74 protein-coding genes and 2 pseudogenes (1 of these 76 running past the window's edge) are annotated in these 51,440 nt (G+C 70.9%); 61 read left to right on the plus strand and 15 right to left on the minus strand.

All coding sequences use genetic code 11. The annotated features are described in order from the left end of the window. The first annotated feature begins 229 nt into the window (after positions 1-229). The gene (locus tag BMW99_RS32655) at positions 230-1,189 is read left to right on the plus strand and encodes a tyrosine-type recombinase/integrase (RefSeq protein WP_069464241.1); all 960 of its coding nucleotides are present in this window, start codon (positions 230-232) and stop codon (positions 1,187-1,189) included. Here the strand turns inward: BMW99_RS32655 and BMW99_RS40930 are convergent. Next, the gene (locus BMW99_RS40930) at positions 1,182-1,385 is read right to left on the minus strand and encodes a hypothetical protein (protein WP_141726191.1); all 204 of its coding nucleotides are present in this window, start codon (positions 1,383-1,385) and stop codon (positions 1,182-1,184) included. The two genes, BMW99_RS32655 and BMW99_RS40930, sit on opposite strands and share 8 nt — an antisense overlap. 180 nt (positions 1,386-1,565) lie before the next feature. Then, positions 1,566-1,988, minus strand: a complete 423-nt coding sequence (locus BMW99_RS32660) for a hypothetical protein (RefSeq protein ID WP_069464240.1) — start codon at positions 1,986-1,988, stop codon at positions 1,566-1,568. 525 nt (positions 1,989-2,513) lie between these two features. On the opposite strand from BMW99_RS32660, the gene BMW99_RS32665 reads away from it, so the two are divergent. From BMW99_RS32665 to BMW99_RS32950, 58 genes and pseudogenes are all read left to right on the plus strand, one after another. Then, positions 2,514-2,780: a hypothetical protein gene (locus tag BMW99_RS32665; protein ID WP_069464239.1), complete on the plus strand. Its 267-nt coding sequence runs from the start codon at positions 2,514-2,516 to the stop codon at positions 2,778-2,780. Between the two features lie 95 nt (positions 2,781-2,875). After that, entirely contained in the window at positions 2,876-3,232 is a 357-nt protein-coding gene (locus tag BMW99_RS32670) for a hypothetical protein (protein WP_069464238.1), read from the plus strand. Further along, positions 3,229-3,684: a hypothetical protein gene (locus tag BMW99_RS32675; protein ID WP_141726190.1), complete on the plus strand. Its 456-nt coding sequence runs from the start codon at positions 3,229-3,231 to the stop codon at positions 3,682-3,684. Before BMW99_RS32670 ends, BMW99_RS32675 begins: the two co-directional genes overlap by 4 nt. Positions 3,685-3,757: 73 nt before the next feature. Then, on the plus strand, positions 3,758-3,994 hold the full coding sequence (locus BMW99_RS32680; protein WP_069464236.1) for a hypothetical protein: 237 nt from the start codon (positions 3,758-3,760) through the stop codon (positions 3,992-3,994). After that, entirely contained in the window at positions 3,994-4,404 is a 411-nt protein-coding gene (locus tag BMW99_RS32685; RefSeq protein ID WP_075018089.1) for a hypothetical protein, read from the plus strand. The genes BMW99_RS32680 and BMW99_RS32685 overlap by 1 nt, the downstream gene beginning before the upstream one ends. Further along, the gene (locus tag BMW99_RS41550; RefSeq protein WP_176735524.1) at positions 4,404-4,550 is read left to right on the plus strand and encodes a hypothetical protein; all 147 of its coding nucleotides are present in this window, start codon (positions 4,404-4,406) and stop codon (positions 4,548-4,550) included. Before BMW99_RS32685 ends, BMW99_RS41550 begins: the two co-directional genes overlap by 1 nt. Beyond that, complete coding sequence (locus BMW99_RS32690) at positions 4,547-4,939, plus strand: hypothetical protein (RefSeq protein ID WP_069464234.1); 393 nt, start codon at positions 4,547-4,549, stop codon at positions 4,937-4,939. The genes BMW99_RS41550 and BMW99_RS32690 overlap by 4 nt, the downstream gene beginning before the upstream one ends. Continuing rightward, entirely contained in the window at positions 4,936-5,283 is a 348-nt protein-coding gene (locus tag BMW99_RS32695) for a hypothetical protein (RefSeq protein ID WP_069464233.1), read from the plus strand. The genes BMW99_RS32690 and BMW99_RS32695 overlap by 4 nt, the downstream gene beginning before the upstream one ends. Further along, positions 5,280-6,362 (plus strand): hypothetical protein, encoded by a 1,083-nt coding sequence (locus tag BMW99_RS32700; protein ID WP_069464232.1) that lies wholly within the window; start codon positions 5,280-5,282, stop codon positions 6,360-6,362. Before BMW99_RS32695 ends, BMW99_RS32700 begins: the two co-directional genes overlap by 4 nt. Next, positions 6,359-7,252, plus strand: a complete 894-nt coding sequence (locus BMW99_RS32705) for a hypothetical protein (protein WP_069464231.1) — start codon at positions 6,359-6,361, stop codon at positions 7,250-7,252. Before BMW99_RS32700 ends, BMW99_RS32705 begins: the two co-directional genes overlap by 4 nt. Continuing rightward, on the plus strand, positions 7,252-8,388 hold the full coding sequence (locus tag BMW99_RS32710; protein WP_069464230.1) for a recombination directionality factor: 1,137 nt from the start codon (positions 7,252-7,254) through the stop codon (positions 8,386-8,388). The genes BMW99_RS32705 and BMW99_RS32710 overlap by 1 nt, the downstream gene beginning before the upstream one ends. Further along, positions 8,385-9,185, plus strand: coding sequence for an exonuclease domain-containing protein (locus BMW99_RS32715; RefSeq protein WP_245791723.1), 801 nt, complete (start codon positions 8,385-8,387; stop codon positions 9,183-9,185). Before BMW99_RS32710 ends, BMW99_RS32715 begins: the two co-directional genes overlap by 4 nt. After that, positions 9,182-9,481 (plus strand): hypothetical protein, encoded by a 300-nt coding sequence (locus BMW99_RS32720; protein ID WP_069464229.1) that lies wholly within the window; start codon positions 9,182-9,184, stop codon positions 9,479-9,481. The genes BMW99_RS32715 and BMW99_RS32720 overlap by 4 nt, the downstream gene beginning before the upstream one ends. Further along, positions 9,478-9,750, plus strand: a complete 273-nt coding sequence (locus BMW99_RS32725) for a hypothetical protein (RefSeq protein ID WP_069464228.1) — start codon at positions 9,478-9,480, stop codon at positions 9,748-9,750. Before BMW99_RS32720 ends, BMW99_RS32725 begins: the two co-directional genes overlap by 4 nt. Next, positions 9,750-11,570, plus strand: coding sequence for a DNA cytosine methyltransferase (locus BMW99_RS32730; RefSeq protein ID WP_069464227.1), 1,821 nt, complete (start codon positions 9,750-9,752; stop codon positions 11,568-11,570). The genes BMW99_RS32725 and BMW99_RS32730 overlap by 1 nt, the downstream gene beginning before the upstream one ends. Beyond that, complete coding sequence (locus BMW99_RS32735; RefSeq protein ID WP_069464226.1) at positions 11,567-12,187, plus strand: hypothetical protein; 621 nt, start codon at positions 11,567-11,569, stop codon at positions 12,185-12,187. Before BMW99_RS32730 ends, BMW99_RS32735 begins: the two co-directional genes overlap by 4 nt. An 8-nt stretch (positions 12,188-12,195) precedes the next feature. Beyond that, positions 12,196-12,393 (plus strand): annotated as a pseudogene (locus tag BMW99_RS43220) (WhiB family transcriptional regulator); the annotation flags it as partial. A gap of 179 nt (positions 12,394-12,572) precedes the next feature. Further along, a complete protein-coding gene (locus BMW99_RS32745) occupies positions 12,573-12,788 on the plus strand; it encodes a hypothetical protein (protein WP_141726189.1) in 216 nt (71 codons plus the stop codon). Next, positions 12,785-13,153: a hypothetical protein gene (locus BMW99_RS32750; RefSeq protein WP_069464223.1), complete on the plus strand. Its 369-nt coding sequence runs from the start codon at positions 12,785-12,787 to the stop codon at positions 13,151-13,153. Before BMW99_RS32745 ends, BMW99_RS32750 begins: the two co-directional genes overlap by 4 nt. Next, positions 13,153-14,004, plus strand: a complete 852-nt coding sequence (locus BMW99_RS32755) for a DUF2303 family protein (protein WP_075018090.1) — start codon at positions 13,153-13,155, stop codon at positions 14,002-14,004. Before BMW99_RS32750 ends, BMW99_RS32755 begins: the two co-directional genes overlap by 1 nt. Next, positions 14,004-14,318 carry a hypothetical protein gene (locus BMW99_RS41555; RefSeq protein WP_075018091.1) on the plus strand — a complete coding sequence of 105 codons (315 nt, stop codon included), beginning with the start codon at positions 14,004-14,006 and terminating at the stop codon, positions 14,316-14,318. The genes BMW99_RS32755 and BMW99_RS41555 overlap by 1 nt, the downstream gene beginning before the upstream one ends. Positions 14,319-14,332: 14 nt before the next feature. Further along, entirely contained in the window at positions 14,333-15,919 is a 1,587-nt protein-coding gene (locus tag BMW99_RS39525) for a DnaB-like helicase N-terminal domain-containing protein (RefSeq protein ID WP_176735523.1), read from the plus strand. Between the two features lie 344 nt (positions 15,920-16,263). Then, a complete protein-coding gene (locus BMW99_RS32775) occupies positions 16,264-16,623 on the plus strand; it encodes a hypothetical protein (protein WP_069464221.1) in 360 nt (119 codons plus the stop codon). Between the two features lie 61 nt (positions 16,624-16,684). Continuing rightward, complete coding sequence (locus BMW99_RS32780) at positions 16,685-17,143, plus strand: hypothetical protein (RefSeq protein ID WP_069464220.1); 459 nt, start codon at positions 16,685-16,687, stop codon at positions 17,141-17,143. Next, positions 17,140-17,613, plus strand: a complete 474-nt coding sequence (locus BMW99_RS32785; protein ID WP_069464219.1) for a hypothetical protein — start codon at positions 17,140-17,142, stop codon at positions 17,611-17,613. The genes BMW99_RS32780 and BMW99_RS32785 overlap by 4 nt, the downstream gene beginning before the upstream one ends. Next, positions 17,613-17,813 (plus strand): hypothetical protein, encoded by a 201-nt coding sequence (locus tag BMW99_RS41560; protein WP_075018092.1) that lies wholly within the window; start codon positions 17,613-17,615, stop codon positions 17,811-17,813. The genes BMW99_RS32785 and BMW99_RS41560 overlap by 1 nt, the downstream gene beginning before the upstream one ends. Positions 17,814-17,869: 56 nt before the next feature. After that, positions 17,870-18,148, plus strand: a complete 279-nt coding sequence (locus tag BMW99_RS41565) for a hypothetical protein (RefSeq protein WP_069462390.1) — start codon at positions 17,870-17,872, stop codon at positions 18,146-18,148. Beyond that, positions 18,145-18,393 carry a LuxR C-terminal-related transcriptional regulator gene (locus BMW99_RS41570; RefSeq protein ID WP_069462391.1) on the plus strand — a complete coding sequence of 83 codons (249 nt, stop codon included), beginning with the start codon at positions 18,145-18,147 and terminating at the stop codon, positions 18,391-18,393. The genes BMW99_RS41565 and BMW99_RS41570 overlap by 4 nt, the downstream gene beginning before the upstream one ends. Continuing rightward, positions 18,390-19,046, plus strand: coding sequence for a hypothetical protein (locus BMW99_RS41575; protein WP_069462392.1), 657 nt, complete (start codon positions 18,390-18,392; stop codon positions 19,044-19,046). The genes BMW99_RS41570 and BMW99_RS41575 overlap by 4 nt, the downstream gene beginning before the upstream one ends. Continuing rightward, a complete protein-coding gene (locus BMW99_RS41580) occupies positions 19,043-19,456 on the plus strand; it encodes a response regulator transcription factor (RefSeq protein ID WP_069462393.1) in 414 nt (137 codons plus the stop codon). Before BMW99_RS41575 ends, BMW99_RS41580 begins: the two co-directional genes overlap by 4 nt. Next, positions 19,453-20,289 carry a hypothetical protein gene (locus BMW99_RS40935; protein WP_069462394.1) on the plus strand — a complete coding sequence of 279 codons (837 nt, stop codon included), beginning with the start codon at positions 19,453-19,455 and terminating at the stop codon, positions 20,287-20,289. Before BMW99_RS41580 ends, BMW99_RS40935 begins: the two co-directional genes overlap by 4 nt. Then, positions 20,286-20,828, plus strand: a complete 543-nt coding sequence (locus BMW99_RS32820) for a hypothetical protein (RefSeq protein WP_069462395.1) — start codon at positions 20,286-20,288, stop codon at positions 20,826-20,828. The genes BMW99_RS40935 and BMW99_RS32820 overlap by 4 nt, the downstream gene beginning before the upstream one ends. Positions 20,829-20,831: 3 nt before the next feature. Further along, positions 20,832-21,296, plus strand: coding sequence for a hypothetical protein (locus tag BMW99_RS32825; RefSeq protein ID WP_069462396.1), 465 nt, complete (start codon positions 20,832-20,834; stop codon positions 21,294-21,296). A gap of 3 nt (positions 21,297-21,299) precedes the next feature. After that, a complete protein-coding gene (locus BMW99_RS32830) occupies positions 21,300-21,665 on the plus strand; it encodes a hypothetical protein (protein WP_069462397.1) in 366 nt (121 codons plus the stop codon). Positions 21,666-21,719: 54 nt separating this feature from the next. Continuing rightward, positions 21,720-22,280, plus strand: coding sequence for a hypothetical protein (locus BMW99_RS32835; RefSeq protein ID WP_069462398.1), 561 nt, complete (start codon positions 21,720-21,722; stop codon positions 22,278-22,280). After that, complete coding sequence (locus BMW99_RS32840) at positions 22,277-23,620, plus strand: phage terminase large subunit (RefSeq protein ID WP_069462399.1); 1,344 nt, start codon at positions 22,277-22,279, stop codon at positions 23,618-23,620. Before BMW99_RS32835 ends, BMW99_RS32840 begins: the two co-directional genes overlap by 4 nt. Positions 23,621-23,851: 231 nt before the next feature. Beyond that, entirely contained in the window at positions 23,852-25,150 is a 1,299-nt protein-coding gene (locus BMW99_RS32845) for a phage portal protein (RefSeq protein WP_069462400.1), read from the plus strand. Then, complete coding sequence (locus BMW99_RS32850; protein ID WP_069462401.1) at positions 25,150-26,268, plus strand: head maturation protease, ClpP-related; 1,119 nt, start codon at positions 25,150-25,152, stop codon at positions 26,266-26,268. Before BMW99_RS32845 ends, BMW99_RS32850 begins: the two co-directional genes overlap by 1 nt. Positions 26,269-26,278: 10 nt before the next feature. Then, positions 26,279-27,634 (plus strand): phage major capsid protein, encoded by a 1,356-nt coding sequence (locus BMW99_RS32855; protein ID WP_069462402.1) that lies wholly within the window; start codon positions 26,279-26,281, stop codon positions 27,632-27,634. Positions 27,635-27,737: 103 nt separating this feature from the next. Beyond that, positions 27,738-28,175, plus strand: coding sequence for a hypothetical protein (locus BMW99_RS32860; protein WP_069462403.1), 438 nt, complete (start codon positions 27,738-27,740; stop codon positions 28,173-28,175). Then, on the plus strand, positions 28,175-28,567 hold the full coding sequence (locus BMW99_RS32865) for a hypothetical protein (RefSeq protein WP_069462404.1): 393 nt from the start codon (positions 28,175-28,177) through the stop codon (positions 28,565-28,567). Before BMW99_RS32860 ends, BMW99_RS32865 begins: the two co-directional genes overlap by 1 nt. 8 nt (positions 28,568-28,575) lie before the next feature. Continuing rightward, entirely contained in the window at positions 28,576-29,640 is a 1,065-nt protein-coding gene (locus BMW99_RS32870; RefSeq protein ID WP_069462405.1) for a hypothetical protein, read from the plus strand. Position 29,641: 1 nt separating this feature from the next. Then, the gene (locus BMW99_RS32875) at positions 29,642-30,034 is read left to right on the plus strand and encodes a hypothetical protein (protein ID WP_069462406.1); all 393 of its coding nucleotides are present in this window, start codon (positions 29,642-29,644) and stop codon (positions 30,032-30,034) included. After that, the gene (locus tag BMW99_RS32880; RefSeq protein WP_069462407.1) at positions 30,031-30,492 is read left to right on the plus strand and encodes a hypothetical protein; all 462 of its coding nucleotides are present in this window, start codon (positions 30,031-30,033) and stop codon (positions 30,490-30,492) included. The genes BMW99_RS32875 and BMW99_RS32880 overlap by 4 nt, the downstream gene beginning before the upstream one ends. 3 nt (positions 30,493-30,495) lie before the next feature. Beyond that, complete coding sequence (locus tag BMW99_RS32885) at positions 30,496-31,248, plus strand: hypothetical protein (RefSeq protein WP_069462408.1); 753 nt, start codon at positions 30,496-30,498, stop codon at positions 31,246-31,248. Continuing rightward, entirely contained in the window at positions 31,248-31,682 is a 435-nt protein-coding gene (locus BMW99_RS32890; protein WP_069462409.1) for a hypothetical protein, read from the plus strand. Before BMW99_RS32885 ends, BMW99_RS32890 begins: the two co-directional genes overlap by 1 nt. 18 nt (positions 31,683-31,700) lie before the next feature. Continuing rightward, complete coding sequence (locus BMW99_RS32895; protein WP_245791724.1) at positions 31,701-32,102, plus strand: hypothetical protein; 402 nt, start codon at positions 31,701-31,703, stop codon at positions 32,100-32,102. Between the two features lie 37 nt (positions 32,103-32,139). After that, complete coding sequence (locus BMW99_RS32900; protein WP_069462410.1) at positions 32,140-32,538, plus strand: hypothetical protein; 399 nt, start codon at positions 32,140-32,142, stop codon at positions 32,536-32,538. Between the two features lie 174 nt (positions 32,539-32,712). Continuing rightward, a complete protein-coding gene (locus tag BMW99_RS32905; RefSeq protein WP_177226126.1) occupies positions 32,713-36,393 on the plus strand; it encodes a phage tail tape measure protein in 3,681 nt (1,226 codons plus the stop codon). Positions 36,394-36,396: 3 nt separating this feature from the next. After that, complete coding sequence (locus tag BMW99_RS32910) at positions 36,397-36,912, plus strand: hypothetical protein (protein ID WP_069462412.1); 516 nt, start codon at positions 36,397-36,399, stop codon at positions 36,910-36,912. 3 nt (positions 36,913-36,915) lie between these two features. Continuing rightward, positions 36,916-39,129, plus strand: coding sequence for a hypothetical protein (locus tag BMW99_RS32915; RefSeq protein WP_069462413.1), 2,214 nt, complete (start codon positions 36,916-36,918; stop codon positions 39,127-39,129). Positions 39,130-39,141: 12 nt separating this feature from the next. After that, a complete protein-coding gene (locus BMW99_RS32920; RefSeq protein WP_069462414.1) occupies positions 39,142-39,576 on the plus strand; it encodes a hypothetical protein in 435 nt (144 codons plus the stop codon). A gap of 12 nt (positions 39,577-39,588) precedes the next feature. After that, positions 39,589-40,440, plus strand: coding sequence for a C1 family peptidase (locus BMW99_RS32925; RefSeq protein WP_075018093.1), 852 nt, complete (start codon positions 39,589-39,591; stop codon positions 40,438-40,440). Further along, a complete protein-coding gene (locus tag BMW99_RS32930; RefSeq protein ID WP_075018094.1) occupies positions 40,437-41,261 on the plus strand; it encodes a GH25 family lysozyme in 825 nt (274 codons plus the stop codon). Before BMW99_RS32925 ends, BMW99_RS32930 begins: the two co-directional genes overlap by 4 nt. A gap of 25 nt (positions 41,262-41,286) precedes the next feature. Continuing rightward, complete coding sequence (locus tag BMW99_RS32935; protein WP_069466115.1) at positions 41,287-41,658, plus strand: hypothetical protein; 372 nt, start codon at positions 41,287-41,289, stop codon at positions 41,656-41,658. A gap of 6 nt (positions 41,659-41,664) precedes the next feature. Further along, a complete protein-coding gene (locus BMW99_RS32940; protein ID WP_069466114.1) occupies positions 41,665-41,931 on the plus strand; it encodes a hypothetical protein in 267 nt (88 codons plus the stop codon). Next, complete coding sequence (locus tag BMW99_RS32945; RefSeq protein ID WP_069466113.1) at positions 41,928-42,599, plus strand: hypothetical protein; 672 nt, start codon at positions 41,928-41,930, stop codon at positions 42,597-42,599. The genes BMW99_RS32940 and BMW99_RS32945 overlap by 4 nt, the downstream gene beginning before the upstream one ends. Before the next feature lie 8 nt (positions 42,600-42,607). Continuing rightward, entirely contained in the window at positions 42,608-44,689 is a 2,082-nt protein-coding gene (locus BMW99_RS32950) for a hypothetical protein (RefSeq protein ID WP_069466112.1), read from the plus strand. 49 nt (positions 44,690-44,738) lie between these two features. Here BMW99_RS32950 and BMW99_RS42775 read toward each other — a convergent pair whose 3' ends face one another. The 11 genes and pseudogenes from BMW99_RS42775 to BMW99_RS41585 all read right to left on the minus strand — a co-directional run bounded on the left by BMW99_RS42775 (position 44,739) and on the right by BMW99_RS41585 (position 49,753). Beyond that, a complete protein-coding gene (locus tag BMW99_RS42775) occupies positions 44,739-44,861 on the minus strand; it encodes a hypothetical protein (RefSeq protein ID WP_256090458.1) in 123 nt (40 codons plus the stop codon). A 372-nt stretch (positions 44,862-45,233) separates the two neighbouring features. Next, positions 45,234-45,485, minus strand: a complete 252-nt coding sequence (locus BMW99_RS32960; protein WP_069466110.1) for a hypothetical protein — start codon at positions 45,483-45,485, stop codon at positions 45,234-45,236. After that, the gene (locus tag BMW99_RS32965; protein ID WP_069466109.1) at positions 45,482-46,102 is read right to left on the minus strand and encodes a restriction endonuclease; all 621 of its coding nucleotides are present in this window, start codon (positions 46,100-46,102) and stop codon (positions 45,482-45,484) included. The genes BMW99_RS32960 and BMW99_RS32965 overlap by 4 nt, the downstream gene beginning before the upstream one ends. Before the next feature lie 2 nt (positions 46,103-46,104). After that, entirely contained in the window at positions 46,105-46,233 is a 129-nt protein-coding gene (locus BMW99_RS42780) for a hypothetical protein (RefSeq protein ID WP_256090457.1), read from the minus strand. 79 nt (positions 46,234-46,312) lie between these two features. Next, complete coding sequence (locus tag BMW99_RS32970) at positions 46,313-46,495, minus strand: hypothetical protein (RefSeq protein ID WP_069466108.1); 183 nt, start codon at positions 46,493-46,495, stop codon at positions 46,313-46,315. Between the two features lies 1 nt (position 46,496). Continuing rightward, on the minus strand, positions 46,497-46,685 hold the full coding sequence (locus BMW99_RS32975; RefSeq protein ID WP_069466107.1) for a hypothetical protein: 189 nt from the start codon (positions 46,683-46,685) through the stop codon (positions 46,497-46,499). Beyond that, positions 46,682-47,425, minus strand: a complete 744-nt coding sequence (locus tag BMW99_RS32980; protein WP_069466106.1) for a hypothetical protein — start codon at positions 47,423-47,425, stop codon at positions 46,682-46,684. Before BMW99_RS32980 ends, BMW99_RS32975 begins: the two co-directional genes overlap by 4 nt. Then, positions 47,422-47,928 (minus strand): hypothetical protein, encoded by a 507-nt coding sequence (locus BMW99_RS32985; RefSeq protein WP_069466105.1) that lies wholly within the window; start codon positions 47,926-47,928, stop codon positions 47,422-47,424. The genes BMW99_RS32980 and BMW99_RS32985 overlap by 4 nt, the downstream gene beginning before the upstream one ends. Further along, positions 47,925-48,431, minus strand: a complete 507-nt coding sequence (locus BMW99_RS32990; RefSeq protein ID WP_069466104.1) for a hypothetical protein — start codon at positions 48,429-48,431, stop codon at positions 47,925-47,927. Before BMW99_RS32990 ends, BMW99_RS32985 begins: the two co-directional genes overlap by 4 nt. 405 nt (positions 48,432-48,836) lie before the next feature. Then, positions 48,837-49,476, minus strand: a pseudogene (locus BMW99_RS39540) (DUF2637 domain-containing protein); the annotation flags it as partial. A 100-nt stretch (positions 49,477-49,576) separates the two neighbouring features. Further along, positions 49,577-49,753, minus strand: coding sequence for a hypothetical protein (locus tag BMW99_RS41585; RefSeq protein WP_177226127.1), 177 nt, complete (start codon positions 49,751-49,753; stop codon positions 49,577-49,579). 438 nt (positions 49,754-50,191) lie between these two features. On the opposite strand from BMW99_RS41585, the gene BMW99_RS40410 reads away from it, so the two are divergent. Both BMW99_RS40410 and BMW99_RS33005 read left to right on the plus strand, forming a co-directional pair. Further along, on the plus strand, positions 50,192-50,587 hold the full coding sequence (locus tag BMW99_RS40410) for a helix-turn-helix domain-containing protein (protein ID WP_245791725.1): 396 nt from the start codon (positions 50,192-50,194) through the stop codon (positions 50,585-50,587). Beyond that, positions 50,580-50,999, plus strand: a complete 420-nt coding sequence (locus BMW99_RS33005; RefSeq protein ID WP_069463645.1) for a DUF6221 family protein — start codon at positions 50,580-50,582, stop codon at positions 50,997-50,999. Before BMW99_RS40410 ends, BMW99_RS33005 begins: the two co-directional genes overlap by 8 nt. A 59-nt stretch (positions 51,000-51,058) precedes the next feature. Here BMW99_RS33005 and BMW99_RS33010 read toward each other — a convergent pair whose 3' ends face one another. Then, positions 51,059-51,247, minus strand: a complete 189-nt coding sequence (locus tag BMW99_RS33010; RefSeq protein ID WP_069463646.1) for a hypothetical protein — start codon at positions 51,245-51,247, stop codon at positions 51,059-51,061. 12 nt (positions 51,248-51,259) lie between these two features. Beyond that, positions 51,260-51,440, minus strand: partial view of a hypothetical protein gene (locus tag BMW99_RS33015; protein WP_069463647.1) — the 3' portion only. 161 nt of this gene lie beyond the right edge of the window; 181 of the gene's 342 nt are visible here — the last part of the coding sequence; its start codon lies beyond the right edge, outside the window; its stop codon occupies positions 51,260-51,262.

Raw genomic sequence — 51,440 nt, forward strand, 5'->3', positions numbered from 1 at the left:
CCTTCTAAGCGCTTGGCCGCAGGTTCGAGTCCTGCCGGGGGCACAACCACGTCCCTACCTGGGCAGCATCCCCCCCGCCCCGTCGGGTCCACGTAAGCGCAACGCTTACCGGCCAAGCGCTCCCCCTCCCTCACGTTTCGGCGTACGGTCGTTCTCAGACCCCAACCACCTGCCCGACCTACCGGCAGGGGATCTACATCCCCATCCCGGTATGGGAACGGAGAGCTGCATGGCCGGATACGACCTCGCACCACTCGCCGCGTCATGGATGCGGAGCCTCAAGGCCCGGAAGCTGTCAGCCAACACCCAGCGGATCTACGGCCGCGCCATCACCGACTTCGGGAAGTACCTCGAGACCTACGAGCCCACTCCCACCGAGGACGATCCGGACCCGAGGCCGGCTCCGACCGAGCTGGAGGGCGACCAGGGCATCCACCGCGAGCACATCGAGCGCTACATCATCGGCCTGATCGAGCGGACCAGCGCGGGCAACGCCCACCAGCACTTCCGGAGCCTGCGGACCTTCTTCAACTGGCTCGTGGACGAGGAGGAGATGAACCGCTCCCCCATGCGGAAGATGAAGCCGCCGGAGCCCGGAGAGGTCGAGGTGCCCGTCATCCCCGACGACGCCCTGAAGAAGCTCCTGGCGACCTGCAAGAGCACCAGCTTCATCGACCGACGGGACCGCGCCATCCTCCTGATGTTCCTGGACACCGGCGGCCGGCTGAGCGAGATCACCGACCGGACCCAGGAGAAGCTGGACCTGGACATCAACGTCCTGCACGTCCTCGGCAAGGGGAACAGAGAGAGGCCGCTGCCGTTCGGCCGTGCGACCGCCCAGGCGATGGACCGCTACCTGCGGGCCGCGGCGAAGTATCTGGGGCGCCCGCTGGCGCCGTCCGATCCGCTGTGGGTCTCGTACAAGCGGCGGGACGCGCTGACGATCTGGGGCGTCGGCGAGATGATCGAGAAGCGCTGCAAGGCGGCCGGTATCCCGCACATCCACCCGCACCAGTTTCGCCACACGTTCGCGCACCAGTGGAAGCTGAACGAGGGCAACGAGGATGCGCTGATGCGGATCATGGGCTGGAAGTCGCGGGAGATGCTGTCCCGGTACGGCGCGAGCGCCGGTGAGGAGCGCGCTCGTCGCCAGCACCAGGACTTGTCTCCAGGAGACCGGCTCAAGTAGCCGCGGTGGGCCCGGCGGGCGGCTCCCGCCGGGCCCATCGCTTGCTGTCGATGGCTTCCTGGAAGAGCGCCGTGAGAGCGGCCGTGATCTCGCCCGGCGGGTGTGAGAAGTCGATCGCCAGGTCGACGAGACGGGTGGTGTCCCGCACGGCCGCGGGGGTTTCGTCGTCCAGGCGTATCGCGCGTACTCGTACCACTGGTTGCGTTCTGTGTGCCTCGGTCACCCAGCCCCCATTTCCCGGGTGTGCGCACGTCACAGCGTTCGCACATCCGTTCGATCGCGCGAGGTTCGCTCACTCTACGCGCGGAGGTGCAATCGTGTCGTCACCCGATCGGGTGCACTTCAAACGTGATCGGCTTGGCGCGGATTTGTTCGATTAGCGCTGGTCAGGCGCATCTTCGTCGCGCGAACGCCGCACGAATTCCCCAACTCCCCCATCAGCAGCAGGCGTTACGCCATGCCTCGTCGCCGCTCGGATCACCTCGTCATCTTCACCGCCACCACCGAGCCCGGGGTCCACCGCCACGTACGGGCCGATGTACTGCCGGTGGGCGGCTGCTTCGACACGGGAGGCCGGCAGGCCGAGGCCCTCGGTGATGGCGCGGATGAGCGGCGGGTTGACCTTGATGTCGGTGCCGAGCGCGATCCGGTTGAGGAGGTTGGCCGACGGTCGGTAGCCGGTCTCCGGGTCCACGGACCGCTCGGAGAGCTGCAAGTAGGTCAGGCCACTGCCGCGTTCGCCAATGGCATCGGCGATCAACTGCGCGAGCGTCTCCGCCTCGCGGCGCTGCTTCGGCATGTCCAGGTCTCCAGGTCTGCCCTCTGCGGCCCGGGTGTGTCGGCTTCACCCTTTGGTCGGGGCCACAAGCGTGCACCGCCATTGTCCACATCCCGTGACGGGGATGGCTACGTGGCCTGCGTGAAGGGGCTGAAAAATACGGGGGCGTGTGTACGCAAAGAGGGATTTCTCGTGTCGGCTTGACGCGCCCCCCAACGCTGCGCTTAGCTATCCCCATCCCCGTACGGGGATGAACGGAGGGACAGCCTGTGCCACAAGCTCGATACCGACTGCACGACGGCGCGCTCCTAAGGCGCCTGATGGAGTGCCCTCCGAAGGGTGGAGTGGTCCACACCGTGCGGTCCCTCGCGGCAGAGGTGGGACTGTCCTACAGCAAGATCCAGAAGCTGATTACGGAGGATCGCCCCTGCGTCACGGCGAGCGAAGCGACCAGCATCGCCACGGCCGTTGACTGCCGTCGCAGGGCTCTTTTTTCGCCATCATCATCCCCATCCTGGGATCGGGATCAAGAGACGGAGACCCCCGATGGACCCCGCTGACCGCACACTCCGCGCCCGGCTCGCCGCGCACTCGCAGTGGGCGAAGGAAACGGACCCCAGTGCCCGGACCGCCAAGGCCCGCAAGGCCGCCGGCGAGAAGTTCGTGACGCAGGCCCGCGAGCTTCACCCCGACGGTTCGGACGAGCTGATCGCCAAGACCGCCGAGCACCTGCGCAAGGCGCACTTCGCGCGGATGGGCATGGCGTCGGCCGCGAAGCGCCGCAAGGGCGCCACCGCGCCGAAGGCTGCCTGACTACTCCCCCTGATGGCGCAGGGTCGCCGGCCCGGCATGGCCAACGACCCCACTCGGCGCCACACCTCACCACCACTGAAAGCGAGGCGTTCGCCTTGAACGAGAAGACTACCGACCCGCGCGACGGCCTGATGGCCGCGCTGTCGGCGATGGAGCAGGTCGTCGCCCAACTGCACATCGCACCGCCCATCGTGACCATCCAGCAGTTCGAGGACGAGGGCACGAGGTACCACGCCCTGAGCCTGCACTTCCGCCACGGCCCGGAGGGTGTCGAGGCGTTCGCCGAGGCGTTCACCCTCACGACGTCCGAGCACGTCACCGCCAAGGGACAGACGATCGTCTCGGTCGACGCCGAACTGCACGGCCACAACGTGCACGCCTGGTGGCTCGGCACGCCGGCCGAGGCGCCGGTGTCCCTGCCGTCCGAGTGGTCCGCGCGGGGTGCGGCGTGAGCGCCCGGATCTCGCCCGCCGAGAAGGCGGCGCTGCCGGTGGCCCGCGCGGCGCTGGAGTCGAAGGACAGCGCGTACGGCGTGAGCGACACGATCGTGTTCGCGCTCGGTGCGGCGGGCCTGCTGGCCCCGGCCGAGGTCGTCGAGGCTTTCGACACCGCGGAGGCCGAGGAGTACCCGTCCGGTCGGGTCCCGCGGCTGCGGACGGCGCTCGGCGTCATGCAGGCGGCGCGCCGCAAGTCGCCCGACGGGCTTGTGCCGCTGGTGTGGGCGCTGGAGAACGCGGGGCTGTTGCAGTCGCCGGAGACGGCCGCCGAGCTGATCCGACTGCGCGACGAGGTCTACCGCCTGTCGCTCCCGGTCGATGACCCGGACCGCCACGCCCTGGACGCCACGGACGTGGAGTTCGCGGAGCTGGCGCCGGGCCGCCCCGAAGAGGCGGTGGCCCAGTGATCGCCGTGTGGTCGAACTGGATCCCGCAGGACAAGCCGAAGCCCGAGCCGAAGCCGAAGCCGGGCGGTGGCCGATGACCGGGCTGCTGCTCCTCCTCCAGGCCGACTCCAGCGCCGTCGTCGCCGCCACGGCGCTGGGCGTCGCCGCTCACCTCCAGGACTCCCGCGGCGAGATCGCCGACTCGTGGACGGAGGGCCGCGCGCAGATCAGCACGTGGGCGCAGGCGGCCACGGTGCGGGCGCTGGTCGCCGCGTCGTCGGTGGAGCTGTGTCTGCTGCTGCACGCCTCGCCGAAGAGGGGCGGTGCGTGATGCCCGAGCTGATGTCCATGGAGAAGTGGCTCAGCCTCGACCCCGAAGGCTGGCGCTTCCAGCACGTGGCGTCTGGGATGCGGCACGACCTCATCCGGTTCGCGGATGGCCAGCCGCCGACGCCGTTCGGCTGCCGTTGGTGCGGCACTCCGCAGCACCACCACGGCCGTCAGTACCTGCGTGGCCGGGGCATGCACGGCTGGGAGCAGCCGACGAACGCGCAGATCCTCGCCCGGATGCAGGCGCGTCGGAACACCTTCAAGGCCACGTGCCGGTGCAACCACCCGTGGCTGCACGTGGACCCGTGGCAGTGCGAGGCCGACGACTGCGTGATGTACGAGCGGCTGCTCGGGCTGTGGCTGACACCGCTCTCGGGCCGCGAGGTCGACTCGCTGATGGGCGGTGCCTGATGCACGTCGTGCTGCACGCCCTGATCTTCGCCGCCTCTGTGGTCGCCATCTGGACCGTCGCCGCCGTGCTGGTCGGGGTCCCGACCGGCTATGTCCTGCGCCGCCTTTCCCGCCGCTACGCCAAGACCCCCGGAGGTTCCCGATGACGGGCCCCGAGCACTACCGCGAATCCGAGTCGCTGCTGAAGCAGGTCAGGACGGCGCAGACGCGCATGGCGCGCCGCCCGGACCCGCAGAGCATCGCCGTCACCATCGCCGAGGCGCAGGTCCACGCGACGCTCGCACAGACCGCCGCCACGCTCGCCGCCGCCTACATGCCGGAGAGCGCCGACACCGACGCGTGGACGGCCATCGTCGGCACCACCGACGAGGCGGACAAGCCCACCCCGCTCGCGGCGTTGGGCGACGCGCTCCGCAAGGAGCACTACGAGGTCGACGCCATGCCGGGCTCCGACGGCTCGTGCATCGCCGACGGCAACGACTGGCCCTGCCCGACCATGCGCGCCTTCTACGACGCCGAGGCGGGTGCGCGATGACGGACCGCACCTACCGCATCCACATCGACCCCAAGCCCATCGGCGCCGTCGTCGAGCCCTCACTCGACCACTACAGCGACTTCCTCCGCGACGTGTTCACGCTCCTCGCCGAGAAGCCCGACCTGTGGGACGGACTCGTCGCGCTCATCGACGGCCCGACGGTCACCAACGACCGGCACCTGCCGGACAAGCCGTCCCGTGACGACGACCTGGCGGCGCGGATCGTCGATGCGCTGCCGGAGGCGTCAACCGGTTTGCGGGTCGACACGCAGCAGTTGACGGCGTTGTACGACCGCATCGGCCGGGTCCTCAACCGCCTGCCCGGACAGCGAGGTGCCGCATGAGCGCCTACCTGATCTGCCCGGCGGGTGGCGACTGCCTGCACCGCGAGGAGTACGACCCGGCCCACCAGACCGCGTCGCCGGACGTCCCGGCGGATGGGGACCGCGCGCACGACGCGCTCGCGGAGCACCTGCTCTCGGTGCACGACGTGAAGCGGTCGGAGGTCGGGCGACTGGTGTCGCAGGCCCGGCGTGTAATCGAGCCGTCGGCCGCCGCGATGGCGCGGTTCCGGATGTCGCAGCAGCAGCGCGCCGAGATTCGGGCGCGGCTGGGCGGTGCCCAGCCGGCCGCCGACGGCCTGCTGGAGTCGTTCGGCAAGTCGGTCGCGGACATGCTCGGACACGACCACAAGTCCCAGCGCGAGGACTGGTACTGCGTCAACCTCGCCGCGTACATGGGCGAGCGGTCCGCGCCGGTCCTCCGCCGCCTGCTGGACGCCGAGGCAGAGGCCGAGCGCCTTCAGGCGGAGTTGGCGAAGTACGTCGGCCACGAGCCGACGCTCGCCGAGGAAGCCGAGTACGTGCGGCGCCAGCGCCGCGCCGAGGTGCTGACCGAGGCTGCAGAGGTCGCGGTCCGGGCTGCCCGCGGGTGCGGTGACGACGAGCGCGGGCAGTACGCCGCCTCGGTCGCCGCTGGTGTGGGCGCGGAGCTGCGGCGGATGGCCGAGGCGGGGAAGGACACCCGCGAGGGCGAGTCCACCCAGCCTGCGGACTTCTTCCAGCCCGGCCACGCCTACACCCACCATGACGGCTCGGACTTCGAGTGCGTCACCGTGGCCGCCCACCCGAACACCGGCGAACAGCGAGCGTTCGGCTGGCGCATCCGCAACGGCCGGACCGAGGGCGCCACCCTCGACCCCGACGACTGGCAGCAGTACGACGGCTGCCAGCCGCCCGCCGACGAGCCCACCCGCACCGCGGTCGTCATGCCCGCCCTGGCGCAGGAGGGAAGCTGCACCGGCATCGCCCTGAACGGTGTGCACACGCAGGTCTTCCACTGCCGCCAGGCCATCGAGACCCACGAACTGCACCTGTGGCGCACCGGCACGGAGTGGTTCACCTGCCGAGGTGAGGCCCGATGACCGCCACCACCGGCCGCCGCACCCGCGCCGCCGCCAAGCCCGAGCCCACCGGCCCCGACCGCATCCCCCAGCCGAGCCAGGGCTGGTACCGCATCCCCGGCACCGACACCAAGCTCCGCCGCGTCACCACCATCCTCAGCCAGGGCTTCCCCAAGCCCCAACTCGTCTTCTGGGCCGCGAACCTCACCGCCGAGGACGCCTTCAAGCAACTGCCGGCCCTCGTCCGCGCCTCCCTGCGGCCCGAGACCCGAGCCGACGCCTACGACTGGCTCCGAAAGGGCCACATCCGCAAGAAGGACGAACGCGCCGACATCGGCTCCGCCGTCCACGACGTCATCGAAGCCAAGGTGCTCGGCACGCCCGTGCCCGACGCACTCCTCGGCGACCCCGAGATCGCCCCGTTCATCGACAACTTCCTGCGGTTCGTCGACGAATGGCAGATCACCTTCGAGGCGTCGGAGATGACCGTCGGGAACCTCACCGACGGCTGGGCCGGGAAGCTCGACTACCTGTTCCGCTCGCCGATCATCGCCCACCTCCTCAAGGTCGCCGCCGACACGCTGTTCATCGGCGACACCAAGACCGGCGGGGAGCTCGACGAGAAGGGCGTCTACCCCGAAGCCGGCGCGCAGATGTCCGCCTACCGGCGCGCGGAGGTGTGCTGGCTGCGGGACGGCTCGCAGGTCCCGATGCCGAAGGTCCACGACACGGGAATCGTGCTGCACCTCCGCCCCGAGGACTACCGGGTGAAGCCGCTCCTCTGCGGCGACGACGTGTACGCGGTGTTCCGCCACGTCCAGCAGGTCGCCGAGTTCCAGCGGGTCCTGTCCAAGTCCGTTGTCGGCGAGGCCCTCACGCTGCCCGCCGTCCCCGAAGGAAGGGCTGCCTGATGCCCATCATCGATCTCCAGCGCCGCATGCGGCAGCTCGGCGAGATCCGCATCGGCCGGGTCGTCGACACCGGCCGCGTGTCCGAGCGGACCGGGAAGGCGATCCTGCGCCCGGAGAAGCTCAAGGCGTTCCGCTTCACCTCTCCCTCGAAGGAGATCCTGGAGCAGGTCGCCACGCTGTACGGCGGCGAGGTCCAGCCGTGGACGCCGGCGAACGGCGGTCCGGACGAGTTCGAGGTGTACAGCGACGCCACCCGGCTGCCAGTGCTGATCCCGCCGCGGGACTCCGTCTCGCAGTGGTACGAGCACTACCAGGGCTCGAAGTGCGTGCGCCGCTGCGACGGCCAGGTGGAGCAGAAGTCCGACCGGCCGTGCATGTGCAACCCCGACCGGCGCATGTGCAAGATCACGACCCGAGTGAACGTCATGCTCCGCGACGTTGCCGCGCTGGGCCAGTGGCTGCTCATCTCCAAGGGCTACTACGCCGCGGTTGAACTGCCCCCGGCGGCCGAGCTGCTGGCGCAGGTCGGCGGGTACGTGCAGGGCTGGCTCGGGATGGAGGAGAAGCTCGTCGTCCGCGAGGACGGCCCGACGCGCTTCATGGTCCCGACACTCGACGTCGAGATCACCCCGACGCAGCTCATGGCCGGGCAGGTCACCGGCGCCCCGGCCGTCGCCGCCGGCCCGGAGCGCGTCGCCATCACCGGCGGCCGCCCGGACTATGCGGCGCTCGCCGCGGTTGCGACGTCTGCGGACGAGGTCGGGAAGCTGTGGAAGCAGGCTGTCCAGGCCGGGCACATGGACGACGCGCTGAAGGCGGCGCTCACCGCCCGCGGCGAGGTGCTGCGCAGCGCCGAGCAGACCACGACGGCGGCGGGCCAGACGGGCGGGGAGGACGAGCCCAGCCGTAACCTGCCCGCGCCCGCCGACGAGGTCCACGACGTCGAGATCGTCGATGACGGCGACCTCGAAGACCTGTGGTTCCAGATCATCGCGGCCGCCGGCACCCGCGGCTGGACCACCGACGAGGTCGAGCAGAAGTTCGCCGCGCGCCACGGCGGCCTCATGCCGGCCACCGCGTCGGCCGAGCAGCTGTCCGGGTTCCTCGCCGCGGTGAAGCGGGGTGAGGTCGCGTGAGCTGGCACACCGACCCGATGCTCGCCCTCGACACCGAGAGCACCGGCATCGACATCGAGACCGTCCGCGTCGTCTCCGCCGCCGTCATCCACGTCAGCCGCGACGGCGCGATCCCCACCACCTGGCTGTCCGACGTCGACGGCCAGGAGATCCCCGCCGAGGCCAGCGCCGTGCACGGCATCAGCACCGAGCACGCCCGCGCCCACGGCCGCCCGGCCAAGGCCGTCACCGACGAGGTCGTCTCCGCGCTCCGCGACGCCGTGTCCGTCGGCCTGCCGATCGTCGGCCACAACGTCGTCTACGACCTGTCCCTGATCGACCGCGAGGCCCGCCGCCACCTCGGCCACGGCCTCGGCGACGCCCTCCCGCTGGACGAGATGCGCGTCATCGACACCCGCGTCCTGGACCAGCACGTCCTCCCGCGCCGCCGCCGCGTCTCCCCGACGCAGGGCCCGCGCCAGCTCATCACGGTCGCCGCTGTCTACTCCCTCGCCTGGGACGAAGAGGCGGCGCACGGCAGCGAGTACGACGCGCTGATGGCCGCGCGGGTCGCGTACCGGATCGGGTCGCTGATCGAGATGCCGCGCGAGCAGCGCCCGCAGTTCGAGCTCGGCCGGTACCAGCAGTTCGAGCAGCTCCGCGGCCTGGACATCAACGAGCTGCACGCCCGCCAGGTCGTGATGGCCAAGGAGCAGGCGGCCGGGCTGCAGGCGCACTTCCGGAAGACGGACCCGCAGGCTGTCGTGGACGGCCGCTGGCCGCTGATCCCCTTCGCGGGCACGGCGGTGACCGCATGATCAGCTTCGCGCGCCACCGCCAGAACCCGGCCACGCCCGAGGAGATCGCCGACCTCCGCCTCAACATCCTCGAACGGCAGGTCCGCGACCTCAGCATCGCCAACGTCAAGGCCGAGAACGAGCACCGCGCGCAGGCCGCCATCATCCGCCGCCGCAACGCCCAGGTGGCGCTCCTCGGCGAGACGCTGCGCCGCCTGCTCCTCGCGTACTGCGCCCTCGGCCGGGTCCGCGACACCTCCCGGCCGGCCCGCGTGCTCGACACCGGCACGCCCGGCGTGGAGGTGACCCCGCGATGACCCAGACCCACGACATGCTCGCCGCCACCGTCGCGGCGGCCGCCGGCCTCGCGGTCGGCTTGGGGTCCGTGCTGGCGATGAAGTTCGCCCGCGGCGATCGGCCCGGTCAGACCGACGAGCGCCCGCACGCCCCGGTCGTGCAGGCGTACCGGTACTGCCCCGACGAGCAGCGCACCCGCGCCGCGGTCCTCCACAGCGACGGCTCCGCGCACTGCTCCGACTGCAACGCCCACATCCCCAGCACCGACCCCGTGAAGGGAGGCCACTGATGTACCGCCACGACAGCGACGCCTTGTCCGTCATGGACTGGTTCTGCGGCGCTGGCGGCTCCTCGCAGGGCGCCCACGCCGTCCCCGGCGTGCGCGTCGAGCGCGCCGCGAACCACTGGGCCCGCGCGATCGAGTCGCACGCCGCGAACTTCCCCGACGTCGACCACTACCGCGGCGACATCCGCGAGGCACCCGTCGAGCGGTGGCCCGTCACGGACATCTTCTGGGCCTCCCCGGAGTGCCCGCAGTGGTCCAACGCCCGCGGCAAGCGCCGGGACTTCGACACCAGCATGCAGGGCGACCTCTTCGGCGAGCTGTACGCGCCGCCGGAGGAAGTCGAGCGCTCCCGCGCCCTGATGGAGGAAGTGCCGCTGTACCTCCGCGGCGTCCAGGAGCGCGGCGGCCTGGTCAAGGCCGGCGTCGTCGAGAACGTCGTCGACGTCCGCGCCTGGGACCAGTTCGACCGGTGGCGCAACGAGTTCCACAAGCTCGGCTACCGCACCCGGATCATCGCGCTCAACAGCATGCACGCCGACCCGCGGGCCCTGCACGCGGCACCGCAGTCCCGCGACCGCTTCTACATGGCCTACGTCCACGAGTCGGTCGGCCGCGTGCCGGACTGGGACAAGTGGCTGCGGCCGCGCGCCTGGTGCCCCGGATGCTCCGTGTGGGTCCGCGCCGTGCAGGTGTTCAAGACTCCGGGCGCCGACATGGGCCGCTACCGGCAGCAGTACGTCTACCGGTGCCCGAACACGGCCTGCCGGAACCGGATCGTGGAGCCGTCGGTCCTGCCGGCCGCGGTCGCGATCGACTGGAGCCTGCCGGGGCAGCGCATCGGCGACCGGGCCAAACCCCTGGCCGACAAGACCCTCGCGCGCATCGAGGCTGGCCTGAAGAAGTTCGCCCGGCCGATCACCCTGGAGGCCGCGGGCAACACCTTCGAGCGTCGCCCCGGCGTGCGCACCTGGCCCGTCGACCAGCCGGTCACCACCCAGACGACCACGGCGACGAAGGCGCTCGCCTACGACCCGCTGATCGTTCCCGCGGGCGGCACATGGCGGACCGAGGCGACCAGCGCGGCCGAGCCGATGCCGACCCGCACCACGCGGGAGAACGACGGCCTCGCGATCCCGCCGCTGCTGGTGCCCGTGGAGGGCCGCGAGGAGAAGCGCGCGGCGCCCGCCACCGACCCGCTCCGCACCCAGACCGCCCGCAACGAGACCGGTCTCGCCTGGCTGCCGTTCATGGTCAAGCTCCGCGGCGGCGGCGACCAGGGCCGCGCGCTGTCCGCGTTCGACGCGCTCGGCACCGTCTCCGCCGACGGCAACCACCACGCCGTCGCCACGCCGCCACACCTGCCCGCCGAACTCCCGGCGATGCTCATGCGGAACAACGGCAGCAAGGGCGACGGCGGGGAGCACTGCACCAGCGTCGCCGAGCCGGCCCGCACCCTCACCACTGCCGGGCACCAGTCGCTCGTCACGTGGGAGCACCTGCTGGTGCCCTACTACGGCAACGGCACGGCCCGGTCGGTCGCCGAGCCCGTGGGGACCCTGTCGACCCGCGACCGGTACGCGCTCGTGCGCGGCGACGTCGACATCAACGACGTGCTGTTCCGGATGCTGGAGCCCCACGAGATCGGCCGGGCCATGAGCTTCGCCGACTCCTACGTGGTGCTCGGCTCAAAGCGGGAGCGGGTCCGGCAGTACGGCAACGCCGTCACCCCGAACGCCGCCGAAGTCATCCTCTGCGCGCTCGTCGAGGCCATCACCGGCGAGGACATCGAGCGGCACGCGCCGGGTCGGGCGGTGGCTGCATGACCGCCCTCTTCGACCTCGCCCCGCCGCCAGCCGCCCTCCCGGTGGCCGGGCCCCGGCCCCTCGTCATCGGCCTCGACATCGCGATCGGCACCACCGGCGTCGCCGGCCATGGCTGGACCGACCACGTCCACGCCAACGCCGCTACCCTCCACGGCCGTTTCCAGCAGCAGCTCGACGGCATCACCACCTTCATCCGCTCCGCCGACTACGTCGTCATCGAAGGCCCCGCCTTCTCCAAGGCCCGGCTCATGGGCATGGACCAGCTGGCCGCGATGCGGTGGATGGTCCGCCACGAGCTTTGGAAACGCGGCATCCCCTACGCCGTCGTCCCACCCGACAACCGCACCATCTACGCCACTGGCCGCGCCCGGTGGAAGGACGAGACGGGCAAGAAGCTCACGCCCGCGCAGGTCAAAGGCAAGGTTCGCGACAACGTCCACGCCCGCTACGGCGTGCTGTGCGAGGGCCGCTGGCGGTACGACGAGGCCGACGCCTACGTGCTGTTGGCGATGGGCTTCGACCGCCTCGGCTGCCCGCTCGCCGAGGTGCCGACCACGCACAGCCGGTCCCTGGACGGCTGCGACTGGACGGAGTTCGACAAGGCGGTGGCTCAGTGACCGCCGGCATGGAGTGGTCCGATGGCGCCCCCTGCCACGGGAACGGCGATCTGTTCTACCCCGAGGACTACGGCAACGAGACCCTCCAGAACGCCAAGATCGCAGCCGCCAAAGCCATCTGCGACGCCTGCCCTGTCCTGCGCGACTGCGGCCGGTGGGCGATCCTCCGGCCGGAGCCGTTCGGGATCTGGGGCGGCATGACCGTCCGCGAACGCGGCCGTGTCCGCCGCCGCATGGGCAAGAGCGCCAATCCCATCGGGCGCTCCCTCCAGCCCTGTGGCACCCAGGCCGCGATCCGCCGGCACCACCGCAAGAAGGAGCCGCTGTGCCGGGCCTGCCACGACGCGTCGGCAGTGGCCTGGGCCGACAAGAAGGCGGCTGCCGCATGAGCGGCCGCCGGGTGGCAGATGCGTGGCTCCGCATCGTCGCCGAGCCGCTGCCCGCCGCCTACTACGCCTGCCAGATCTGCCCCTACACCGCCTCGGTGAAGGGCCGCGGGAAGCGCGACATCGCGAAGGTCGCGACGTTCGCCGCCTCCATCCGCAACGACCACCGAGCCACCTGCCCCACCCTCCACCCCGAAAGGACCCGAGCAGCATGACCGACCAGACCACCGAGCGCACCGGCGAGATCGTCGACCTCCCCACCTGGCTCGCCAGCCACCTCGGCGGCCGCACCGCCGAGGAGATCAGCGCCGAGTTCCACACCCTCCTCGACGCCGTCCGCGAGCACGGCAAGAAGGGCTCGATGACCATCACGTTCGTCGTCGAACCCCCCGCCAACGGCGTCGAGTCCGCGCCGCTCCCGATCGGCGTCGAGTCCGCCGTCAAGGCCCCCAAGGCCACCGCCCCGAAGGCCCTGTACTTCCTCGACGCCGACGGCAACCCGTGCCGCGACGACCCCCGCCAGATGGCCATCCCCTTCCAGACCGCCCACACCACCACCGAGTTCAAGGACGCCCACTGATGCCCAGCTACGACACCAACCTCCGCGCCGCGACCGCGGGCGACGGCACCCAGGCCGTCATCGACACCGCGATCCGCTCCGCCGCCCCGGCCGAGCTCACCCCCGGCAAGGTCTATGTCGTCCAGACCCCCAACGGCGCCCAGCAGTTCGACCTCACCGGCGACCAGTACAAGGCCCTGCCGAGCCGCAAGACCGGCACCACCACCGTCCGCGACGCGAAGAGCTTCCTCGCCCTGTGGGGCAAGCACTCCGACGCCGCGAGCGAGATCTACAGCGACGCCGACCGGCTCGCCATCACCGCCGTCCTCAACGCCTCCGCGTCCGACACCGCCGACTGGGGCGACCACCGGATCCGCCTGGAGCTCCGCGAGACCGAGGCATGGAAGGCGTGGGCCAGCAACGACGGCAAGCTCATGGGCCAGGAGGACTTCGCCGAGTTCATCGAGGACCACCTGCCCGAGATCCTCAAGCCGGCCGCCGCCGACATGCTGGAGATCGCCCAGTCCATCCAGGGCACCGTGAAGGCCGAGTTCGCCTCCGGCACTCGCCTGTCCACCGGGCAGCGACAGCTCGCCTACACCGAGACCGTCACCGCCAAGGCGGGCCAGAAGGGCACGCTGACGATCCCGGAGACCTTCACCGTCGGACTCCTGCCGTTCGAGGGCCTCACCGGGGGCTACAGCATCGACGCCCGCCTCCGGTACCGGATCGACGGCCCCGGGCTCAAGCTCGCCTACAAGCTCGACCGGCCCGCCGACGCACGCGCGAAGGCGTTCGCCGACGTCATCGGGCAGGTCGCCGCGGACATCGACCACCCGATCCTCAACGGCACCCCGACCGGCGCCCGCTGATGGCCGCCCGCACGCGCCACGGCGCCACAACCCGCTGTGGCGCGTGCGGCGCCCCCCTCATCCGCCAGCCCGGCGAGTGCATCGCCGTCACCGTCGACCAGGCGCCGATCGAGCCTGGCAGCGACCCGCAAATCCGCGGCCCCAACCGCCTCACCTGGTGCGCCCCGCCAGGCCCTGGCAACCAGCCCGGCCGCCTGCTGTGGGTCTACCCCGGCCACCGCGACCCGTGCCCGCACCCGCACCACGCCGACCACCAATGCACCACCCGCCGGCCCCCGGCGGCCGCACCACCAGCCGCCAACACCCTGTTCTGACCAAGGAGCACCGCGTGGAGAACGTCCGCCACCTCAACCCCCGCGACGAAGACGCCGCGGGCGGCGGCCGCATGCCCCCACACGACCCCGCCGCCGAACAGTCCGTCCTCGGCGCCATGCTCCTCGACCCCCACACCATCCCCGACGTCATCGCCGCCATGGACCCGGGCGACCACCTCCGGCCCGCCCACGAGACCATCCACCGCGCGATCATCGGCCTGTACGAGCGCGGCGCCGCGATCGACCCGATCACCCTCGTCGCCGACCTCCAGCGCACCGGCGACCTCCTGCGCGCCGGCGGAGTCCCCTACGTCTCCGGCCTGCCCAGCGCCGTCCCCGTCGCGATCAACGCCCCCGAGTACGCCGCCCGCGTTCACGACCTCGCGCGCCGCCGCCGCCTCATCGAGGCCACCAGCCGCATCGCGAACAAGGGCTACGAGCACGACGTCCCCACCGACGAACTCCACGCGCTGGCCCGCGAGTCCATCACCGCCGTCACCGACGACGAGCCCGGCACGCACACCGCCGACGCCACCGGCTGGTGCTTCTCCGACCTCACGCCCGTCCTCGACGGCACCCACAAGCCCGCCCAGCCCGACGTCGGCGCCCGCGACGACGGCATCGGCATGTTCTACCCCGGCCACATCAACGGCATCACCGGCGAGTCCGAGGCCGGCAAGTCCTGGGTCGCGCTGATCTCCTGCCTCGTCGAGATGAACCGCGGCAACACCGTCGTCTACGTCGACTTCGAGGACTCCGAAGTCGGCGTCGTCGCCCGCCTCCTGCTGATCGGCGCCAACCCGCAGGACATCGCCGAGCGGTTCCTGTACGTCCGCCCCGGCGCCACCCCGAGCCCCGCGCAGCTCGCCGCGTTCATCGCCGCGATCGCCGCCCGGCAGCCCACCCTCGCCGTTGTCGACGGCGTCACCGAGGGCATGAGCCTCCTCGGCCTGGAGCTCAAGGACAACACCGACGTGGCGCGCTTCGGCCGGATGCTGCTCCGCCCTCTGGCCAACACCGGCGCCGCCGTCGTCCCGCTGGACCACGTCGTGAAGAACGGCGAGTCCCGCGGCCGGTACGCCCTCGGTGGCGTCCACAAGCTGAACGCCGTCGACGGTGTGCAGTACATCCTCGAGGCGGTCAAGCCGTTCGGCATCAACACCGAGGGCCGCTCGCGGCTGCGCATCGCGAAGGACCGGCCTGCGCAGGTCAGGCGCCACGCGCTGCCCGGCGGCCGCAACCCGATGCACTGGTACGCCGACCTCGTCGTGAAGTCCCACGGCGAGGACTTCGCCGAGGCGCACCTGTACCCGCCCGTGGAGCGTCACGACGAGCCGGCCGACGGCGTCACCGCCGAGGAGAAGAAGGCCCAGGCCGAGGAGCAGGCCATCAAGGACCGGGAGGAAGTCGTCCTTCACGTGCTCGCCAAGGCCTCGGAGTCGATGAGCACGAACGCTCTGGAGGGCGTCATCTCCGGCCGCGCGTCGGTCACCCGCCGTGCGCTGACGCGGCTCGTCCACAGCGGCCGTGTGGTCGTGGAGAAGGGCCCGCGCGGTGGTGCTCTGCACCGCCTCGCGGATGCGAAGGGGGACGCGTCGTGAACCTCGTCCCGACCTCGTCCGTGATCTTCGGACGACCTCGTCCCGACCTCGTCCCGATCATGAACCGATCTGGACGCGTACACGCCAGACGTGCAGGTCAGCGGCCTACTGACCTCGTCCCGATCTTGAACGCCACCTCGTCCCGACCTGACGACCCGTCACGGGACGAAGTCACACCCCTCCCCACCTGCACGCCCCTTGATCGCTTGACCTCGTCCCACCTCGTCCCGGACGAAGTCGGGACGACGTCAAGCGACCTCGTCCCGACCCTCGTCTCCCGAAGGGGACGAGGTCGGGGACGCCGTCGCGAGTCCACACCCACCACCCCCTGCCAGAGGCCAGCCATGCCCATCCGCCCCGAGAACCGCGACCGCTACCCCACCGACTGGAAGCAGATCTCCCTCCGCATCCGCACCGTCCGCGCCGCCGGCCGCTGCGAATGCCACGGCGAATGCGGACGCGGAACCCACACCGACCGCTGCCCCAACCGCCAAGGCCAGCCCGCCTACGGCACCGGCTCCCGAGTCGTGCTCACCGTCGCCCACCTCGACCACACCCCCGAGCACTCCGACGACGCCAACCTCCGCGCCATGTGCCAGGGCTGCCACCTCCACTACGACCGCGACCACCACCGCCAGACCGCAGCCGCCACCCGCCGCGCAGCCATGGCAGCCGCCGGACAACTCGCCCTCGACACCGGCTGAGCCCGTCCGAACTCCCGCCGTCCGAACCCCGCCCGCAGAACGCGACACCGAAGGAACCCCGATGACCCGCACCCACACACCCGACGTGATCACCACCAACGAACACGGCCTCGAATCCCGCACCGTCACCATGAAGCGCGCCTGCAACGGCTGCGGCCTGGACGTCGGCGACGTCACCGACGCCGAACTCGACCACGCCCTCGTCGGCCGCCCGCTGCCCGACGTGCGCGGCGAGTGCGAGCACTGCCGGCCGCTCGTCGAGCTGGAGGCGCAGGGCTGCACCACGTGGCACGTCACCGAGCGGACGGTCGGCACGGTCGACCGGGAGCTGGACCGGCTGGACGTCTTCGCGAAGGGCTACTTCCAGTACGTCGACGGGAAGCTCACCGCGGTCGGGCACCGCGTGGGCAGCGGCCCGGAGCGGGTCGTCGCGTACTGGGGTGACTGGCTGGTGCGGCACCCGGACGGCAGCTTCTCGGTGCACACCGCGCCGGCCGCCGAGGGGAGCGCGGCCCGATGACCGAGACCCCCACCCCGGCGGACCTCACCGCCACCGCGACCGCGCGCCTCAACGCCGCCGCCGCACGCATCCGCGCCCGCGCCACCGCCGCAACCCCGGGCCCGTGGCGCCAACACGACACGCACCTCGGCCAGTACGGGCACACCGCGACCGTCCTGTCCGGCGAGGACAACGACACCGAACTCCGCGCGTGGCTCCCGACCATGAGCCACCAGCCCTGGGACGAAGCCCGCAACGTGTGGGCCGACGCCGCGTGGATTGCGCTCATGTACCCCGGGGTTGGCGAGGCGCTCGCCCAGTGGCTGGAGCACGCCGCGAAGGCTCATCAGGCCACGCTCACCGCCGCGGGCCAGACGTGGGCGTCGGTCACGGACCCGCGCGCCGTCGCGTTCGTGGAGCACATGACCGACAGGCACGCCCTGGCGGTGGCGGACGCGATCCTCGCCGGGGCTGAGGGGAGCGCGGTCTGATGCCCACCACCCCGTGCCCCGCCGACTGCGGCCGCACCCGCGCACCCCGCCAGTACCTCTGCCGCGACTGCTGGTTCCAACTCCCCAGAGAGACCCGCCGCCTGCTCACCGACACCGGCCACGCCGCAGTCGACCGGCTCCGCCAACTTCTCGACCAGATCCACGCCGGCGTCCCGCTCCCCGACATCCGCCTCCAGTAGCCCGCCCGTGGCCGCCCGCACCCCGGGCGGCCACCACACCCCGAAAGGCACCCACCATGACCCACCGCATCAAGAAGGACCAGGAGTACGAGAGCTGCCAGCCCACGTACTACGGCAGCACCGGGCCCGAATACACCCGCATCCGCGTCATCGAACCTCCGCGCCACGAGGCAGGCCGCGTCGGCATCGCCACCGTGCACGAGGACGGCCGGTTGCTCCGCCGCCGCATCATCAACGCCCGCCAGCTCCACGCCACCGGCACTGTCGGCGCCGAGCAGCTGCCGCGCCGCACCGGCTACCGACTGGTGACGGACGAGGGGAGCAGCGAGCAGTGACCACCACTACCGCGGCCCGCCGACTGACCACCGCCGAACTCCGCACCCTGACCGAGGTCGCCCGCGGCGGCGGCCGAGACGCGGTCGCCGCGCGGCTGGGCCTGAGCCCCCTCACCGTCAAGTCGCAGCTGCGCAACGCGTCCAAGAAGCTGCGCGCCCGGTCCACGGCGCACCTGGTGACGATCGCGATCCGCACCCGGCAGCTCCCCGTCGACGTCGCAGCCGGCAGCGAGGTGACCCGGTGAACCGCTGGCACGCCCGCCCCCGCAACTGGCTGATCGTCGCTGCCTTCTGCACCGGGTTCGTGTGCGCCGCCGTCTGGCCCCTGCTGACGGCGTACGCGCTCGGGACCATCGTCGCCGTCTGCGCGCTGTGGTTCGGGACCCGGAAGCTGCTCACCGAGCGGCGGCCCGCCCCGGCCGCCGAGCCGGCCCCCGCCGAGCAGCCGTCCGTCTGCTGCTGCGTCTGCGGCGGCCCGAAGACCGTCTACGAGAACTGCAACGGGCTCCTCTTCTGCTGGCCCTGCGCCGACTGCTCCTGCGACCAGACACCCTGCGTCCGCACCGGCATCCACGACCCGACGGTGAGCAGCGAAGCGGCCGACCGCGCGCGCCGCGTCCGTGTCGGCGGCGCCCTCCGCGAGTACCTCAAGGCCAACACCGCGCCGCCGCTCCGCGACCAGTTCGGCCAGACCCTGCCGTCCCTCTTCAGCGCCACCGAGTACGACCTGGCCGACGTAGCCATCGCCGAGCTCGCGCCGGAACTCGAAGCGCTGGCCCGTGTGCGGAAGGCCCGGGATCGCATCGCCCACGCCGACCCGCGCAACGACGCCATCTGGGCGCTCGACGAACTGGACGCCGCGCTCGACAACCCGGCGGCCGAGGGGGGCAATCGGTGAAGGCCACCATCACAGGACGCCTCGGCCCACGCGAGATCCAGACCCTCCGCGGCATCGCCCGCGGCCAGACCCTCGCCGAGATCGCCCACGACATGCGCGTCACCAAGGACAGCGTCCGCAGCTACCTCCGCGACGTCCGCACCAAGCTCGGCGTACTCACCCGCGAAGACGCCGTCCGCGTCGGCCGCCACCTCGGCTACATCACCGAGGGCTGTCCCACCTGCGGCCGCGGCCCCAACGAACTCACCGCCGCCCACGACACGGTCGACGGCCTGGCGCCCGACGTCCTGCACCACGCGATCCGCGTCCTCGCCCGCCGCGACCCGGAGTGGTGGCGCAGCCAGCTGGACCGCATGGACCGCATGACCCACACCGCCAACCAGCAGATCGCCCTCGGAGCACGCCCATGACCAAGCGCAAGGCAGCCCCCGCCGCCATCCACACCCCGGACGGCCCGCCGCCGACCCTCAGCGACCGCATCCGCTACTTCGTCCAGCAGCTCATGGCCCGCGCCGCCCAACCCGGCCCGAACGGAGACCCCGACCTCGAACTCGGCGGCCTCGCCGTCGCCCTGGCGATGGTCGCTAATGACGCCGAGCAGGAGATCGCGCGGCTGACGCTCCAGCGGGACCTCGCGCAGCCGGCGCCCACGCCCTGGGCGTACGAGCAGGCGTGCAAGGCACTCCGGAAGCACAACGACCGCGCTGACGCCGCCGAAGCCGCGCTCGCCGCGTTCCACGAGGGTGAGGAGCCCTACGAGGACGAGGCCACCGTCCCCACCCCCGCGCAGTGGGTGTGGAAGTGGAACCGTGCCACGTCTGCGCGGCGGCTCGAACTGGTGGAAGCCGTGCAGGGGGCGCAGGCCCGCGCTGACCGGTGCCTGTTCGGGAGCCATGACAGCGCTCTGGCGGAACTCCACGAGGCGCGGGTCATCATCGCCGCCGTCCGCGCCCTCCACCACGAATGGACCGGCGCCGCGCCCGGCTGCTGCGCGCACTGCCAGGACGGCATGGGCACCCCACTGCCCTACCCGTGCCCCACGATCCAGGCGCTCGACGACACCGCCCCGAGCAGCGTCCTCACGGTTCAGGAGCCGCTCACCGAGGAGCAGGCCGACGCCCTCCGCACCCGCTGGACCGAGCACTTCGCCGAGCACACCCGCAACGGCAGCATCAGCCCCTATTCGCCGAGCCGCGTCGCTGAGGACATCGAGCAGGCCGCCCGACCTACGGAGGCGCCGTGATCTGCCTGACCTGCCGTATCGCAGCCGACGCCCAAGCACCCGCCGACCAGCACTGCGACACCGTGCCCGGCCCCGGTGCGGCGTGCGACTGCCAACACCGCACCGACCGCTACCGCAAGCTCGACGGACGCGCCGTCGTCGCCCAGTTCTACCGCTGGCTCGACGAACTCACCCGCCCCCGGCTCCCGGGCCCTGACGCGATCTGCCCCTGCGGCGGCGTCCAGTTCGCCGGACGGCCCATCCACAACGCCGACTGCCCGTGGAAGAACGACCCGGCGCCCCTCCGCGCCGTTGCCGCACAGGCCCTCGGCGAGCAGCCCGACGCGCAGCCGTTCAACATCCGGAGCTGGCCGGCGCCGAAGGTCACGCCGTGCCCGTGCGGCGGCGCCGTCATCGACGGCGAGCCCATCCACGCGCCGGACTGCCCCGTCCACCCCGTGCGGCTTCACGTGATCGAGGCCGCCGCGACCGCCGCGCTCCCCGCCGAACTCCGCGCCGGCGGCATCCACTTCGCGTTCGAACCCACCACGGAGGACTGACCCATGCCCAAGCACACACTCGCCATCCGCAAGTACGACACCTACGGCCACGAGGTCATCCTCGACGGCACCAACATCGCCAACGGCATCGACGGCCTCACGATCACCATGCGCGCGGGCCAGCCGTCCAAGGTCGAGGTGAGCATGCCGATCGTCGACGTCACCGAGCTGCAGGACCCCGAGCCGCGGATCCTCGTCACCGACGCCACCCGCGCCGCGCTGCTCGCCCTCGGCTGGACGGCGCCCGCAGAGCCCGGGGAGAAGCCGACGCCGACCTCGTTCCCCGACGTGAAGGGTCACTGCCCCGCCTGCGGAGGCACCAGCCTCTTCCTCGGCGAAGGCGGCTACCCCACCTGCTCCCGCGCCGAGTGCCCGGAACCGGACGCCGCCAGCACGCTGCTGGAGCGCGATGCGCGCCGCCAGGACGCCGACCAGGCGGCGGCGGCCGCGGCCGGCAAGGAGGTCTGACCCATGCCCCGCACCTACGACCAGACCACCAGCACCGCCCAGCCCGGCACACCGCCCGCCGGACCGGCCGGAGCAAGCAGCGCGCAGCCGATCGCCTACGGAGACCTGCGGTGCAGCATCGTCCTCGGCCGCGGCATCGTCGTCGAGGTGGCAGCCGAACACACGAAGATCTCCGTCGCCGTGCTGACCTCCTCGCCGCTCGGCATCCGCCACCCCTACGGCGACCGCATCCGCATCGCCGAGCAGGTCGAGTACGAGATCACCGGCTACGACCCAGCCGACTGCACTCTCACCCTGCACCTCGTCCACGACTGGCGGCCCGGCCAAAAGGACGACCCGAACGCGGAGCAGCCGGACCACCAGGACTGATACCCGCCGGGTATCAGCCCGTGCGACGATCAACACGCAGGAAGGAGGCCCACGATGAACGACGACACCCCAGCCTGGGACTACCCCGACATCCCGCCCCCACCACCACGACTCCCGCGGGCCCGCGACGGCCACCAGCAGTTCACGTCCCCCCGCAACCAGCGCGACCGCGACGTGTGGGCCGCCGAGCGCTGGGTCCAGAACGGCTGGACGCACCAGCAGATCGCCGACGCCCTCGGCCTCTCCGCCAAGAGCAGCGCACACGAGGCCGTCGAACGGGGCCTGCGCGCGCCGGCCGCCGAGCGGGAGCAGCGCGCCAGCGACAACCGGGAGCTGCTCCGCGCACGCCTGGAGCTGCTCCACACCACCGCCCTGGACGTCATGGCCCGCAAGCACCTGACCGTGTCGTTCGGGAAGGTCATCACAATCAAGGACGATGACGGCAACGAGGTACCGCTCATCGACGACGGGCCGGTCCTTCAGGCCATCGACCGACTACTGAAGATCAACGAGTCCCAGCGCAAGTTCGACGGCCTCGACGCGCCCACACAGGTCAGCCTCGGCGGCGAAGTCACGTACAACCTCGTCGGCGTCGACCCGGACGACCTGTCGTGACGTCCGGGACGCTGGTGCGCACCTACGAGCCGCACGGCTCCGCGCTGGAGGTGTTCGGCCGGCGGGAACCCGAGGTGTTGATGTCCGGCCCGGCCGGCACCGGCAAGTCCCGGGCGTGCCTGGAGAAGATCCACGCCATGTGCCTGAAGACCCCCGGCGTCCGGGCGCTGGCGGTCCGCAAGACCGGCAAGTCCCTCGCCGCCACCGGCCTCGTGACGTTCCGGGAGCACGTCGCCGAAGCGTCGATCAAGGCCGGGCACGTGAAGTGGTTCGGCGGCAGCCAGCAGGAGCCCGCGGCGTACCGGTACGCCAACGGCTCCACGATGGTCGTCGGCGGCATGGACGACCCCACGAAAATCATGTCCGCCGAGTACGACGTCGCCTATGCGCAGGAGGCGACCGAGCTGACCCTCAACGACTGGGAGTCCATCACCACCCGCCTCCGCAACGGACGGATCTCCTTCCAGCAGCTCCTCGGCGACTGCAACCCGTCGCACCCCTCGCACTGGCTGAAGCAGCGCTGCGACCGCGGGCAGACGGTGATGCTCCACTGCCACCACGAGGACAACCCGACGCTGTGGCAGGGCGGCGTGTGGACGCCGCGGGGCGTCGCGTACATCTCGAAGCTCGACGCGCTGACCGGTGCCCGCAAGGAGCGGCTGCGGTACGGCCGTTGGGTCGCGGCCGAGGGCCTGGTCTACGAGGCGTGGGACCCGGCCGTGCACCTGGTCGCCCCGTTCGACGTCCCGGACTCCTGGACGCTGTGGATCACCGTGGACTTCGGGTACACCAACCCGACGGTGATCCAGTTCTGGCGGCAGGACGGCGACGGCCGACTGTTCCTGACGAAAGAGATCTACCGGGCGCAGACCCTCGTGGAGGACCACGCCCGGGCGGTCCTGGCGATCCTCAAGGACGACAAAGGCCGGTGGCGCGGGCCGCGGCCGCGCGCGGTGATCTGCGACCACGACGCGGAGGACCGGGCCACGCTGGAGCGGCACCTCGGGCTGTCGACCGTCGCGGCGCACAAGGGCGTGAGCGACGGGATCCAGGCGGTGCAGTCCCGTTTGAAGGCGGCGGGCGACGGCCGGCCGCGACTCTTCCTCTTCCGGGATGCCCTGGTGAGCCGGGACCCCGAGCTCGACGCGGCGAAGAGGCCCTGCTCCACGGAGGAGGAGGTCACGGGCTACGTGTGGGACCGGGGGTCGGAGGCGCAGCGGGCCGCGGACAAGCCCCCGAAGGAAGCCCCGGTGAAGACGAACGATCACGGCATGGACGCGATGCGATACATGGTGGCCGAGGTCGACCTCGGCGGCCGGCCGCGGATCCGCTGGATGTAACCGGCTCTCAGCCACCCCCTGACTACCTGGAGTTGAAATGCGCCGCCTCACGCCCACCGCACTGAAAGATTTGCTGTCTGGCGTCCTCTTGACAGGAGGATTTACAGTAATCTCAACTGGAATCGCGGATCTTTGCGGTTCGGGCTACGGGCTGATCGCAGGCGGGATCGGCCTCGTGGGGCTCCAGCAGTGGTGGGCGAAGAGCGGCGGGTAGCAGAGAGGGGGCCGGCGATGCGACGAGGATTCCTCTCCGTCGTCGGCTCCCAGCTCACCTCCCTCCGCAACACCACGCCCGTCCCGTACACCGCGAACACCACGCCCCGCCCGATGCGCGGCGGCGGCCTGTGGGGACTCGGCAACAGCTCCGAGGCGCAGATGCGCGCGATGGGCTCGAACGGGATGCTGTTCGCCGTCGTCGACCGGATCATCACGTCGTACTCGCAGGTCGAATGGCACCTCTACCGCAAGGCGAAGTCCGGGCACCCCGAGGACCGCGAAGAGGTCACCAGCCACGCCGCGCTCGACCTGTGGAACCAGCCCAACAAGTTCATGACCGGGCCCAGCTTCCGAGAGACCAGCCAGCAGCATGAGGAACTGGTCGGGGAGCAGTACTGGGTCGCAGCGAAGCACGAGCGGTTCAACCTGCCGCTGGAGCTGTGGCCGGTCCGCCCGGACCGCATGAACCCGGTGCCCGACCCGCAGGCGTTCCTGTCCGGCTACCAGTACACCGGGCCCGGCGGCCAGGTCGTCGACCTGCGCCTCGACGAGGTGTTCTTCCAGCGGCGCCCCAACCCGCTGGATCCGTACCGCGGGTGGGGCGCGGTGCAGACGATCCTCACCGACCTCGACAGCTCCCGGTACTCCCGCGAGTGGAACCGGAACTTCTTCCTCAACAACGCCGAGCCCGGCGGCATCCTCCAGGTCGAAAAGCGCCTCACCGACGACGAGTTCGACGAGCACCAGGCCCGCTGGAACGAGCAGCACCGCGGCATCAGCAACGGCCACCGCGTGGCGCTGCTGGAGAACGGCATCACCTGGCAGGACCGCAAATACACCGCCCGCGACATGCAGTTCGCCGAACTGTCCGAGGTGTCCGACGAGAAGATCCGCGGCGCGTTCGGCTTCCCCCGCCCGATGACCGGCGCCACCGACGACATCAACAGGGCGAACGCCGAGGCCGGCGAAGTCGTGTTCGCACGCTGGCTGATCCTCGTCCGCCTTCGCCGCACGAAGGCGATCCTCAATACCCAGCTGCTGCCCATGTACGGGCGCCTCGGCGCCGGGCTGGAGTTCGACTTCGACAACCCGGTCCCCGCCGACCTTGAGGCCGAGGCCGCGCAGCTCACCGCCCGCGCGAACGCCGCCTCGCTGCTCCGCTCCGCCGGCTGGGCCCCCGACGACATCCTCTCGACCGTCGGCCTGCCGGAGATGCGCTGGATCGGCGGCCCGGCGCCGGCCGCCCCGGGCCAGGAGACCACCTTCGAGGAGCAGGTCGCCCAGCTCCTCTCCGCCGCGACAGGAGACCGCTGATGGCGTGGATGAACATCCCGGAGGCGCCCGCGGCCGCCGCCCGCCGCGCCGCGCAGGCACAGGCCGGCGCGCAGGCAGCGCAGGCACCGCGCTGGTACACGATCAACAACGCCGCGGACCCGGAAGAGGCCGAGGTGCTGCTGTACGACGCGGTGGGCGGCTGGTTCGGGATCTATGCCGACGAGTTCCTCGACGATCTGCGGCAGATCACTGCGCCGAAGATGCGGCTGCGCATCAACTCCCCGGGCGGCTCCGTCTTCGAGGGCATCGCGATCGCCAACGCGCTGCGTGCGCACCCGGCCACCGTGACGGTGCAGGTCGATGGGATCGCCGCCTCGATCGCGTCCGTCATCGCGATGGCCGGCGACCGCATCGAGATGGCCCCGAACTCGATGCTGATGATCCATGAGGCGTCCGGCGTGTGCATGGGCGACGCCGCCGAGATGGCGAAGATGGCCGAAGTCCTCGACCTGATCAGCAAGAACATCGCCAACGCCTACGCCGCCCGCGCCGGATCCGACGCCGCCGGCTGGCGGGCCGCCATGCAGGCCGAGACCTGGTACCTGCCCGATGCGGCTGTCGCTGCGGGCCTCGCCGACGTGGCGCTGTCCGCCGTCCCGGAGTCCCCGAACGAGCCGGCCGACCCCGAAGAGGAAGACGAGGACGAGTCGGAGCTGATGGAGGCTCGGCTGCACGCCAGCTTCGACCTCGCCGCGTTCGGCTATGCCGGTCCGCCCAAGGCGCAGCGGCCGAAGCCCGGCCCGCCGCCCGCCGCCGAGCCCGCGGCCGCCACGGCAGAGCCGACGACGCTGACGATCCGCCTCGGCGACGCCGTCGGCGAAGACCTCGTGGCGACCCTCCGGCGCGCCATCGCCAAGGACTCCTCGCCGCAGCCCTCGGGGACGGGGCCGCAAGGCGAGGACGAGGCCGCCGGCACCGACGCTTCCCCCGAGGCGCCGGAGCCGGCGGCCGCCGATGACGAGCCGGCCGAGGACCCCGCCGCCGCAGACCCGTGGGCTGAACACATCGCCCGCCTCACCACCCCGCAGCCCGACCCGTGGGCCGCGGACATCGCACGACTCACCGGCCCAGCGTCGTCACGCGCGACGGAATCCTGAGGAGGAGCACATGGCCACACCCACCGTCCCGCGCAACCAGGACGAGCTGGCGGAGATGTTCTCGGACGGCAAGTTCCTGAAGCGGTTCGAGAACCAGGAAGACCTCCAGCAGTTCATCACCGACTACGGCCAGGCCCAGCAGGGCGACGGCACCGACACCCAGCGCCTCGTCGCCGAGGAGACGCAGAGGGTCTTCGCGCAGATGCTGAAGGACAACGGCATCGAGGGCATGGGGAAGGACGCGATCAAGCGCCTGAACCTCGACCCGCAGGCCAAGCGCGAGGGCAACATGCTCTCCAGCCACCGCCAGGCCACCGCCCACAACCCGGCCGCCCCCGGCGCCGCGGCCGACGGGCTGTTCGAGAACGGCATCGACTACATCCGGAACATCTGGCACAAGAACACGCGGGCGGACGCCGACAAGCTCAGCACGCTCCGCAACGCGGCCAGCTCCGTCAGCCCGTCCGACGGCGGGTTCCTCGTCCCCGAGACCCTGCGCGCGCAGCTCATGCAGATCGCGCTGGAGCAGTCCACCGTCCGGCCGCGGGCGACCGTCGTGCCGATGGAGTCCGCGCGGGTGCCGTTCCCGATCATCGACTCGACGACGAACGCGGGCTCGGTCTTCGGCGGCATGATCGCCTACTGGACCGAAGAGGCGGCGATGCTCCAGGACGCCAACCCGAAGTTCGGGAAGGTCGAGCTGGACGCCAAGAAGCTCACCGGCCTCAGCGCCGTGCCGAACGAGCTGCTGCAGGACTCCATCGTCTCCTTCATGGCGCTGCTCGAGCGGCTGTGGCCGCAGGCGCTGGCGTTCGAGGAGGACAACAAGTTCACCGCCGGCTCCGGCGTCGGCGAGCCGCTCGGCTACCGCGGCGCCAACAACACGGCGAGCGTCGCAGTGGCTCGCGGCACCAGCAACAAGATCCAGTACGTGGACATCGTCAACATGTTCGCCCGCATGCTGCCGTCCAGCCTCAACAACGCCGTGTGGACCTGCTCCCCGGACGCCATCCCGCAGCTCCTGCAGATGGCCCTCAGCGTCGGCACCGGCGGCAACAGCGTGTTCGTCGTCAACGCCACCGCCGACATGCCCATGAGCATCTTCGGCCGCCCGCTGATCATCACGGAGAAGGCCGGACAGCTCGGCGCCCGCGGCGACCTGGCGTTCACCGACCTCGGCTACTACCTCGTCGGCGACCGCCAGACCATGACCGCCGACTCCTCGACGGACTACAACTTCGGGTCCGACAAGACCACCTTCCGGATCATCCAGCGCGTCGACGGCCGCCCGTGGCTCCAGTCCGCGATCACCCCCGCCAACGGGTCGAGCAACACCCTCACCCCGTTCGTCGAGCTGGCCGCGTAACACCCCCTGGCCGGCCCCGGCACTCAACCCCCGGGGCCGGCCACCAACCGGGCCGGCAGCGTCGCCCCGGCAACGGCATCACAGACACAGGAGGGAGCCGGTCATGGCTCAGAAGGCACTCGGCAGGACGTACAACGCGACGCCCGGCGCCGACGGCAAGTGGATCGCCGTGAAGAACGCGGGCGGCGTGGCGTTCGTCTGCTACCTGGCCGGCGCCGTCGGCGACGTCTACACGCTCCAGGAGGCCAAGGACTCCGCGGGCACCGGCGCGCAGAACCTCGCGATCATCACCGAGTACTACACCAACACCGGTGACGGCTCCGACGCGTGGGTGAAGCGCACGCAGGCCGCCGGCGCGGTCGTCACCACCACGGCCACCGCGGCGCAGAACGCGATGGTCGTCGAGGTGCTCGGCGTCTCCCTCGACGACGGCTACCGGTACCTGAAGCTCACCAGCACCGGCGCCGGGGCCGTCAACGCCCAGCACTTCGACCTGATGACGCAGCGCGGCGCGGCCAACCTCCCGGCGATGGGCGTCTGATGTCCGCCTGGGTGTGCCGGAACTGCAACGCCGCGTACTCCGTGGGCGCCCCCGAGTGCCCGGAGTGCGGCTCCAGCAGCCGCATCGCAGAAGCCGAGCAGAACGAGATCGAGGAGGCCGCAGCCATGGCCAAGTCCACCGTTCACGGCGGTCCGACCGCCGACGACGCCGAGGGAGGTGAGCAGTCATCGCCGACACCGGAGGAGGGTGGTACGACCTCGTCGACATCCTCCAAGAAGCACGAGACCTCGCCCGAGACGAGTACGAGCGAGGACCAGTCGCCTGCCCGCAAGACGGGGAGCCGCTCCGCGAAGGGCCGGACGGGCAGCTCTTCTGCCCGTGGGACGGCTGGCGACCAGACGGCACCTTCCTCTGACAGCGACGAGGACTGAGCCGACCCATGGATCAGGACCAGGTCTGGTACGCCACACGCGAGGACGTCCGGTCCGCGCTGTCGTCGGCGTCCACTGCTCGCAGCGACGAGCAGATCGACCGCGCGATCGAGACGGGATCTCGCGCGGTCGATGACCTGTGCCAGCGCTCCTTCGCCCCCGTGCTGGCGACCCGGTACAAGGACTGGCCGAGCCTGCAGCGGACGCGCGCCTGGAAGCTCTACCTCGACCGTGACGAGGTGATCTCCGTGCAGACCCTCACCTCGGCCGGCGTGGAGATCCCCGACACGGACTACTACCCCGAGCCCGTCAACAGCGGTCCGCCGTACACCCGGATCGAAACGCGGCTGGACCGGCCGAGCATGTTCAACACCGGCCAGACGCACCAGCGGGCCATCGCCATCACGGGTGTGTTCGGGTACCGCGACGACAGCGTCACCGCGAGCAGCCTCACCGCCAGCATCGACGCGAGCCAGGCCAGCATCACCATCGACACCCCGTCCGCGGTGGGCGTCGGCTCGCTGCTCCGGATCGGCGACGAGCGGCTGATCGTCACTGGCAAGACGATCGGGAACACGGGGCAGGTGCTGCAGACGCCGCTCGCGGCGAAGAAGGACGCCGTCCTGCTGGACGCGGCCGACGGCTCGCGGTTCGCGAAGGGCGACGTCATCAAGCTCGGCGCCGAGTCGATGCTCGTCCGCGCTGTCGCCAGCAACCAGCTCACCGTCGAGCGCGCCTTCGACGGCACGGTCCTCGACTCCCACTCCGCAGACGCCATCTGGGCCGCGACGACCCTGACCGTGGCCCGGGGCGTGTGCGGCACGACCGCGGCGACCGCCGCCAGCGGCGCGCCGGTCACGCGGTGGGTGGCGCCGGCGCAGGCCCGCACCCTGGCAATCGCCGAGGCCATGTGCACGCTGCTGTCCGAGCAGGCCGGGTACGCCCGGACCGTCCGGGCGCAGGCCGGCACCGGCACCCGGTCGGTGGCCGCCATCACGGCGGAACGCGACGCACTGCGGCAGCAGGTGGCGGACTCGCGCCTCGCCCGCAAGATCCGAACCAGGGCGGTGTGACATGCCGTTCGGAATCAACGTCGTCCTGAAGGGCCCGATCGTCGAAGGCCGCGGGCTGATCGGCACCGAGCGCCTGACGCTCGTGGCGCTGGCCGAGGTCGCGGACTACGCCTTCCACGAGGTGCAGATGGAGCTGATCCATGTGCTCCAGAACCCCACGGGCTACTACGAGTCGAGGATCGTCAAGGAGCGCGCCGGCTTCAACGCGTACTCGATCAACGACTCGAACGTGATCTACGGCCCGTGGCTGGAGGGCATCGGTTCCAGGAACTTCCCGGTCACGAAGTTCAAGGGCTACGGCACGTTTCGGCGCGTCCGGAACCGGATCGCGCAGAAGTCCGGCGCGATCGGCGAGGCGGCCGTGGCCCGCAAGATCGGGGGGGTGCTGGGATGACCCTCGACGCGACCGGGCTCCTCAACGCCGTGCAAGACCATGCTCTCGCGAGCGGCTGGTTCGAGGCCGTCAACGGGCACGAGCCGAAGTCCCCGCCGGACACCAGCGGCCTGACCGCGGCGGTGTGGGTGCAGCGCATCACCCCGGCGGTCGGCGGCTCCGGCCTGAACGCGACGAGCATCCGCCTGGAGCTGATGCTCCGCATGTACGCGGGGATCGACCAGGAGCCCGCGGACATGCTCGACCCGAACATGCTCGCCGCGCTCGACGACCTGCTGGGCCGCTACTCCGGCGACTTCGAGCTCGACGGCGACGTCCGGCAGGTCGACCTCCTCGGGCAGTTCGGCGACCCGCTGTCCGCCCGCGCGGGCTACATGATCCAGGGCGGCACGGAGTACCGCGTCCTGGACATCACGCTGCCGCTCATCGTCAACGATCTCTGGGACCAGGAGGCATAGGCCATGTCCAAGACAGGCGGCCTCGGAGACGCCCTCTACTACGGCGGCTTCGACATGTCCGGCGACGTGCAGGCCCTCGGCAACGTCGGCGGCGGCCCCGCCCTGTTGCCGTTCACCGACATCACCCAGGCCGCCATGGCGCGGCAGGGCGGCCTGCGGGACGGCCGGATCGAGTGGACGTCGTACTTCAACCCGGGCCTGCCGGCGAACGCGGCGCACGGGCTGCTGTCGACGCTGCCGCGCGGCGACGTGCTGGTGACGTACTGCCGCGGCACCGTGCTGGGCGCGCCAGCCGCCTGCCTGAACGGGAAGCAGGTCAACTACGACGGCACGAGGGCGAACGACGGCTCGTTCCCATTCGCCGTGTCCGGGCAGGCCAACAGCTACGGCCTGGAGTGGGGCAAGCTCCTCACGGCCGGCATGCGCACAGACACCGCGGCGACCCTCGGCTCGTCCATCGACACCGGCGGCGCGCTGAGCTTCGGCGCGCAGGCGTACCTCCACGTCAGCGCGCTCACCGGTGCAGACGTCACGGTCAAGATCCAGGACTCGGCGGACAACGCCACCTTCACCGACGTGGCGGGCCTCACCTTCGCCCAGGTGACCGCAGGGCCGAACACGCAGCGCATCGCGATCGCCAACACCGCGACGGTGCGCCGGTACCTCCGCGCGGTGAGCGTGACGACCGGTGGCTTCACCTCCGCGACCTTTGCCGTGGTGATCAACAAGAACGAGTGCGCGGGGGTGACCTTCTGATGTCCGCGATCGAACCGCTCATGGGCCCGGAGTCCTACAAGAGCTTCGTGATCTCCCAGCCGCTGGCGACGCACTGGCGCCCGGCGACGTGCGAGGAGGTCAACTGCGCTGACCACGCCAACGGCTGGAAGGTCCGCGTCGAGGGCCTGCCCGCGCAGATGCTCCACGACGCCCGCACCTCCGGCCGCCGGTACAGCGAACTCCCCGTCGCCGAGGGCGAGACGTGGCTCATCTTCGAGGCCGGGCAGCCCTGCTTCCGCGCCTCGCAGCACCGGGCGCCGCTCAGCCGGCCGCCGCTGTACCTCGTCCGGGACGGCGACCACCGCGGCAACCCGCGCGGGACGCGGGCCCGGCTGCACCAGCGCCCGGAGTCCTGGCGAGACGACTTCGCCGAGCACCAGCAGACCCTCGCCGACGCACAGCAGCGCGGCTGACCAGCAAAGGAGCACATCATGGCCAAGCAGTCGGGCCTCGGCTGGACCACGCTCAGCGTCGACAACGCTGGCGGGACGCCGGTGGACATCCGCAACGACGTGACCAACCTGTCCTTCGCCACGCCCCGCGCGGTGCAGGACGTCACCGGCGTCGACAAGAGCGCCAACGAGCGGCTCCTGCTGCTCGCCGACGCCACGATCACGCTGGAGACCGTCTTCAACCCCACCGGCGCGCACACGGTCTTCTCCACGGTCCCGTCGACCAGCGTCGCCCGGACCACGTCCCTCGGCGTCGGCGGCAAGTCCCTGGCGATGGAGATGCTCTACACCGACTACCCGCTGCAGCGCTCCAACACGGGCGAGCTGACGGCGTCGATCCCCGGCAGCCTCGCTGACGGCACCGTGCCGACCTGGTCCTGACCCCTCACCGAGTCCCCACCCGAGAAGGAGCGGCGCCGTGGCCGGCTACAAGCGGAACCCGAAGATCTACCTGCTGAAGTTCGACGAGACCACCGACTACCCGGGCCTGGAGGTGCAGGTCCGGACGCTGTCCATGGGCCAGCTCGTGCAGGTCTGGACCGGCGAAGGCGACGGCAGCAGCGCCGCCACCTTCGAGATGTTCGTGGAACGACTCGTCGGCTGGAACCTCGAAGACGAGGTCACGGGCGAGCCTGTGCCGATCACCCGCGAGGCGATCGAGGCCGAGGACGACGACCTCGTCAACGCCATCATCAAGCGCTGGACGGCGGCCGTGCTGGGCGTGCCGGCCCCTTTGGACGGCGGCTCGAACTCTGGCGGACTGTCGGCGGCGGAATCGGCCCTGACGGAAATCCCGTCACAAAGCCTGGCGAGCTGATTTACGCCGAGACGATTCTCGGCCTCTGTGACCGGTGGCATAAGACGCCGCCGGAAATCGAAGCACTTCCCGCAAGCGTGTGGCAGTTGCTGGAGATTGAGCGGATGGGGGTGAATCCGGATGTCGAACCTCGTTGAGATTCTGGTCACGGCCAAAAACCTGACCGGGCCCGGCATGGCCGCTGTAAACGCTCAGATCGATAGCACCTCAGCGAAGATGAAGGTGTTCAACAAGACGGCCATGCTCGCGGCAGCCGGGTTCGCCGTCATCGGCGTCGAGGCCGTGAAGGCTGCCAGCAAGTTCGACTCCGAGATGACGCTGCTCCAGACGCAGGCCGGCGTCTCGGCGGACAAGATCGACGGGCTGAAGAAGGGCGTCCTCGACCTCGCGGGGAAGGTCGGGCAATCCCCCGACAGCCTCGCCGAGTCGCTGTACCACGTCGAGTCGAACTTCGAGTCGATGGGCATTTCCAGCTCGAAGGCCCTGAAGTTGACCGAGACCGCGGCCAAGGGCGCCACCGTGGGCCATGCCGGGCTCGTGGACGTGACGAACGCCCTGACCGCTGCGGTCGCTGCGAATATCCCCGGCGTCGAAAACCTCGACGAAGCGATGGGCGTTCTCAACGCGACCGTGGGCGTTGGCGACATGAAGATGTCCGACCTCGCCGCCGCATTCGGCACCGGAATGGTCGCCACGGTCAAGGGATACGGCCTTTCCATCAAGGACGTCGCTGCCGGTTTGGCCGTTTTCGGCGACAACAACATCAGGGGCGCCAAGGCGGGCACGCAATTCCGCATGACCGTGCAGTCCCTCGCCGCCCCGGCGGCCGGGGGCGCCGCCGCGCTGAAGAGCATCGGCCTGGCCACCGACACGCTCGCGAAGGACATGCAGAAGGGCGGCCTGAAGCTCGCCCTCGAAGACCTCGTGGCGCACATGAACGCCGCCGGCCTGTCGAGCAAGCAGCAGGGCCAGTTCATCACCGACGCGTTCGGCAAGAAGGCCGGCACTGGCCTGAACATCCTCGTCGGCCAGATGGACCGCCTGGAGTCGAAGTACCCGGCTCTCGACGCCGGAGCGAAGAACTTCGGCCAGGCATGGGCCGACACCCAGAAGACCTTCGCCTTCCAGATGAAGCAGCTGGAGACCGGCGCGGAGGCGCTCGGCATCACCTTCGGCGAGAAGCTCATCCCGCCGATCCAGTCCACGGTCCACTTCCTCGTCGAGCACAAGACCGCCAGCACCGACGCCGCCCTCGCGATGGTGGCCCTCGCCGCGGCCGCCGTCGGCGTGGCGACCGCGATGAAGGCCATTGCGGTCAGCAAGGCGATCTGGGGCGGGTTGACGACCGGTGCGGCTGCCGCGAGGAGCGTTTTCGAGAGCCTCGCGCTCAAGACCCTGTACATGCAGGAGGCGTTCGTCGTGGCCGGCGGCGGCGCCCGCGGGCTGGGCGCGGCGTTCGGGACGCTGTCGACGGGCACGAAGGTCGCCGGGGCGATCGCGGTCGTGGCCGGCATCGCCCTTGTCGCGAAGCACTTCTCCGACGAGTCGAAGCAGGCGAAGGTCAGCGCGGACGACATGTCCACCGCGTTGAAGAACCTCGCGGCGGGCAACGGTGCGGCCGGCACGATCGCTCAGCTGACCAAGGACGCGGGGAACCTCCACCAGTCCCTCATGCAGCGCTTCAACTCGAACGACTCGCTGTGGGACATCCTCACCAACTCCGGTGGCAAGGCGTCCGCGGCGAAGAAGGACTTCAAGGAGGCCGGCCAGGCGCTCGCCGACATGGTCAACGCCGGGCAGACGAGCCAGGCGGCGGCCGCGCTGCAGAAGATGAACGATGCCGGGCTGCATGTGCCGACGAAGTACCTGAAGGACTACAACGCGGCGCTGGACGGCGTGAAGGCCGAGAGCGACCTCACGGCGGCATCTCAGGGCCGGTTCGGGCAGCAGGCCGAACAGGTGCAGCAGCAGCTCAAGGCGCAGCAGGACGTCGCGGATGGGCTCGCGCAGTCGCTGCAGGCCCTGGACCAGATCAACCAGGCCAGCTACGACAGCGAGACGAAGTTCTACGACGCGATCGGCAAAGCGTCGGAGGCCCTGAAGCAGAACGGCAAGACCCTCGACGTCCACACCGACAAGGGCCGCCAGAACCGCGACGCGGTCAGCGCGATCGCCGCGGCGACGGACGACTACACCTCGAAGCTCTCCGCGCAGGGCGCGAGCATGCAGGACATCGACGCCGCCTACTCCAAGGGCTACAGCTCCCTCGTCAAGGCGGCGGAGGGCTTCGGGTACGGCGCGACCGCGGCGAAGAAGCTCGCGGACAGCCTGCTGCACGTGCCGCAGGAGGTGAAGGTCCAGGGCAACATCGACGACTTGCAGGCCAAGCTCCGCACGGCGAAGGCCCAGTTGAAGACCGTGCCAGCGAGCAAGCAGGCGAAGCTCATCGCGGACATCGCGGACCTGGAACGGAAGATCCGCGCCGCGAAGGCGGAGATCTCGGCCGTGCAGGGCAAGACGGTCGCGATCAACATCGTCACCACCCACTCGACGAGCGGCGTCATGGCGCACGAAGGCGGCGGTTACGCGACCGGCGGCCTCGCGCCGATGGGGCAGACGGCGTGGGTCGGCGAGGACGGCCCCGAGCTGATGCAGGTGACCCCGCTCGGCACCCGGATCCTGAGCAACTCGGACTCGAAGAAGCTGGCCAAGCTCAACGGGCTCAAGGTGCCCGGGTACGCGCGCGGCACCCTCACCAAGGCGCAGCAGGCCGCACTCGACCGGGCGAACGCCGAGCGCGCGGCCCGCAGTGAGGCTCTGGGCAGCCTGGGCATCTCCTACTTCGGGCAGCTCGCGGGCTACCGCTACAACAGCTTCGAGAACGCCACCAGCGGCAGCTCGGGCAGCGTGGGGGAGCTGGAGTCGGCGCTGAACGAGTGGGCGTCGAAGATCAAGGCCGCGAGCCACGGGGCGCAGGAGTCGCGCCTCATCAAGGACTTCGACCGGTTCGGTGCCGCGGCGCTGAAGAACGAGGCCGCGCTGCTCAGCGTAAACAGCAAGCTGACGGCGGCCTCCGACAAGCTCAGCGCGCTCAAGGACGCTGCGGCGCAACTCAAGGACTCGGTCAGCTCCGGGATCGTCTCCGGCGGCTCCATCGCCAAGACGCCGGCCGCGAACGCGTTGGGTGTCGTCGAGCAGCTGCAGGGCAGCGTCGACAACGCAAAGCGGTTCGCCGCTGACCTCGCGCGGCTGAAGAAGTCCGGCCTCAACAGCCAGAGCCTGTCCGAGCTGGCGCAGGCCGGTGTCGACGGCGGCCTCCAGACGGCCGACGCGCTCTCCGGCGCGTCCCCCGCGTACCTGAAGAAGATCAACGACCTGGAGAAGCAGCTCGTGGCCGCCGGCGGCTCCGCCGGGTCCACGGCCTCGAACTCGGTGTACGGCGCGGGGATCGCGCAGGCGCAGGGCATCGTCGACGGGCTGAAGAAGCAGCAGGCGGCCCTCGACAAGGTGATGATGCACGCCGCGCAGGCCATGGCGAACGAGCTGAAGAAGGCGTTCGGCCGGAAGGCAGCAGGCGGCACGGTCGGTGCCGCGGCGTCCGGCGGCGCCCGCTGGGGTCGCACGCTCGTCGGCGAGTACGGGCCGGAGATCGCGGACCTGCCGATCGGGACGCGCGTGCACTCGGCGCCGGACACCGCGCGGATGCTCGGCGGCGGCCAGGCCGCAGCGCCCATGCACTTCACGATCCAGATCGGCGACCGGGAGATCGGCTCCTTCGTCGTCGACCCGCTCCGTCAGGAGATCCGCCGCCAGGGCGGGAACGTCCAGGCCGTCCTCGGCCAAAGAGGGAAGTGAGACATGCACCGGTACTCCTGCTACAACGCGGCGATGGCCACCACGGCGGCCACCGCGAAGGTCACTACGGGCACGGCGCTCAAGACCATGCTGCAGATCGCCACACCGAGCAGCCGGCAGTTGCAGCTCATCTCATGGGGGTTCAGCCTCGACGCGCCGCCAGCCACCACGTCCACCGGTGTCGTCGAGCTCATCCAGACCGACGTCGCCGCCACCGTCACGGCGCACCTGGCGTCCGGGGTGCAGCCCCTCGACCCGAACGCGCCGCCGTCGCTCGTCACGCTGGGCACGGCCGCCACGGGCTACAGCGCGTCCGTGGAGGGCACCCCGACGGGCACGCGCCTCTTCGACGCGATCCAGGTCCCGGGCCTGACCGCGGGCGGCAACGGCATCGAGCCGTACGCGTACCAGTTCATGCCTGATGAGAGGCCCATCGTCGGCGTCAGCAAGTTCCTGCGGATCCGCGCGACGTTCGCGGCCGCCGTCAACCTGACCTGCTGGGCCACCTGGGACGAGTGACCCATGCCCGCCTCGTCCATCGCCCCGCTGATCTCGGGCTGGCAGCGCCGCGTCGGCGGCCTGCCAGGCCCGTACTCTGTCGCGCCCGCGTCCGGGGTGGCGTCGGGCGGCACCGGAGTCAACGGGCTGATGGTCGAGCTGCTGATCGACGGGTCGTGGGTGGACATCACGAAGCGCGTGATGGTGCGCGACTCCAACGGGCAGATCTCCATCACCCGCGGGCAGACCTCGGAGGGCCAGCAGCCCAGCCCCGGCACATGCTCGCTGCAGCTCAACAACAGGGACGGCCTGTTCAGCCCGGCGAACCCGATGTCGCCGTACTACGGGAAGATCGGCCGGAACACCCAGCTCCGCGTGTCCGTGGCCAAGGGCGACGACAAGTCCTACCGCTTCTGGGGCGAGGTCACGGGCTGGCCGGAGGACTGGGACTCCACCGACACCGACGTGTGGGTGGACATCGAGGCCGCTGGCATCCTTCGGCGCCTCAACCAGGGCAGCACCCCGCTGAGGTCGACCATGTACCGGGGCCTGACCTCAATGGCGACCACACCCCCGATCGCCTACTGGCCGTGCGAGGACGGTACGAGCGCGACGTCCCTCGCTTCGGCGCTGACCGGCGGCCAGGCGATGACGTTCCGGGGCACGCCCAACCTCGCCGCGGACACCGGGTTCCTGTGCTCCACCGCGCTGCCGACCCTCAACGGCGCCTCCCTGGTGGGGGTGATCCCGCCCTACACGGTGACCGGAGAGTCCCAGACGCGGTGGCTGATGTGGCTGCCGACATCACCGCCGGACGGCACCCAGCTCATCAAGATCCGATCGACCGGCGGCACCATCCCGTACTGGGCCGTCACCTATGGCACAGGCGGCTCGCTCACAGTCAAGGGCCTCGACACCGACGGACTGACGGTGCTGGTGGCGTCGGGCGTGATGGCCTTCGGCGTCGACGGGCAGCGGATGCGGTTCTCCCTCGAACTCACCCAGAGCGGCCCCAACGTCAACTGGACGATGGGTGCGGTCAGTGCGGCCACGGGCTTCAACGGTCAGTTGAGCGGGACGTTCAATTCGCAGACCGTCGGCCGGCTCACGACGATCACGATCGCGCCCGGGCGGACGATCACCGACGGCGTTTTCGGTCACGTCAGCTTCCAGAACGACGTCACGTCCGCGTTCGACCTCGAAGGTCAGGTGACTGCGTTCGTGGGGGAGTCGCCGTCGGCTCGCATCATCCGACTGTGCGGCGAGCAGGGCGTCAACGCCGTCATCATCACCACGGCATCGACGGACACGATGGGCCCTCAACTCCCCGGCACTTTCATGGCTCTGCTGCAGGAGTGCGTGGACGTCGACCAAGGCATCTTTTTCGAGCGGGAGGTGGCGTTCGGGCTCGCCTTCCGGCCTCGGCCAGCGCTGTACAACCAGGTCCCGCGGATCGTTCTGTCCTACCCCGGCAACCAACTGGCGCAGATCCCGAAGCCGGTGCCGGACGACCAGCTCGTCCACAACAGCATCACCGCCTCACGGCAGAACGGATCGTCCGCGACTGCTGTCCTGAGTCAGGGGCCGCTGTCTGTCCTCGACCCGCCGAACGGCGTCGGCACCTACCCGGACAACCCCACGCTGAACGTCCAGTCGGACGACGACCTGCCACAACACGCCGCGTGGCGACTGCACCTCGGCACGATCGACGAGCCGCGGTACCCGGCGATCAGCATCAACCTGGCGCACCCGTCGATGGCGGCGCAGCGCGTGAACGCCCTGAACGTGCTGTTCGGGATGAACATCGTGGTCTCGTCGCCGCCCTCGCGGCTGGGTGGGGACATCTCGCAGCTCGTCATCGGCATCACCGAGACGATCACGCATTTCGAGCACCGCATCACCTACGTGTGCCAGCCCGAATCGCCCTACGAGGTGTTCGTCCTCGACGACTCGGCGCGCGGCAAGGCGGACACCGACGGGAGCGTGCTGGCGCAGGACATGACGCCCACGCAGACCACCGTGCAGGTCGCGGTGACGGCCGGGCCGCTGTGGACGACGAACCCGGTGGACTACCCGATCCAGGTGATGGCGGCCGGGGAGCTGATGACCGTCACCAACATCACCGGGGCGTCGTCACCGCAGACGTTCACGGTCACCCGGTCGGTCAACGGCGTGGCGAAACCCCACGCCGCGGGCGAGCCGATCTCCCTCGCCAACCCCACCGCCCTGGCCTTGTAGGAGGAGCAGCGCATGGTCTACACCCCCTTCAACGCAGGCCAGACCGTCACGGCTGGGCAGCTCGACACGCTGATCGCCAGCGAAACGATGCCCTGGACACAACTCGACTCCGTCGGGGTCCTCGTGTCCGGGTTCACCATCGGCACCCCCGCCGCGCGCATGCGGAAGTTGATGTTGGCCGGTACGGAGATCTGGGAGTTCGAGGGCCGGATCACCATCGCCAGCCTGACCGCGAACGCGAACACGGTGGCCTTCACCTTCAACACCGGCTTCCGGGTCGGCACTGAGCGCGGCTTCCAGTGCGTCGGCGCGAACACCGCGTTTTACGGCGTCAGGGTCACATTCGAGCCGAATGGCCAGCTCATGGTGGGCGTGCCCACCGCGGCCGGCTCAGGGGCGACGGGTGTCCTGCTCGACAACTGCACCATCACGAACCCCCTCGCATAGGAGTGAGTCCCTGTGAAGACCCTGTTCATCGACGAGTACCCGTCCGAGTCCGGCGGCGGCCGGCTTGGCCGGCATGTGCAGCACGACCCGCGGTCCCGCGCCTACGCGGTGTCGGAGGATCTGCTGCCGTCCACGTACACCAGCGCGGTGCACCGGGTGCGGATCCCGGTCCTGGACCAGGGCGACCTCGGGAGCTGCACCGGCAACGCGGCGGAAGCCTTCGCCGGGACCGATCCGCTGTACGACGCGATCTCCACGCAGGTGACCGCGCGGCCGACGGGTGACCCGGTCGCGGACGAGAAGCAGGCCGTCGCGCTGTACTCCGCCGCGACGCGGCTGGACGACGTCCGCGGCAACTACCCGCCCACCGACACCGGTTCGACGGGCGTGGCGGTCGCGAAGGCCGCGCAGAAGGCGGGGCTCATCAGCGGGTACCAGCACGCGTTCAGCCTCGACACTGCGCTGAAGGCGCTGGCGGTCTCGCCGCTGATCATCGGCGTGAACTGGTACGAGGGTTTCGACCAGCCGGACGCCAACGGGCACGTGAAGATCTCCGGCAGCGTCCGCGGTGGCCACGAGTTCCTGCTGTACGGCATCGACGCGACCAACGGCGTGGTGCTGGCCCGGAACTCGTGGAGCACCAGCTGGGGCGTGCAGGGGACGTTCTCGTTCTCCTTCGACGACCTCGGCCAGCTCCTCAGCGAGGACGGCGACGCGACCCTGTTCGTGCCCGTCTCCGCCCCGGCGCCCACCCCGACCCCGACGCCGCCCACCCCGGCCGACGTCGACAAGGCACTCTCGACGGCCCTGTCCACCCTCGACACAGCGGCGGCCGCCTGGCGCGCAGCGCACAGCCTGTCGTGACCGGCAGCCTCGGCCAGGACTGGGCGTCGTACCAGGACTGGACACCGTCCACGCAGGGCCTGGCGTTCGCGTTCGTCAAGGCAACCGAGGGCACCGCCTACGTCAACCCGCGGTACAGCAGCCAGATCACGACCGCGCGCGCCGGCGCCCTCCTGCCCGGCCACTACCACTTCGCCCGGCCCGGCTCCATGGCCGTCCAAGGCGACTACTTCCTGAAGCGCACCACCCTCAAGCCCGGCGACGTCATCGCCCTGGACTGGGAAGACGCAGGAGTCACCGGCGCCGACAAGGACGCCTGGATCCGCTACGTGCAGGCCCGAACGCCCGGCCACCGGGTCGGCCTGTACTGCAACAAGGACTTCTGGATCAACCGCGACCACACCGGGTTCTACGGCGACTTCCTGTGGATCGCCGACCCCGACAACGCGGCCGGCGCACCGGACGTCAAGGCCGACTGGCTGTTCCACCAGTACAGCGAAGCGGGCGGCATCGACCGCGACTACTGCAAGCTCACCGCCGCGCAGCTCCGCCAGTGGGCGGCCGGCACCACACCGACGCCCCTGGAGGACACCTTGCCCACACCCGCCGACGTCTGGGGCTACTCGCACGGCGACGACCCCGACGTCCACCAGACCCTCGCCAACGCCGCCTCTGCCGCGGCCGCAGCCGAGAAGGGCGTGCAGACGCTCCTCAAGGGCACGCCGGTCACCCTGACCGACGCGCAGCTCGGGCAGCTCGCCGCGAAGGTGGCGCCCCTGCTCCCGAAGCCGCCGTCCGCGGCGGACATCGCCACCGAGCTGGCCAAGCGCCTCCAGTCCTGACCACTATCAGCAGAAACGGATCGTCATGCCGACCATCTTCCGCAGAGAGCCCGCACTGTGGCTCGCGCTCATCGCCGTCGCCGTCAAGCTCGTGACCGCGTTCGGCCTCAACCTGACCTCCGACCAGCAGGCCGTCATCAACGCCGTCGCCGCAGCCCTCGTCGGCCTCATCGTCGCCGTCACCGTGCACGACGGGATCGGCGCCGCCGTCCTCGGGTTCGTCCAGGCCGCCATCGCTCTCGCCGTCGGGTTCGGCCTCCACTGGTCGCCGGAGCAGCAGGCCGTGGTCCTCAGCTTCGCGTCCGCCGTCGTCGCCATGTGGACCCGCACGCAGGTGACCGCGCCGGCCAGACCGGTGAGCAAGCCGACGCTCGCGCCGGCCCCGCAGAACAACTAGCGGCCCGTGAACGCCACCACCCTCGGCAGCCTCCTCGTGGGCGTCAGCGGGCTCGTCGGCGTGGTGGTGGCGTTCGTCGGAAAGCGCGGTGAGAACGCCGTCACCGGCTACAGCTCCCTCACCGACCAGTTGCAGGAAGAGCTCGCCAGCAAGCGCGCCGAACTGACCGAGAAGAACGCGCACCTCGCCGAACTGGCCATGTTGCGCGGCGCAGACCAGGCGGAGATCACCCGGCTCCGCGCCATCGTCATCCAACTCGGAGGACATCCATGACCCGCGCGGAGCAAGCACTCGCCCGCCAGTGGCGTCGCGTGCTCCTCGCGTGCGTCCTCGTCGCCCTGTCGGGCGCAGTCCTGATCATCTGGCATCGCATCAGTGTGGAGACCTCGGCGCGGAAGGACGCGGTCGCGGAGGCGAACCTCCGCGGCAGCGCGGTCTCCACGCTGGCCGGTGACGTCCGCAAGCTGCGGGCGCAGGTCCAGGCGGCGGGGAAGACCCCGGTGGCACCAGACCCGTCGAAGGCCGTCTCGAACTTGCCGGCGCGGGCCGAGGTGCCCGTGCCGATCCCCGGGCCGCCGGGACCGGCCGGCATCCCGGGACCCACCGGACCGCCCGGATCCCCTGGCCCGACGGGCTCTCCCGGCCCGAGCGGCGCCGCGGGCGCCAACGGACCGACCGGCCCCACCGGCTCGGCCGGCATGGGCGGCGCCGTCGGACCCGCGGGACCCGCCGGTCCGGCCGGACCGGCAGGCCCCCAAGGGCCACAGGGCCCCACCGGACCGGCAGGACGCGATGGCCAGACGTGTCCCGACGGGTACTCCCTCCAGCCAGCCGCAGGCGACCCCGATTCGCTGGTGTGCCGCCGCGACGGCGCCCCCACGCCCACGCCGACCCCGACCACCACGCCGCCCGGCATCCTGTCTGACCGGCGCAAGTCCTAGGAGCAGCCATGGGATTCCCGACGGGCGCGCAGACGATCGTCCTGACCGTGGACGCCAGCCTCTCGGACGGCTCGGCGGACCGGGACCCGATCACGTTGACGCCGACTCCGCCGCAGATCGTGTCGACCGTCCACGACCACATCGTGGCCGGCGACCCGATCCAGCTCGTCCCGGACCGGGCGACCGGCGCCGGAGCCGTGCGGGTCCTGGCGACGGACGCGGCCGGGTACCTGCCCAGCGGGTGGACGTACCGCGTGGACCGGTCCGGGCAGTCGCCGTACTACATCACGCTGCCGGCGGCGTCGGGGCCGACGGTGGACCTGTCGAGCCGGACGCCGGTGTCCGCGGACCCGGGGCAGTACGACCTGCTCGCACCGGTGGCGGAGATCGAGGCTTACGCGGATGAGCGTGATGCGGCGACGCTGGCCGCGGCGAACGCGTACACCGACGGGCACTCGGGCGGCGGCGCGCAGCCGTGGGTGTTTGACGTCACCGCACCGGCCTACGGGGCGATCGGCGACGCCCGCAGCGTCTCCGACGGCGCGATCACGACCGGGACGAAGGTGCTGCGCTGCAACACGAGCCTGCCGTTCGGCAGCGGCCACGCCACTGTCGGCATGCACGTCGGCATCAAGGGCGCCGGTCCGGCCGGGGTGTCGTGGTACCGGTCGACGATCGCGAGCGTCGACAGCAGCGGGCAGATCACCCTCGCCGACAACGCGTCCACCTCGGTCACGAACGCCGTGGTGGTGTGGGGCCACAACAACCAGGCGCCGATCCAGGCCGCGGTCGACGCCGCCGAGGCGTACCTGGCGGCCGGCCACACCTATGCCCAGGTCTTCACCCCGCCCGGCGCCTACATCATCGACGGACCGCTGAGCACCACGAAGAGCGGCAACGGGCAGATCACCTTCGGCATCTACCCGACCACCGACGTGAAGCGGATCCTGCACTTCAAGGGCAGCAAGGGCTCCAGTGCGGTCCGCCACTGGGAGCAGCTGGTCCCGCAGACCGGCGGCTCCGCATGGCTCTCCTTCGGCACCTACGCCAGCTCCAGCGCGCAGACCGCCGACATCAACGCCAACGGGAATGGCGCTGTGCTGTGCGGCCCCAACGAGGGCACCAGCAACGGCCTCGCCTACGGCGCGGCCGCGCGCTACTCCAACGTCATGGCCGTCCTCGAAGACCTGGCGATCGTCACCGCGCACTCCGTCTCCGGCTGGACGTACGGCGCCGCGAACCTCTACGGCACCGCGAACGCCGAACTGCTCGACTTCGCCTATGGCACCGCAGGCCTCTACTCCGCTGGCGACTTCGCGAACCCGAACACCTTCGCCGACGGCCTGTCGATCGGGCTGCTCATGCCGTCCGCAGGGAACAACGACCACAACGTCATGAGGAACGTCAGCTGCAACGGCGGCTACACCTACGGGGTGTTCCTCACCGAGCACTCGATCGCGGACCGGCTGATGGTCCTGTACTGCTGGGCTGGCGTGTGCCCAGTCGGCACCTACGCCGGGTCGGTGGGGGCGTCGCACGCGATGAAGGTCGTGCAGGCCAGCATCGAGTCCTGCTCGCACGAGCTGTACGTCGTCGGGCCGGCCGCGCAGGGCGTGGGGCCGATCATCGACATCGACCAGCTGCAAACCGAGTCGGGGGCGCCGAACATCGACGGCAACTCGACGGGGGCGCTGATGGCGGCGCTGGGCCGGGTGAAGCTGACGGGGCTGTACAACCAGGCCGGGGTGAGCACGGCGCAGCCGACGGGCATCGAGGTGGTCGACGGTGGTGTGCCGTCGGCGATCCGCCGGGTGACGGGGGCGTTCACGGCGCGGCCGATCGATCGGACGCTGGTGTGCGACACGACGGCCGGTGGGTTCACGGGGACGCTGCCGGACGCGGACGTGAACCCGGTGACCTACGTATTCAAGAATGTAGGGTCGGCGACCTTGACCGTGGGGACGACGGGCGCTCAGCTGATCTATACGACCAGCGGCACGGGTGCGACGTCGGCGAGCGTTGCGGCGGGCGCGACGCTGCGGGTACAGGCGATGTACAACGGCACCGCGTGGGGCTGGTACGTGGTGTGAGCAGGCGAACGCCCCCACCGCGCTCGGGGCGGTGGGGGCGTCGTCGTGCTCAGTGGAGCCTGTTCAGCAGCTCCGATATGGCGCTGGCCAGCGCGCTCCCGAACTTCCAGGCGGCGCCCTGGAGCATGGCCACCAGGACTGCCTTCCGGGTGTCCGGGAGTGCCGCGATCACGGCGGGAGTCTCGCGGTTCACCTTGCTACGGCCCTCGGCCGTGTGGTGGGATGGCACAGGTACCTCTTTCATTCGCGTGAGGCGGGACCGTGCAGGGAGTCCTCCGCCTGGTTGCACCCAGGCGAACAACAGGGCTCCCTTTTGCACGTGTTGGCGCGGAAGCAGTCTCAATACTAGTCATGTGACCACTACCGGCTGTGTTCGAGGACAATCCAACCACTAGATCTGGTGTCCGCGCGCCAAGGTCGCGGATTCACGCGCGGCCACGGCGTGTTGCGGCCCACAAAGGGGCAACGGTGCCCCTGCGCGGTCATGGGAGCGCCCCCAACGCATCTGGGCGCTGGGGGCGTTGGCGTGCTCGGCTGTCCGCGGCTACCGGGAGAGGCGGATCCAGCGGCGCAGCCGAGAAGGTCGCTTCTGCATGCGCTTCCACAGCTCGGGCCGGTGCACGGCGAGCAGTGCCTCGAACTCGTCGAGGTCGGACTGCCGGGCCGCTTCACTGAGCCGCTCGACCGCCTCGGCGGTGGTGATGCCCGAGTCCCGCATCGCCTGCCAGAACTCGGGCGACTCGATGCGCGTCTTCAACTGGGCCGTGGAGTCCGCGGGGAATTGCTGCTCGGTCATGCGCCCATCATCCTCTCGGCGCCCCACGGCGGCAGCACCTTCTCGCCTGCCCACGCTGCCAGCTCGTCGCCGTCGACGAGCCGGATCCCGGCCCGCCTCGCGTAGTCGACCGCGGCGTCGGTGAACTCGGCGGTGGTCACCACGATGGCCAAGTCCGCGCCGTGCACCACGGAGTAGGTTCCGCCGACGCGCTGCACTTCTGGGCTGCCGACGCGGCGGCCGGGCGCGTACCTCTTGCACTGCACCACGATCCGGCGTCCGGTCGGCGTGCGGGCGAGGACGTCGGCTCCGAGGTCGCCCGCGCCGCCGACCACCCGCACGTCGGTGCAGCCGTCGCGCCAGCAGAGGTCCGCGACTAACTGCTCGAACTCGCCCGGACTCATGGACGCCCAGTCCACTGGCGTGGTGCGGCCGGCCGGCATGCTGCGGGCGCGGAAGAGACCGGCCCCGCCGAGCGCGGCGAGCAGGGCCGCGGCGGTCACCGCGATGGCGTGGCCGCTGATCCACATGGTGACGCTGCGGACGATGAACCACACGGCGGCGGCGACGATGGCGAGGCAGCCGATCGGGGTGAGGCAGCTCGGGCGCGGTATGCCTCGTCGGCGGGGCTCGGCCATGGCTACTTCTGCTCCGGCTCGGGCTGGACGGGCTTGCTCCAGTCCCCGGTGGCGGGGTCGTACTCGCGGGCGTGCTGCTCGTCGCCGGGTCGGTTGTCGCGGATGGGGAAGTCTCCCCGGAGGGGTGCCATGATCTGGGTTCCTGTCTCTGTGCTGGGATGGGTGGCCCGGGCCGGTCGATGTCTTGGCGGATGGCGGCCGGCCCGGGAGTCAGATGGGGCGGATGGAGCCGCCGGAGACGGCCGCCTTGCCGTACCGGCAGTCGATCTCGTCGGCGATGGCGGTGACCTGCCTGAACTTGTCGTCGTCGTCCGCGGCGTCGATGGTGCGGACGTCCGTGCGGGGCAGGCCGATCCGGTTGCGGTACTTGGTGGTGACCTCGAACCGCGCCACGTCACGCACCGCCCTCGCCGAACTTCACTTCCATGGAGGCGTTGAACAGCTCGCGCGCCTCGGTGCCGTCCGTGGTGCGCGTGTCGAACCGCGCGGTCACCTCGGCGACGATTCGGTCAGTCGTGGCGCGGTCGGCGTTCTTCTTCGCCTTGACGTACTCGCGCACGGACGCGTGCTTGTACTCGCTCATGCGGGCCTCTTCCTGGTGCGGTCGACGGCGCGGACGATCGTCCGCGCCGGGTTCGCCGGATCGGGAATCGAGGTGACCTGGACTCCCCCGATCTGGCGCGTAGTCGGTGTAGCTGGCGGGTCTGTAGTTGCCCCTGTAGTTCCGGGCTGACCTGCGGCAACTACGGCTACGGGCCCGGCTACGGCAGGGGTCAGAGAGGGGGCGGGGAGGGGCGGCAGGTCGGCCCGGTGCACGCCCGGAGAGACCCGCTTCGCGGCATCCCGGACGGAGGGCCGGACGGGCACCTGGTGGACGGTCAGGAGGGCCCGGACGTCGCCGGTCTGCCAGTCCCCGCCGTGCCGCGCGGTGAGGCCCGCGGCGAGGGTGGCCAGGTGCACTCCGGGGCCGCCGGCGAGGAGGTCGTGGGCGAGCGCGGCCAGCTCGTCTCCGGTGACGTCCGGCAGTTCCTGCTCGGCGTCCGCGGCGGACGCCTGCGGGCCGGGCTTCGCGGCCTGCAGCTGCTGGCCTCGGGCGGCCTTCGTCGCCGCGCGGAGCGCCAGCACGCACACCACCAGGGCGACCGCGCCGACGCCCAGCAGCGAGCCGAGGAGCAGGTGCGCGGCGCCGTACAGGGTGCCCAGGACGAGCGCCCACCGGACGCCGGTGTCCAGCCAGTTCGTCCCTGCGGCCAACCAGCCGCGCACGCCCTTCGTCCAGCGCTCCCCCAGGATCCGCAGGCCCTTCACCAGGTGGCGGCTCATACGCCACCGCCGTTGTTGAACCAGCCGAGGACGCCGTCACCGAGGCCGTTCACGAGGCCGGTGACGTGCAGGAACAGCCCGGCCACGCCGACGGTGAGCGTCATCGTGGAGCCGCTGAACCAGCCCCAGAACAGTTGCCGCTTCATCACCTTCGTCGCGGCCTTCCACGCCACGATGAACCCGACGAAGAACAGGAATGCCACCAGGTGCCCGCCCGGGGTGAGGACCCCGGCGGTGCCGTGGTTGACGGTGTCGGCGTGGCCGCCTGCGGTGCCGCTGACGGCGTGTTTCCCGATGCCGTTGCCGACGAGCGCGGTCCAGCCGGCGAGGAGGCCGAGGATCCCGGCGCACATGGTGGCGAGGCCGCCGAGGACGTAGGACCCGGCGAAGGGGGCGAGGTCGGCGGGCTTGCGGGTGCCGGTCTTCCACCACTTCCAGCCGTAGATGCCGGTGGCGGCGAGGCTGACGGCGAGGCCGCCGACGGTGATGGCGGTGCTGCTCACTGGGACGCTCCGGTGATGAAGGTGACGATGTCGGAGGGGTTTGCCATGGCGACGGTGCCGACGAATGCGCTGGTGAGGAGCGTCCAGGCGATCCAGGAGCGGCGGTTGTGGACCCACATGGCGCCGATGGCCAGGCCGACGGCGGCGATGACCCAGGCGGCGCCGACTCCGGCCTCGGTGCGGGCCTGGGTGAGGATGCCGCCCCAGCTGGTGGCGAGCGACTGGCCCTGGAGGAACGGGAGCAGGGCGAGGCAGGCGCCGCAGACCGGGCGGGCGAGGGGCCAGCGGCGGAGGCGCGTCCAGTCCCAGCGAGGCTCCCCCGCGGGCTGCTGCTCGACGGGCTCCGGCGCGCGCTCGGCGGCCGGCGGCTTGGTGTCGTCCGTGTCCCACAGGTCGTCGAGCCAGTCCCGCTGGCGCCGCGGCGGCGGGACGGGTGCGCCGTCGATGCGCTCGCGCAACTGGCCGCGGATGCGCATCTCGTCGTGGTCGGGCGGGGTGGTCATGGCGTCCTCTCGGTCACATGTAGGTGGTGCGCTTGTCGCGCTCGCGGCGCAGCGTCCGCTTCACGGTCGGGATGTCCGCGTCCGGGCGGACAGCGAGGACAGCGGACACGACCTCGTCCGGCTTGTCCGTCCCGGCGTCCAGGCAGCCACGGACAAGTGCGGCGACGGAGGGCTTGTCCGCGTCGGTGTCCGCCATGGCGGGCCGGACAGTGTCCGCGCTGGTCAGTGGCGTGTCCGCACCCTTGTCCGCCCGGGCGTCCGCGGTGATGTCCGGGGGGTCGGACAGGGCTGTCCGGGGCTGTCCGGGGGGCATGGCGGGCGCGTTGTCCGGGGCTGTCCGGGGGGTGTTGTCCGGCCGGACGTCGGCCGTGTCCGGGGCGGACAGCGCGGGTGCGGCGGACGTGTCCGCCCCGTCGAGGGGGACACCATGGCGGGCGAGGCGCAAGGGGATCAGCGCCTCGACGGGCGCCCGGCGCCGCCACGCGACGCCGTAGCGGGCACGGAGGCGGATCCGGTAGACGAGGCGGTCCTGCTCGCGGCGGATCGTCTCCTCGTAGCTCCGCAGCTCCCACAGCTTCATGCGCCGCCACAGCCGGAACGTGGGCCACGGCGCGAGTGCCCAGCGGGCGAGGCGCACGGCCTCCATGTGCCGGTCCGCGGTGATGTCCGCGATGCGGCCGACAGCGTGCCGGGCGGCCTCAACGACCGCGACGAACAGGACGGGGATGACCGCGTGCATGCCGACGCCGAGCGAGTCGGGCCAGGCCGCGGCGCCGTTGAACGCGACGGTGGCGGTGGTGAGAAGCCATGCGGTGTGGCGGAGCAGCGGGAGGGGGATGCGGAGCCAGGTGAGAAGCAGGTCGAGGGCGAGGAGGACGACGATTCCGGCGTCGATGCCGATGGGGAAGACGTTCGCGAACCAGCCGAATCCCTTGTGGAGGGCCAGGGTTCGGACGGCGGTGTAGGAGCCGGCGAAGCCGATGCCCGCGATGGCGACGGCGCCGACGGCGGCGATGCCCGCGAGCGCCTTGAGGGCTCGGGGCATGTTGGCGGCGGGGCGACCGGTCAAGGCGGGTTCTCCTTGGGGGCGGTGGGGCCGCGCCCGGCGGCGTGGGTTGGGTTGCCGGGCGCGGCGGTCGGTGGGTTCAGCGATGGCGGCAGCGGCCGGTGTGGGCGTAGCCGGCGGGGCAGTACCCGCCGTCCGCCCACTGCTGCGCGGCGCGGTCGGGGCGGGTGCGCTGGTGTCGGCGGCCGCGGGCGCGGGACTCGGCGTCCTGCTTGGGGCTGGTCAGTGCGCCGAGCCAGGAGAGGCGGCCGGCCATCAGTGCGACTCGTGGCAGGTCGGGCACGAGTGCCAGGTCTCGCGGTGGACGCCGTTCTCGTTTGTGACCTCGACGCGTGAGCCGGGGCCAGCACAGCGCGCGGGGGGCTCGGGGGTGGGCTGCTCGGCCATCAGTGGCCACCGCCGCAGGGGCCGGTGTGGATGGGGCGGCCGCAGTTCTCGGGGCACGGCGCGTCGCTGAGGTTCCGCGCGGGGGTGTCGGGCGGTTCGTGCAGGTGGGTACGCTTCATGACGATCTCCGGTCGCTTCACGGTGTGCGGAGGTCCGGCCCCCTTCCCTCAGCTGCCAGGCGACAGGGAAGGGGGCCGTTTTCGGTGGTGCAGTGCCAGAGTGGCAGGAACCTCTTTACAACGTCAAGAGGTTCGGGAAGGATGTTGACGTGCCCAAGAGCCCTGACCAGGAAGGGAGTCCGCGATTGATGACCGTCAGCGAGATCGCGGAGGCGCACGGAGTCAGCCGGCAGACGGTGCACGCGTACCGGAGCCGCGGCACCTTCCCGAAGCCCGTGGAGGGTGAAGGCAGTACGCGCCCGCGGTTCCGCGAGGACGAGGTCGCCGCGTTCTTCGCCGCGAACCCGAAGCGGCCCGGCCGGCGTACGGACCGCGAGACCACCGACGATGGAGACCATATGGACGCCGAACAGCCGCCGCTGCGCGCGGTGGTGACCGTGACCGTGGAGACCCGCCCTGGCGGGGAGTACTACGACGGCCCTGATGACCTTGCCCGTCACGTCAAGATGTGGATCGAGGAGGGGCTGGCGGACCGCGATGACATCACGCAGGTGACCGTCCAGCCGGAGGCGTCCGATGGATGATCTGGTGGCGTTCCTGCGGGCCCGGTACGACGAGGACGAGGAGGCCGCCCGTCTCGCGGACGCGGTGGACCCGAGCCCTTGGTACGAGGACGTCGAGGAGGGCTCGTACACGAACCAGCGTCAGGGCTTGGACGGCGTCGGGCTGGTGCGCGCGGCGGACCACGTGGCCCTGTGGGACCGCGAGCAGTCCTGCACGCTGTCGATGGCTGGGGTGACCGCGACGCACGTCGCACTCCACGATCCGGCGCGGGTGCTGCGCGAGGTCGAGGCGAAGCGGCGCATCCTCGACGAGTGCGCCTGGGCGACCAAGAATGGCGGCGGCGGTGCGTTCGTGCGCCCCGTGCTCCGACTGCTCGCCCTGCCGTACTCCGGTCACGCGGGCTACGAGCCGGATTGGGCACCCATCCGCTGACCCCGGGCATGCTTCCGCCCCGTCACCGTGCTGGTGGCGGGGCGGTGTCGTGCGCGCGGTCAGCGTTCCCAGGGGCGCGGCTTGTCCTCGGCTGGGGGCGCGAGCCTGCCAGCGGCTTTGAAGGCACGGTAGGACCAGTAGCCGAAGCCACAGCCGATGGCCATCAGGATGTAGTCGCCGCTGAATAGGCCGGTGAGGCACATGGCGGCGAGGAACAGGCCGAGCAGAACGAACAGGTACTTCTTCACGGCGCGCTCCTGTCAGCCGTCGAGTTGGTGGGCGAGGACGTCTTCGGCGACGGCTGAGATCTCATCCGACGTCAGAGACGCGCACGCTGGCGGCGTCGTGGGTGCCCCGGTCAGCTGCATGGTGCCGGGGGTGTACTGGTCGCGGATGGCCTTCCAGCATGCGGCGGTTTTGCCCTTGGCGAGCGCGGTGTCG

Origin of the sequence: Actinacidiphila rubida, assembly GCF_900110255.1 — a bacterium.
Taxonomy (GTDB): Bacteria; Actinomycetota; Actinomycetes; order Streptomycetales; family Streptomycetaceae; genus Actinacidiphila; species Actinacidiphila rubida.

Excerpts from the sequence above, each read along its gene's own strand:
- BMW99_RS32700 (WP_069464232.1), top strand. The coding sequence starts at position 5,280 with ATGAGCGCCTACCTGATCTGCCCGGCGGGTGGCGACTGCCTGCACCGC.
- BMW99_RS32950 (WP_069466112.1), top strand. The coding sequence starts at position 42,608 with ATGGGATTCCCGACGGGCGCGCAGACGATCGTCCTGACCGTGGACGCC.
- BMW99_RS32725 (WP_069464228.1), top strand. The coding sequence starts at position 9,478 with ATGACCCAGACCCACGACATGCTCGCCGCCACCGTCGCGGCGGCCGCC.
- BMW99_RS32680 (WP_069464236.1), top strand. The coding sequence starts at position 3,758 with ATGACCGGGCTGCTGCTCCTCCTCCAGGCCGACTCCAGCGCCGTCGTC.
- BMW99_RS32910 (WP_069462412.1), top strand. The coding sequence starts at position 36,397 with ATGCACCGGTACTCCTGCTACAACGCGGCGATGGCCACCACGGCGGCC.
- BMW99_RS32870 (WP_069462405.1), top strand. The coding sequence starts at position 28,576 with ATGGATCAGGACCAGGTCTGGTACGCCACACGCGAGGACGTCCGGTCC.
- BMW99_RS32855 (WP_069462402.1), top strand. The coding sequence starts at position 26,279 with ATGGCCACACCCACCGTCCCGCGCAACCAGGACGAGCTGGCGGAGATG.
- BMW99_RS32905 (WP_177226126.1), top strand. The coding sequence starts at position 32,713 with ATGGCCGCTGTAAACGCTCAGATCGATAGCACCTCAGCGAAGATGAAG.
- BMW99_RS32965 (WP_069466109.1), bottom strand. The coding sequence starts at position 46,102 with ATGGCCGAGCCCCGCCGACGAGGCATACCGCGCCCGAGCTGCCTCACC.
- BMW99_RS32710 (WP_069464230.1), top strand. The coding sequence starts at position 7,252 with ATGCCCATCATCGATCTCCAGCGCCGCATGCGGCAGCTCGGCGAGATC.
- BMW99_RS32835 (WP_069462398.1), top strand. The coding sequence starts at position 21,720 with ATGAACGACGACACCCCAGCCTGGGACTACCCCGACATCCCGCCCCCA.
- BMW99_RS32890 (WP_069462409.1), top strand. The coding sequence starts at position 31,248 with ATGTCCGCGATCGAACCGCTCATGGGCCCGGAGTCCTACAAGAGCTTC.
- BMW99_RS32830 (WP_069462397.1), top strand. The coding sequence starts at position 21,300 with ATGCCCCGCACCTACGACCAGACCACCAGCACCGCCCAGCCCGGCACA.
- BMW99_RS41550 (WP_176735524.1), top strand. The coding sequence starts at position 4,404 with ATGCACGTCGTGCTGCACGCCCTGATCTTCGCCGCCTCTGTGGTCGCC.
- BMW99_RS41555 (WP_075018091.1), top strand. The coding sequence starts at position 14,004 with ATGGCCGCCCGCACGCGCCACGGCGCCACAACCCGCTGTGGCGCGTGC.
- BMW99_RS32915 (WP_069462413.1), top strand. The coding sequence starts at position 36,916 with ATGCCCGCCTCGTCCATCGCCCCGCTGATCTCGGGCTGGCAGCGCCGC.
- BMW99_RS32695 (WP_069464233.1), top strand. The coding sequence starts at position 4,936 with ATGACGGACCGCACCTACCGCATCCACATCGACCCCAAGCCCATCGGC.
- BMW99_RS32735 (WP_069464226.1), top strand. The coding sequence starts at position 11,567 with ATGACCGCCCTCTTCGACCTCGCCCCGCCGCCAGCCGCCCTCCCGGTG.
- BMW99_RS32665 (WP_069464239.1), top strand. The coding sequence starts at position 2,514 with ATGGACCCCGCTGACCGCACACTCCGCGCCCGGCTCGCCGCGCACTCG.
- BMW99_RS32755 (WP_075018090.1), top strand. The coding sequence starts at position 13,153 with ATGCCCAGCTACGACACCAACCTCCGCGCCGCGACCGCGGGCGACGGC.
- BMW99_RS32980 (WP_069466106.1), bottom strand. The coding sequence starts at position 47,425 with ATGAGCCGCCACCTGGTGAAGGGCCTGCGGATCCTGGGGGAGCGCTGG.
- BMW99_RS41585 (WP_177226127.1), bottom strand. The coding sequence starts at position 49,753 with ATGGCCGGCCGCCTCTCCTGGCTCGGCGCACTGACCAGCCCCAAGCAG.
- BMW99_RS32705 (WP_069464231.1), top strand. The coding sequence starts at position 6,359 with ATGACCGCCACCACCGGCCGCCGCACCCGCGCCGCCGCCAAGCCCGAG.
- BMW99_RS32780 (WP_069464220.1), top strand. The coding sequence starts at position 16,685 with ATGACCCGCACCCACACACCCGACGTGATCACCACCAACGAACACGGC.
- BMW99_RS41565 (WP_069462390.1), top strand. The coding sequence starts at position 17,870 with ATGACCCACCGCATCAAGAAGGACCAGGAGTACGAGAGCTGCCAGCCC.
- BMW99_RS32660 (WP_069464240.1), bottom strand. The coding sequence starts at position 1,988 with ATGCCGAAGCAGCGCCGCGAGGCGGAGACGCTCGCGCAGTTGATCGCC.
- BMW99_RS40935 (WP_069462394.1), top strand. The coding sequence starts at position 19,453 with ATGACCAAGCGCAAGGCAGCCCCCGCCGCCATCCACACCCCGGACGGC.
- BMW99_RS32945 (WP_069466113.1), top strand. The coding sequence starts at position 41,928 with ATGACCCGCGCGGAGCAAGCACTCGCCCGCCAGTGGCGTCGCGTGCTC.
- BMW99_RS32845 (WP_069462400.1), top strand. The coding sequence starts at position 23,852 with ATGCGACGAGGATTCCTCTCCGTCGTCGGCTCCCAGCTCACCTCCCTC.
- BMW99_RS32655 (WP_069464241.1), top strand. The coding sequence starts at position 230 with ATGGCCGGATACGACCTCGCACCACTCGCCGCGTCATGGATGCGGAGC.
- BMW99_RS32885 (WP_069462408.1), top strand. The coding sequence starts at position 30,496 with ATGTCCAAGACAGGCGGCCTCGGAGACGCCCTCTACTACGGCGGCTTC.
- BMW99_RS32785 (WP_069464219.1), top strand. The coding sequence starts at position 17,140 with ATGACCGAGACCCCCACCCCGGCGGACCTCACCGCCACCGCGACCGCG.
- BMW99_RS32850 (WP_069462401.1), top strand. The coding sequence starts at position 25,150 with ATGGCGTGGATGAACATCCCGGAGGCGCCCGCGGCCGCCGCCCGCCGC.
- BMW99_RS32895 (WP_245791724.1), top strand. The coding sequence starts at position 31,701 with ATGGCCAAGCAGTCGGGCCTCGGCTGGACCACGCTCAGCGTCGACAAC.
- BMW99_RS32825 (WP_069462396.1), top strand. The coding sequence starts at position 20,832 with ATGCCCAAGCACACACTCGCCATCCGCAAGTACGACACCTACGGCCAC.
- BMW99_RS32990 (WP_069466104.1), bottom strand. The coding sequence starts at position 48,431 with ATGACCACCCCGCCCGACCACGACGAGATGCGCATCCGCGGCCAGTTG.
- BMW99_RS32730 (WP_069464227.1), top strand. The coding sequence starts at position 9,750 with ATGTACCGCCACGACAGCGACGCCTTGTCCGTCATGGACTGGTTCTGC.
- BMW99_RS41560 (WP_075018092.1), top strand. The coding sequence starts at position 17,613 with ATGCCCACCACCCCGTGCCCCGCCGACTGCGGCCGCACCCGCGCACCC.
- BMW99_RS32935 (WP_069466115.1), top strand. The coding sequence starts at position 41,287 with ATGCCGACCATCTTCCGCAGAGAGCCCGCACTGTGGCTCGCGCTCATC.
- BMW99_RS32865 (WP_069462404.1), top strand. The coding sequence starts at position 28,175 with ATGTCCGCCTGGGTGTGCCGGAACTGCAACGCCGCGTACTCCGTGGGC.
- BMW99_RS32880 (WP_069462407.1), top strand. The coding sequence starts at position 30,031 with ATGACCCTCGACGCGACCGGGCTCCTCAACGCCGTGCAAGACCATGCT.
- BMW99_RS32875 (WP_069462406.1), top strand. The coding sequence starts at position 29,642 with ATGCCGTTCGGAATCAACGTCGTCCTGAAGGGCCCGATCGTCGAAGGC.
- BMW99_RS32690 (WP_069464234.1), top strand. The coding sequence starts at position 4,547 with ATGACGGGCCCCGAGCACTACCGCGAATCCGAGTCGCTGCTGAAGCAG.
- BMW99_RS40410 (WP_245791725.1), top strand. The coding sequence starts at position 50,192 with ATGACCGTCAGCGAGATCGCGGAGGCGCACGGAGTCAGCCGGCAGACG.
- BMW99_RS32750 (WP_069464223.1), top strand. The coding sequence starts at position 12,785 with ATGACCGACCAGACCACCGAGCGCACCGGCGAGATCGTCGACCTCCCC.
- BMW99_RS32775 (WP_069464221.1), top strand. The coding sequence starts at position 16,264 with ATGCCCATCCGCCCCGAGAACCGCGACCGCTACCCCACCGACTGGAAG.
- BMW99_RS32975 (WP_069466107.1), bottom strand. The coding sequence starts at position 46,685 with ATGAGCGAGTACAAGCACGCGTCCGTGCGCGAGTACGTCAAGGCGAAG.
- BMW99_RS33005 (WP_069463645.1), top strand. The coding sequence starts at position 50,580 with ATGGATGATCTGGTGGCGTTCCTGCGGGCCCGGTACGACGAGGACGAG.
- BMW99_RS32960 (WP_069466110.1), bottom strand. The coding sequence starts at position 45,485 with ATGACCGAGCAGCAATTCCCCGCGGACTCCACGGCCCAGTTGAAGACG.
- BMW99_RS32745 (WP_141726189.1), top strand. The coding sequence starts at position 12,573 with ATGAGCGGCCGCCGGGTGGCAGATGCGTGGCTCCGCATCGTCGCCGAG.
- BMW99_RS32860 (WP_069462403.1), top strand. The coding sequence starts at position 27,738 with ATGGCTCAGAAGGCACTCGGCAGGACGTACAACGCGACGCCCGGCGCC.
- BMW99_RS32920 (WP_069462414.1), top strand. The coding sequence starts at position 39,142 with ATGGTCTACACCCCCTTCAACGCAGGCCAGACCGTCACGGCTGGGCAG.
- BMW99_RS32720 (WP_069464229.1), top strand. The coding sequence starts at position 9,182 with ATGATCAGCTTCGCGCGCCACCGCCAGAACCCGGCCACGCCCGAGGAG.
- BMW99_RS32685 (WP_075018089.1), top strand. The coding sequence starts at position 3,994 with ATGCCCGAGCTGATGTCCATGGAGAAGTGGCTCAGCCTCGACCCCGAA.
- BMW99_RS42780 (WP_256090457.1), bottom strand. The coding sequence starts at position 46,233 with ATGGCACCCCTCCGGGGAGACTTCCCCATCCGCGACAACCGACCCGGC.